Source organism: Streptomyces sp. NPDC051738, from assembly GCF_044453205.1.
Taxonomy (GTDB): domain Bacteria; phylum Actinomycetota; class Actinomycetes; order Streptomycetales; family Streptomycetaceae; genus Streptomyces.
Genome location: NZ_JBITCM010000016.1, coordinates 1 through 55740, shown reverse-complemented (window position 1 = coordinate 55740; position 55740 = coordinate 1). Strand labels below are relative to the sequence as shown.

The 55740-nt window shown below is 70.6% G+C and carries 55 protein-coding genes and 2 riboswitches (1 of these 57 only partly in view); of the genes, 30 read left to right on the top strand and 25 right to left on the bottom strand.

The window, feature by feature from the left end:
• Positions 1 to 189: the 5' portion of a Nif3-like dinuclear metal center hexameric protein gene (locus ACIA8X_RS32360; protein ID WP_393441992.1), read on the bottom strand. It extends 669 nt beyond the left edge of the window; 189 of the gene's 858 nt are visible here — the first part of the coding sequence; its start codon is at positions 187 to 189; the stop codon falls past the left edge of the window.
• Between the two features lie 233 nt (positions 190 to 422).
• Here ACIA8X_RS32360 and ACIA8X_RS32355 point away from each other — a divergent pair, with 233 nt between their 5' ends.
• Together ACIA8X_RS32355 and ACIA8X_RS32350 are read left to right on the top strand one after the other, a co-directional pair.
• Entirely contained in the window at positions 423 to 1613 is a 1191-nt protein-coding gene (locus ACIA8X_RS32355) for a hypothetical protein (RefSeq protein WP_399459760.1), read from the top strand.
• Between the two features lie 95 nt (positions 1614 to 1708).
• Positions 1709 to 1873 (top strand): hypothetical protein, encoded by a 165-nt coding sequence (locus ACIA8X_RS32350; protein ID WP_393441988.1) that lies wholly within the window; start codon positions 1709 to 1711, stop codon positions 1871 to 1873.
• Between the two features lie 101 nt (positions 1874 to 1974).
• Here the strand turns inward: ACIA8X_RS32350 and ACIA8X_RS32345 are convergent, their stop codons facing one another.
• The 4 genes from ACIA8X_RS32345 to ACIA8X_RS32330 all read right to left on the bottom strand — a co-directional run bounded on the left by ACIA8X_RS32345 (position 1975) and on the right by ACIA8X_RS32330 (position 5736).
• A complete protein-coding gene (locus ACIA8X_RS32345; protein WP_399459759.1) occupies positions 1975 to 2913 on the bottom strand; it encodes a 3-oxoacyl-ACP reductase in 939 nt (312 codons plus the stop codon).
• Between the two features lie 72 nt (positions 2914 to 2985).
• Complete coding sequence (locus ACIA8X_RS32340) at positions 2986 to 4062, bottom strand: Zn-dependent alcohol dehydrogenase (protein ID WP_393441985.1); 1077 nt, start codon at positions 4060 to 4062, stop codon at positions 2986 to 2988.
• A 103-nt stretch (positions 4063 to 4165) separates the two neighbouring features.
• The gene (locus ACIA8X_RS32335) at positions 4166 to 5041 is read right to left on the bottom strand and encodes a MaoC/PaaZ C-terminal domain-containing protein (protein ID WP_399459758.1); all 876 of its coding nucleotides are present in this window, start codon (positions 5039 to 5041) and stop codon (positions 4166 to 4168) included.
• 212 nt (positions 5042 to 5253) lie between these two features.
• The gene (locus tag ACIA8X_RS32330; RefSeq protein WP_399459757.1) at positions 5254 to 5736 is read right to left on the bottom strand and encodes a MarR family winged helix-turn-helix transcriptional regulator; all 483 of its coding nucleotides are present in this window, start codon (positions 5734 to 5736) and stop codon (positions 5254 to 5256) included.
• A gap of 109 nt (positions 5737 to 5845) precedes the next feature.
• Between ACIA8X_RS32330 and ACIA8X_RS32325 the strand changes: the two genes are divergently transcribed.
• Positions 5846 to 6592 carry a dienelactone hydrolase family protein gene (locus ACIA8X_RS32325; protein ID WP_393441979.1) on the top strand — a complete coding sequence of 249 codons (747 nt, stop codon included), beginning with the start codon at positions 5846 to 5848 and terminating at the stop codon, positions 6590 to 6592.
• A gap of 159 nt (positions 6593 to 6751) precedes the next feature.
• Positions 6752 to 7519: a response regulator gene (locus tag ACIA8X_RS32320; protein ID WP_399459847.1), complete on the top strand. Its 768-nt coding sequence runs from the start codon at positions 6752 to 6754 to the stop codon at positions 7517 to 7519.
• Between the two features lie 39 nt (positions 7520 to 7558).
• On the opposite strand, the gene ACIA8X_RS32315 is transcribed toward ACIA8X_RS32320, so the two are convergent.
• From ACIA8X_RS32315 to ACIA8X_RS32305, 3 genes are read right to left on the bottom strand one after another with little or no spacing between them, the layout of a single operon-like run.
• Entirely contained in the window at positions 7559 to 8416 is an 858-nt protein-coding gene (locus tag ACIA8X_RS32315; RefSeq protein ID WP_399459756.1) for a hypothetical protein, read from the bottom strand.
• Positions 8416 to 8955 (bottom strand): SigE family RNA polymerase sigma factor, encoded by a 540-nt coding sequence (locus ACIA8X_RS32310; RefSeq protein WP_093907940.1) that lies wholly within the window; start codon positions 8953 to 8955, stop codon positions 8416 to 8418. Before ACIA8X_RS32310 ends, ACIA8X_RS32315 begins: the two co-directional genes overlap by 1 nt.
• A 51-nt stretch (positions 8956 to 9006) precedes the next feature.
• On the bottom strand, positions 9007 to 10479 hold the full coding sequence (locus tag ACIA8X_RS32305) for an MFS transporter (protein WP_399459755.1): 1473 nt from the start codon (positions 10477 to 10479) through the stop codon (positions 9007 to 9009).
• 195 nt (positions 10480 to 10674) lie between these two features.
• On the opposite strand from ACIA8X_RS32305, the gene ACIA8X_RS32300 reads away from it, so the two are divergent.
• From ACIA8X_RS32300 to ACIA8X_RS32280, 5 genes are all read left to right on the top strand, one after another.
• Positions 10675 to 12429: an MFS transporter gene (locus ACIA8X_RS32300; RefSeq protein ID WP_399459754.1), complete on the top strand. Its 1755-nt coding sequence runs from the start codon at positions 10675 to 10677 to the stop codon at positions 12427 to 12429.
• Positions 12430 to 12550: 121 nt separating this feature from the next.
• A complete protein-coding gene (locus ACIA8X_RS32295; RefSeq protein WP_399459753.1) occupies positions 12551 to 13204 on the top strand; it encodes a class I SAM-dependent methyltransferase in 654 nt (217 codons plus the stop codon).
• 72 nt (positions 13205 to 13276) lie between these two features.
• Positions 13277 to 14218 (top strand): N-acetylmuramoyl-L-alanine amidase, encoded by a 942-nt coding sequence (locus tag ACIA8X_RS32290; RefSeq protein WP_399459752.1) that lies wholly within the window; start codon positions 13277 to 13279, stop codon positions 14216 to 14218.
• Between the two features lie 167 nt (positions 14219 to 14385).
• Entirely contained in the window at positions 14386 to 15213 is an 828-nt protein-coding gene (locus tag ACIA8X_RS32285; protein ID WP_393441964.1) for a hypothetical protein, read from the top strand.
• Between the two features lie 119 nt (positions 15214 to 15332).
• A complete protein-coding gene (locus ACIA8X_RS32280; RefSeq protein ID WP_399459750.1) occupies positions 15333 to 16343 on the top strand; it encodes an LLM class F420-dependent oxidoreductase in 1011 nt (336 codons plus the stop codon).
• Between the two features lie 15 nt (positions 16344 to 16358).
• Here ACIA8X_RS32280 and ACIA8X_RS32275 read toward each other — a convergent pair whose 3' ends face one another.
• Genes ACIA8X_RS32275 through ACIA8X_RS32265 form a run of 3 tightly spaced genes read right to left on the bottom strand, consistent with a single transcriptional unit; the run spans position 16359 to position 20072 of the window.
• Complete coding sequence (locus tag ACIA8X_RS32275) at positions 16359 to 17132, bottom strand: hypothetical protein (RefSeq protein ID WP_393441960.1); 774 nt, start codon at positions 17130 to 17132, stop codon at positions 16359 to 16361.
• On the bottom strand, positions 17119 to 18738 hold the full coding sequence (locus ACIA8X_RS32270; protein WP_399459749.1) for a substrate-binding domain-containing protein: 1620 nt from the start codon (positions 18736 to 18738) through the stop codon (positions 17119 to 17121). Before ACIA8X_RS32270 ends, ACIA8X_RS32275 begins: the two co-directional genes overlap by 14 nt.
• Positions 18735 to 20072 carry a hypothetical protein gene (locus ACIA8X_RS32265; RefSeq protein ID WP_393441956.1) on the bottom strand — a complete coding sequence of 446 codons (1338 nt, stop codon included), beginning with the start codon at positions 20070 to 20072 and terminating at the stop codon, positions 18735 to 18737. Before ACIA8X_RS32265 ends, ACIA8X_RS32270 begins: the two co-directional genes overlap by 4 nt.
• Before the next feature lie 147 nt (positions 20073 to 20219).
• Here ACIA8X_RS32265 and ACIA8X_RS32260 point away from each other — a divergent pair, with 147 nt between their 5' ends.
• Positions 20220 to 20513, top strand: a complete 294-nt coding sequence (locus ACIA8X_RS32260; protein WP_393441954.1) for a hypothetical protein — start codon at positions 20220 to 20222, stop codon at positions 20511 to 20513.
• Between the two features lie 106 nt (positions 20514 to 20619).
• Here ACIA8X_RS32260 and ACIA8X_RS32255 read toward each other — a convergent pair whose 3' ends face one another.
• The 3 genes from ACIA8X_RS32255 to ACIA8X_RS32245 are packed head-to-tail and all read right to left on the bottom strand — an operon-like array spanning position 20620 to position 23848.
• On the bottom strand, positions 20620 to 21690 hold the full coding sequence (locus ACIA8X_RS32255) for a prenyltransferase/squalene oxidase repeat-containing protein (protein WP_399459748.1): 1071 nt from the start codon (positions 21688 to 21690) through the stop codon (positions 20620 to 20622).
• A complete protein-coding gene (locus ACIA8X_RS32250) occupies positions 21687 to 22421 on the bottom strand; it encodes a class I SAM-dependent methyltransferase (protein ID WP_093907931.1) in 735 nt (244 codons plus the stop codon). Before ACIA8X_RS32250 ends, ACIA8X_RS32255 begins: the two co-directional genes overlap by 4 nt.
• Entirely contained in the window at positions 22415 to 23848 is a 1434-nt protein-coding gene (locus tag ACIA8X_RS32245) for a glycosyltransferase family 4 protein (RefSeq protein WP_399459747.1), read from the bottom strand. The genes ACIA8X_RS32250 and ACIA8X_RS32245 overlap by 7 nt, the downstream gene beginning before the upstream one ends.
• A gap of 210 nt (positions 23849 to 24058) precedes the next feature.
• Here ACIA8X_RS32245 and ACIA8X_RS32240 point away from each other — a divergent pair, with 210 nt between their 5' ends.
• Positions 24059 to 24676: a TetR family transcriptional regulator gene (locus tag ACIA8X_RS32240; RefSeq protein WP_393441948.1), complete on the top strand. Its 618-nt coding sequence runs from the start codon at positions 24059 to 24061 to the stop codon at positions 24674 to 24676.
• 9 nt (positions 24677 to 24685) lie between these two features.
• Positions 24686 to 24864: riboswitch (TPP riboswitch) on the bottom strand.
• Between the two features lie 72 nt (positions 24865 to 24936).
• Here the strand turns inward: ACIA8X_RS32240 and ACIA8X_RS32235 are convergent.
• Entirely contained in the window at positions 24937 to 25170 is a 234-nt protein-coding gene (locus ACIA8X_RS32235; protein ID WP_393441946.1) for a ferredoxin, read from the bottom strand.
• A gap of 2 nt (positions 25171 to 25172) precedes the next feature.
• Positions 25173 to 26630, bottom strand: a complete 1458-nt coding sequence (locus ACIA8X_RS32230; RefSeq protein ID WP_393441944.1) for an aldehyde dehydrogenase — start codon at positions 26628 to 26630, stop codon at positions 25173 to 25175.
• A 146-nt stretch (positions 26631 to 26776) separates the two neighbouring features.
• Here ACIA8X_RS32230 and ACIA8X_RS32225 point away from each other — a divergent pair, with 146 nt between their 5' ends.
• From ACIA8X_RS32225 to ACIA8X_RS32215, 3 genes are all read left to right on the top strand, one after another.
• Complete coding sequence (locus ACIA8X_RS32225) at positions 26777 to 26974, top strand: hypothetical protein (RefSeq protein WP_393441942.1); 198 nt, start codon at positions 26777 to 26779, stop codon at positions 26972 to 26974.
• A gap of 108 nt (positions 26975 to 27082) precedes the next feature.
• Positions 27083 to 28111, top strand: a complete 1029-nt coding sequence (locus tag ACIA8X_RS32220) for an MBL fold metallo-hydrolase (RefSeq protein ID WP_399459746.1) — start codon at positions 27083 to 27085, stop codon at positions 28109 to 28111.
• Between the two features lie 17 nt (positions 28112 to 28128).
• On the top strand, positions 28129 to 28581 hold the full coding sequence (locus ACIA8X_RS32215) for a nuclear transport factor 2 family protein (RefSeq protein ID WP_399459846.1): 453 nt from the start codon (positions 28129 to 28131) through the stop codon (positions 28579 to 28581).
• Here the strand turns inward: ACIA8X_RS32215 and ACIA8X_RS32210 are convergent.
• Positions 28556 to 29224, bottom strand: a complete 669-nt coding sequence (locus tag ACIA8X_RS32210) for a phosphotransferase (RefSeq protein WP_399459745.1) — start codon at positions 29222 to 29224, stop codon at positions 28556 to 28558. The genes ACIA8X_RS32215 and ACIA8X_RS32210 overlap by 26 nt on opposite strands.
• A gap of 63 nt (positions 29225 to 29287) precedes the next feature.
• Positions 29288 to 29430: riboswitch (cobalamin riboswitch) on the top strand.
• Positions 29431 to 29543: 113 nt separating this feature from the next.
• Between ACIA8X_RS32210 and ACIA8X_RS32205 the strand changes: the two genes are divergently transcribed.
• From ACIA8X_RS32205 to ACIA8X_RS32180, 6 genes are all read left to right on the top strand, one after another.
• Positions 29544 to 30782, top strand: a complete 1239-nt coding sequence (locus tag ACIA8X_RS32205; RefSeq protein WP_399459744.1) for a prenyltransferase/squalene oxidase repeat-containing protein — start codon at positions 29544 to 29546, stop codon at positions 30780 to 30782.
• Entirely contained in the window at positions 30779 to 31462 is a 684-nt protein-coding gene (locus ACIA8X_RS32200) for an SCO2322 family protein (RefSeq protein WP_399459743.1), read from the top strand. Before ACIA8X_RS32205 ends, ACIA8X_RS32200 begins: the two co-directional genes overlap by 4 nt.
• Positions 31462 to 32577, top strand: coding sequence for an energy-coupling factor transporter transmembrane component T (locus ACIA8X_RS32195; protein ID WP_399459742.1), 1116 nt, complete (start codon positions 31462 to 31464; stop codon positions 32575 to 32577). Before ACIA8X_RS32200 ends, ACIA8X_RS32195 begins: the two co-directional genes overlap by 1 nt.
• On the top strand, positions 32574 to 34253 hold the full coding sequence (locus ACIA8X_RS32190) for an ABC transporter ATP-binding protein (RefSeq protein ID WP_399459741.1): 1680 nt from the start codon (positions 32574 to 32576) through the stop codon (positions 34251 to 34253). Before ACIA8X_RS32195 ends, ACIA8X_RS32190 begins: the two co-directional genes overlap by 4 nt.
• On the top strand, positions 34250 to 35134 hold the full coding sequence (locus ACIA8X_RS32185) for an ECF transporter S component (RefSeq protein WP_399459740.1): 885 nt from the start codon (positions 34250 to 34252) through the stop codon (positions 35132 to 35134). Before ACIA8X_RS32190 ends, ACIA8X_RS32185 begins: the two co-directional genes overlap by 4 nt.
• A gap of 336 nt (positions 35135 to 35470) precedes the next feature.
• Positions 35471 to 35881, top strand: coding sequence for a transglycosylase SLT domain-containing protein (locus tag ACIA8X_RS32180; protein WP_393441926.1), 411 nt, complete (start codon positions 35471 to 35473; stop codon positions 35879 to 35881).
• Positions 35882 to 35982: 101 nt separating this feature from the next.
• Here ACIA8X_RS32180 and ACIA8X_RS32175 read toward each other — a convergent pair whose 3' ends face one another.
• Positions 35983 to 37236, bottom strand: coding sequence for a cytochrome P450 (locus ACIA8X_RS32175; protein ID WP_399459738.1), 1254 nt, complete (start codon positions 37234 to 37236; stop codon positions 35983 to 35985).
• A 190-nt stretch (positions 37237 to 37426) separates the two neighbouring features.
• Here ACIA8X_RS32175 and ACIA8X_RS32170 point away from each other — a divergent pair, with 190 nt between their 5' ends.
• Positions 37427 to 38596 (top strand): steroid 3-ketoacyl-CoA thiolase, encoded by a 1170-nt coding sequence (locus ACIA8X_RS32170; protein WP_393441921.1) that lies wholly within the window; start codon positions 37427 to 37429, stop codon positions 38594 to 38596.
• Here ACIA8X_RS32170 and ACIA8X_RS32165 read toward each other — a convergent pair.
• Together ACIA8X_RS32165 and ACIA8X_RS32160 are read right to left on the bottom strand one after the other, a co-directional pair.
• Positions 38593 to 38868, bottom strand: a complete 276-nt coding sequence (locus ACIA8X_RS32165; RefSeq protein ID WP_393441919.1) for a DUF397 domain-containing protein — start codon at positions 38866 to 38868, stop codon at positions 38593 to 38595. The genes ACIA8X_RS32170 and ACIA8X_RS32165 overlap by 4 nt on opposite strands.
• The gene (locus tag ACIA8X_RS32160; RefSeq protein ID WP_393441916.1) at positions 38828 to 39676 is read right to left on the bottom strand and encodes a helix-turn-helix domain-containing protein; all 849 of its coding nucleotides are present in this window, start codon (positions 39674 to 39676) and stop codon (positions 38828 to 38830) included. The genes ACIA8X_RS32165 and ACIA8X_RS32160 overlap by 41 nt, the downstream gene beginning before the upstream one ends.
• 93 nt (positions 39677 to 39769) lie before the next feature.
• Between ACIA8X_RS32160 and ACIA8X_RS32155 the strand changes: the two genes are divergently transcribed.
• Entirely contained in the window at positions 39770 to 40186 is a 417-nt protein-coding gene (locus tag ACIA8X_RS32155; protein WP_393441914.1) for an ATP-binding protein, read from the top strand.
• A 12-nt stretch (positions 40187 to 40198) separates the two neighbouring features.
• On the opposite strand, the gene ACIA8X_RS32150 is transcribed toward ACIA8X_RS32155, so the two are convergent.
• The gene (locus ACIA8X_RS32150) at positions 40199 to 41062 is read right to left on the bottom strand and encodes a hypothetical protein (protein ID WP_393441912.1); all 864 of its coding nucleotides are present in this window, start codon (positions 41060 to 41062) and stop codon (positions 40199 to 40201) included.
• Between the two features lie 138 nt (positions 41063 to 41200).
• On the opposite strand from ACIA8X_RS32150, the gene ACIA8X_RS32145 reads away from it, so the two are divergent.
• The 3 genes from ACIA8X_RS32145 (at position 41201) to ACIA8X_RS32135 (ending at position 47942) form a co-directional block, all read left to right on the top strand.
• Positions 41201 to 42076, top strand: a complete 876-nt coding sequence (locus ACIA8X_RS32145; RefSeq protein ID WP_393441910.1) for a hypothetical protein — start codon at positions 41201 to 41203, stop codon at positions 42074 to 42076.
• Positions 42073 to 46263: a caspase family protein gene (locus tag ACIA8X_RS32140; RefSeq protein WP_393441907.1), complete on the top strand. Its 4191-nt coding sequence runs from the start codon at positions 42073 to 42075 to the stop codon at positions 46261 to 46263. Before ACIA8X_RS32145 ends, ACIA8X_RS32140 begins: the two co-directional genes overlap by 4 nt.
• Positions 46264 to 46421: 158 nt before the next feature.
• Entirely contained in the window at positions 46422 to 47942 is a 1521-nt protein-coding gene (locus ACIA8X_RS32135) for a hypothetical protein (RefSeq protein ID WP_393443205.1), read from the top strand.
• On the opposite strand, the gene ACIA8X_RS32130 is transcribed toward ACIA8X_RS32135, so the two are convergent.
• Positions 47896 to 49998, bottom strand: coding sequence for a bifunctional glycosyltransferase 87/phosphatase PAP2 family protein (locus tag ACIA8X_RS32130; protein WP_399459736.1), 2103 nt, complete (start codon positions 49996 to 49998; stop codon positions 47896 to 47898). The two genes, ACIA8X_RS32135 and ACIA8X_RS32130, sit on opposite strands and share 47 nt — an antisense overlap.
• A 325-nt stretch (positions 49999 to 50323) precedes the next feature.
• Here ACIA8X_RS32130 and ACIA8X_RS32125 point away from each other — a divergent pair, with 325 nt between their 5' ends.
• Together ACIA8X_RS32125 and ACIA8X_RS32120 are read left to right on the top strand one after the other, a co-directional pair.
• Entirely contained in the window at positions 50324 to 51577 is a 1254-nt protein-coding gene (locus ACIA8X_RS32125; RefSeq protein ID WP_399459735.1) for a DUF2330 domain-containing protein, read from the top strand.
• A 36-nt stretch (positions 51578 to 51613) separates the two neighbouring features.
• Positions 51614 to 52282, top strand: coding sequence for an O-methyltransferase (locus ACIA8X_RS32120; RefSeq protein ID WP_393441902.1), 669 nt, complete (start codon positions 51614 to 51616; stop codon positions 52280 to 52282).
• Positions 52283 to 52311: 29 nt separating this feature from the next.
• Here ACIA8X_RS32120 and ACIA8X_RS32115 read toward each other — a convergent pair whose 3' ends face one another.
• Positions 52312 to 52704, bottom strand: a complete 393-nt coding sequence (locus ACIA8X_RS32115; protein ID WP_399459734.1) for a hypothetical protein — start codon at positions 52702 to 52704, stop codon at positions 52312 to 52314.
• 94 nt (positions 52705 to 52798) lie between these two features.
• Here ACIA8X_RS32115 and ACIA8X_RS32110 point away from each other — a divergent pair, with 94 nt between their 5' ends.
• The gene (locus ACIA8X_RS32110; protein WP_399459733.1) at positions 52799 to 53266 is read left to right on the top strand and encodes a DUF1992 domain-containing protein; all 468 of its coding nucleotides are present in this window, start codon (positions 52799 to 52801) and stop codon (positions 53264 to 53266) included.
• On the opposite strand, the gene ACIA8X_RS32105 is transcribed toward ACIA8X_RS32110, so the two are convergent.
• Both ACIA8X_RS32105 and ACIA8X_RS32100 read right to left on the bottom strand, forming a co-directional pair.
• Positions 53255 to 53587: a hypothetical protein gene (locus tag ACIA8X_RS32105; RefSeq protein WP_399459732.1), complete on the bottom strand. Its 333-nt coding sequence runs from the start codon at positions 53585 to 53587 to the stop codon at positions 53255 to 53257. The genes ACIA8X_RS32110 and ACIA8X_RS32105 overlap by 12 nt on opposite strands.
• A 5-nt stretch (positions 53588 to 53592) precedes the next feature.
• Positions 53593 to 54186: a hypothetical protein gene (locus tag ACIA8X_RS32100; RefSeq protein ID WP_399459731.1), complete on the bottom strand. Its 594-nt coding sequence runs from the start codon at positions 54184 to 54186 to the stop codon at positions 53593 to 53595.
• Between the two features lie 305 nt (positions 54187 to 54491).
• On the opposite strand from ACIA8X_RS32100, the gene ACIA8X_RS32095 reads away from it, so the two are divergent.
• Both ACIA8X_RS32095 and ACIA8X_RS32090 read left to right on the top strand, forming a co-directional pair.
• Positions 54492 to 54866 carry a VOC family protein gene (locus ACIA8X_RS32095; RefSeq protein WP_393441892.1) on the top strand — a complete coding sequence of 125 codons (375 nt, stop codon included), beginning with the start codon at positions 54492 to 54494 and terminating at the stop codon, positions 54864 to 54866.
• Positions 54867 to 54963: 97 nt separating this feature from the next.
• The gene (locus tag ACIA8X_RS32090) at positions 54964 to 55455 is read left to right on the top strand and encodes a GNAT family N-acetyltransferase (RefSeq protein WP_399459730.1); all 492 of its coding nucleotides are present in this window, start codon (positions 54964 to 54966) and stop codon (positions 55453 to 55455) included.
• Positions 55456 to 55740 lie beyond the last annotated feature (285 nt).

Sequence of the window (55740 nt, the reverse complement as noted above, 5' to 3'; positions counted from 1 at the left end):
GACCAGCAGGTCGGCGCCCAGCTTCACCGCCTCGTCCACGATCTCCTGGACCGGGTCGACGGCGAACAGGACCCGCGAGACCTCCTGGTCGGGGTCGCCCACGACGGTGCCGACCGCGTCCCAGGACTCGGCGCGCTCGGCGGGCCAGAGGTTCTCCAGCGCGGTGATGACTTCTGACAGACGGGGCACGAAGGACAGGCTACCTGGCTGTTCCGTACGGCTGTACCGGTGACGGAAGCGGTGGATGCGCCCCTCCCCCGGTCATCTCCGGCCACCCCGGGCCGCCGCCGCTCCGCCCAGCACAACCGCCCCCGTTTCCTCAGGCGAATCGTTCCTCGGCCATCCCTTTGTGTGAAGGGAAAGCTCCCGATCCCACGCCTGTGCGTGCGAAAACTAGCTTCGTGACCGGAGGTGACCGGACCATGACTGCCTGTGCGATCGAGCCCGCGGCGGAGCACGAGGACGGCGACGCGCCTCGGGCGGAATGCGCCATCACGACGGACGGTTCCTACGCCGCCCGCCTCGCCCTGGACGGCGGCTGCTGGTTCCCGGAGCGCTGGACCCTGGACGGCCCCGAGCCCTACGCCGTGCCGCTGCCCGCCCACCAGCCGGAGGAGCCCGGCACCGAGGTGCAGCCCATGGGCGACGGGCGGGTCCTCATCCGCCGCCCCACCGACGGACGGCATGTGTTCTCGCTGCTGTACCCGACCGGACCCGGCACGGGTGAGCTGCTGCTGGGCGCCGTCCAGTGCCCGGAGGAGGGGGCCCGGCTGCGGATGCTGCCGCCCGCGCCGGGCGGCGACCATGCGTACGCCCTCGCGGTGGGCCGGCGGTCCAGCGCGGTGTGGCTGGTGGCAGGGGGTGCCTTCGGGCCCGAGCAGGTCGCGGAGGTCCCGGGGCGCTGCTCGGGCGGGGCGTGGCTGGACCGGGTCGGGCGGATGCTGGCGCTCGACCGGGAGTCCGGGGGCCGTACGAAGGCCGTCGTGGTCGACCTCGGGCGGGGCGGCGAGGTGTCGCCGCTGCTGCAGATCGCGGACGGCAGCGACGACCGGCTGCTGCTCGCCGACCCGGACAGCGGGCTGCTGCTGATCCGCTCCGACGCGCCCTCCCCCGGGCAGGAACGGTTGGGCTGGGGAGTGCTGGGCAGCACGCTGCCGGTGCGCTTCCCGGAGTGCCTGCGGCTGGCCGAGTGCGCGGTGACGCCGTTCGCGATCCAGCCGGGGCAGGTGCTGACGCCGGAGAGCTGCGGGGTGGCGCTGCGCGTCGACGGGCCGGTCGGGAGTTGGGTGGGGGTGTGGCGGCCCGTCGAGCGGCGGGTACGTCAACTTGCGGCGCCCGAAGGCTGGTTGGCGGGAGCCGGGTGGTGGACGCGGGAGGGGATGCTGCAACTGCCGTATGCCACAAGGGAGGTGAGGTGCGGGGTAGCTCGGGTGGAAGCGGGGATGCTGCCCCCGGAGGAGGCCCCCGAGGAGGCGACATCGGCGGTGGCGGATGCCGGACCGGAGCCGTCGCCCACGGATGTTCCGGATCCCGTGACGGAGGTTCCGGATCCCGTCGCGGCGCGTCCTGTGCCTTTGCAGCAAGCTCCGTTGGGCGGTCTTGTAACGAAGTAGTGGCGGTTGGCGTGGCCGTCTGGATTCGGCCCATGGTCGGCCGGTTAAACTCGCCCGGCTGTAAGAAAGATCATGTTGACGGGGTGAGTTTTCCGATGAGCAACGCCAGCACGACCCAGCCGGGGCCGGCCGACGTTCACGACGTTCAGAAGGTCTCCGGTCACGGCAGGCATCGAGGCCAGGTCTCGGTCCAGGACAGCGAGGCGGCCCCCCGTGGCCGTCACCGCAAGCCGGTCGAGGAGAACGAGACGGCGGCCTGACGCCGCGCGCGAGCAACGGCATACGGCCCTGTTCCTCCTTGAGGAGCGGGGCCGTTCCCGTGCCGGGGCGCCGAGGAGGTGCCGAGCGGGTGCCGGGGGCGCTACCCCCGCTTCAGCCCCAGGACCTCCACCGCCCCGAACGTCTCCCCCGTCGGCAGGTCCGCGTAGTGCGGGGTCAGCAGCGCGTCCAGCTCGTCGTAGGTGAACGTCTCCTGCTTGCTGTCGAACTTGGCCGCCACCCGCGGCCGTTCGACGATCGCCACCATGCCGCCGTGCACGACGAGCAGCTGGCCGTTGATCCCGGCGGCGGCCGGTGCGGCCAAGTAGCCGACGAGTGGGGCGACATGCTCGGGGGCGAGGGGGTCGAGGCCGTCCTCCGGGCGTTCGAGGCCCGCGAAGACGTCCTCGGTCATACGGGTCCGGGCGCGTGGGCAGATGGCGTTCGCGGTCACGCCGTATTTGGCGAGTGCGAGGGCCGTGGAGGTGGTGAGCCCGACGATTCCGCCTTTCGCCGCCGCGTAGTTGGGCTGCCCTGCGGATCCGGCGAGGAACGCCTCCGAGGACGTGTTCACCACGCGCCCGTACACCGGCCCGCCCGCCGCCTTCGACCGCTCGCGCCAGTGCACGGCGGCGAAGCGGGTGGTGTTGAAGTGGCCCTTGAGGTGGACCCGGATGACCGAGTCCCACTCCTCCTCCGCCATGGAGAAGACCATGCGGTCGCGCAGGATGCCCGCGTTGTTGACGAGGATGTCCAGCTTGCCGAATTCGGTGACCGCCAGCTCGACCAGCGCGCGGGCCTGTGGGAAGTCGGCGACGTCCCCGGTGTGCGCCAGCGCCCGGCCGCCCGCCGCGCGGATCTCGGCGGCCACCTCCTCGGCGGGCCCGGCGGAGGCCTCGCCGGAACCGTCTCGTCCGGGCCGGCCGTAGTCGTTGACGACGACGGCCGCGCCGAGCCGGGCCAGCTCCAGCGCCTCGGCCCGGCCGAGACCGCGCCCGGCGCCGGTGACGATGGCGGACAGACCCTCAAGTGGCAGTGACATCCGTGTCCTTTCGCAACCGGTGACGTCAGATCTCAAGCACGTAGGACGTCAGATCTCGATGCACGTACGACGTCAGATCTCGATGCAGGTGCGCAGTGCCGTGCCCGAGCGCATCTGGTCCAGGGCCTCGTTGATGTCGGCGAGCGGCACGCGGTGGGTGATCAGGCCCGCGAGGTCGATGCGACCGGCGCGCCAGAGCGCGATCGTCCGCTCGTAGGAGCTCAGGACGTCGCCGCCGCCGTACATGGACGGCAGGATCCGCTTCTCGTCGAAGAACAGCTCGAACATGCTGAGCTGCAGGAAGTCGTCCAGGGCACCCGCGCCCACGATGACGAGGGTGCCGCCGCGCCGGGTGTTCTCGTACGCCGTCCGGGCGGTGGCGGACTTGCCGACGACCTCGAAGACGTAGTCGAAGCCCTCGCCGGCGGTGACCTGCTGCTTGGCGTCGGCCAGCTCGTCCGGGGAAATGGCCCTGGTGGCACCGAACTTGAGCGCGGACTCGCGGCGCGAGGCGACCGGGTCGACGGCGACTATCTCCGCCGCCCCCTTGAGCCGGGCGCCCTGGATCGCGGAGATGCCGACGCCCCCGCAGCCGATGACGGCGACCGACGAACCGGCCTCCACGTCGGCGGTGTTGAGGGCCGCGCCGAGTCCGGTGGTGACCCCGCAGCCGATGAGGGCGGCTATGTCGAAGGGGACGTCGTCGGGGATCGGCACCGCGCAGCCGGCGTCGACGACGACCTCCTCGGTGAAGGTGCCGGTGCCGGCGAAACCGAAGACGTCACCGCCGGGGCGCTTGAAGTTGGGGGTGCCGGCGTTCATGAATCCGGCCAGGCACAGCTGGGTCTGGCCGCGCTTGCAGGCGGGACAAGCGCCGCAGGCGGGGAGCCAGCAGACGACGACGCGGTCGCCGGGCTTCAAGTGCCGTACGCCTTCTCCGACTTCGAGGATCTCGCCGGCACCCTCGTGGCCCGGCACGAAGGGCGCCGGCTGCGGGAGCACCCCGCCCATCGCGGACAGGTCGGAGTGGCACAGCCCGGTGGCCCGCACTCGGATCCGCACCCTGCCGGGCCCGAAGCCCACCGCCTCGACGTCATCGAGGACCTCGAGCTTGTCCTGGCCGATCTCGTGCAGTAGGGCTGCTCGCATGGTGCGGCTCCTCTCAGGAGTACGGGCGTAGGGCGTGCGGGGTGGTGCGACGGGTTGCGGGGCCGTGCGGGGTGGTGCAACGGGATGCGGGGTCGTGCGGGGCTCAGCCGTGTTCGACGATCGTGTCGGCGAGGACGGGCGCGTCGTCCCGCTCCACTGCCCCCACCTCCACCCGGACCCGGCCCTCCTGCCGCCACATGCGGATCCGCAGGGTCTCCCCCGGGAACACGACCCCGGCGAACCGGGTGACGTACGACCGCACCCGGGTCACGTCCCCGCCGAGCAGCGTGTCGACGACCGCCTTGAGCGTGATCCCGTAGGTGCACAGCCCGTGCAGGATGGGCCGCTCGAATCCGGCGATCTTGGCGAACTCCGGGTCGGCGTGCAGGGGGTTGAGGTCGCCGGAGAGGCGGTAGAGGAGGGCCTGGTCCGCACGGATGGGCCGCTCGACGACCTTGTCGGGGTCGCCGGCCGGCGGTTCGAGGCGCGCGGAGGGGCCACGGTCGCCGCCCCATCCCCCCTCGCCCCGTACGAAGATCTGCGCGTCGTTGGTCCACAACGGGCCGTCGGCGTCGGCGACCTCGGTGCGCATGACGAGGACGGCCGCCTTGCCCTTGTCGTAGACGGCGGCGATACGGCCGGTGGCGGTGGCGGTGCCCGCGACGGGCAGCGGGCGGTGGACGGTGAGCGACTGCCCGCCGTGCAGGACGCGGGCGAGGTCGACCTCGATGCCGGGCATGGACAGACTGCTGATCACGCCGGGTGAGCCGGCGCCGGCGACGGTGACGAAGCTGGGCAGGACGTGCAGCCGGGACTCCAGCGTGTAGCGCAGTTCGTCGGGGTCGGTGGCCGGGGCGGCGATGTCCGGGCGGGCGCCCGCGCCGATGCCGAGGTGGTAGAGCTGCACGTCCTTCGGGGTCCAGGAGATCTCACCGGTCCGGGGTTCGGCGGCTACGGCCTTCGCGGCGTCGATGGGCATGGGGCTCCTGAGAGGACGGGGCGGCAGGCAGATGGGGCAAGACCTCGGTACGGCCGTCCGCACCGTCGGCCGCACCGAGGTCGTCACGGGCCGTTCTAGAACGCGTTCCAGTCCGGCGACCTCTGTATAGCCGAGGGCACCGCAGTTGTGAAGACTCCTGACGTCGCATCAGATGGGGTTCGCCGGGTTGGGGGTGCCCTGCCCCTCGACGCTCAGGAGGTGCGGGCGTGATGGTCCAGCAGGCGGGTGAGCAACCCGACGAGCTGGTCGCGTTCGGCCGGGCTCAGCGGTGCGAGCAGTTCGTCGTGGAGGTCGTCCAGGACCTGGTCGAGGCGGCGTAGCCGGCGACGCCCCCGGGTGGAGATCGTGATGATGTTGCGGCGCCGGTCGTCGGGGTCCGGCGCGCGCTCGACGAGGTCACGCTCGGCCAGTTCGTTGAGCACACCGACCATGTCGCTGCGGTAGATCCCGGAGCGCCTGCTCAGCTCCGCCTGACTGCCCGGCCCGTACTCCTCCAGAGAGGCGAGTACGGCGTAGTGCCACTGGCGGGCGTCGGCCCGGGCCAGCCCCTCGGTGATCAGCCGGTCCGACCGCGTGGCCAGCTGCGACAGCAGTCGGCTCGCCCGTCGACGCAGTCTGTCCGGCGTCTTGGGCACGCCGCCGTCGCGCACGCCCGCGGCTTCGTCTCTGATCATGGCACCCACCCTGCTCATTGCGTTAGTCCGACTAACGATATACGTTCACTCGCGTCAAAAACGTTAGTGCGACGAACGTTCATCGAGTGCACCCCACGGAGGGAAGCTTTTGCCCACCAAGAACCTGCGGATCCCCACCCCGGACGGCCAGGCCGACGCCTTCGCCGCCTTCCCCGACCACGGCGAGCGGCATCCAGGGGTGCTCATGTATGCGGACGGCTTCGGTATCCGGCCCGTACTGCGCGAGATGGCCTGCGAGCTGGCCGGGCACGGGTACTACGTGCTCGTCCCCAACTTCCTCTACCGGCACGGCCCGGCACCGGTGATCGAACTTCCCGAGCACATCGGAGAAGAGGCCCGGCACGCGGTCTTCGCCCAGCTGATGCCCTTGATCGAGGCGCACACCACCGAACGTGCCCTGAGCGACGCCGACGCCTATCTCAGGTTCCTCACCGCCCAGCCCGAGGTCGGCGCCGGACCGGTCGCGGTGACCGGGTACTGCATTGGCGGCCTCCTGGCGATGCGCACCGCCGCGGCCCACCCCGGCCAGGTGGCAGCCCTCGCCGCATTCCACGGCCCTGTGGCCGCCGACGGGCCCGAAGGCCTGCACCGCCTCCTCACCAAGCTCACCGCCCAGGTCCACCTCGGCCACGCCGAGGGCGACATGACACCCGAGGCCCTCGGCGAACTCAACCGGGCCCTGGACGCCGCAGGTGTCGACCACACCTCCGAGATCTACCCCGGCACCGTCCACGGCTTCACCATGTCCGACACCGACGCCTTCAACGCCTCCGGGCTGCGGCGCCACTGGGACCGCCTGCTCCCCCTCCTCGACCGCACCCTGGCCGGCGGCTGACGCTCCGGGCCCAGGAGGCCGAGGTGTTCATGGGTTTGGCGTTCGCCGGGTCATGCCGCTGATCGCGACGGGTGGCGCGACTCGAAAACCGGTTCCCCCAGGTCGCGTCACCCCGGCTCCCACCAGGCCCTTTCCCCATACGCTGGCCCCGTGAACGAAATGCCCCGGGACCACCGGCCCGCGAAGTCCATCAGGGTCCTGCTCGCCGAGGACCCGGGCATGACGCGCGGGGCGCTCGCCTTACTGCTCGGGATGGAGCCGGACCTCACGGTCGTGGCGCAGGTGTCGGCCGGGGAGGCGATCGTGGACGCCGCCCTCACCCACCGCCCCGACGTCGCCCTCCTCGACGTCGAACTCCCGGGCCGCAGCGGCCTCGACATCGCGGCCGACCTGCGCGACCAGGCGCCGGACTGCCGGGTCCTGCTCCTGACCACCCACGGCCGCCCCGGCCACCTCCATCGGGCCATGGCCGCGGGTGCCGCCGGTTTCCTGGTGAAGGACGCCCCCATGGAGGAGTTGGCGACCGCGATCCGCCGAGTCCTGACCGGCGAGACGGTCATCGACCCTGCCCTTGCCGCCAGCGCACACGACGCCACCGGCCTCGACGCGACCTCGCACGACCCCACCGCCCCTGACACCACCGCACACGACGCCACCGCCCTCGACACGTCCGCACACGACGCCACCGCCCTCGACGCGACCGCACCCGCCGTCACCGCCCTCGACGCCGAGCCCAATCCGCTCACCGCTCAGGAGCGCGATGTCCTCTGGGCTTCGGCGGACGGCGCGACGATCACCGACATCGCCGGCCGACTCCACCTCTCCGAACCGACGGTCCGCGATCTCCTCTCCTCCACCGTCTCCAAGACCGGCACCCGCGAGCAGACGGCGGCGCTGCGGGAGGCCCAGCGGCAGGGGTGGCTGTAGCCGCGGCCTCAGTGACGGTTCGCCTGCCCCCTACTTCGTCTACTTCGTCACCCCCACCGACTTGTACTCCGTCCCTTCCGGCGCCACGCACACGAACCAGTTGACCGGAGACTTGGCCGCCGGGCGGATCGCCGGGACATCGGCGTCGACGGTCTCGTTGTCAGGGGCCGTGTGGAGCGTGGTCTTCATGCCGTTCTTCCAGGTGCAGGTGACCTCTTGGGCCGTCGGGGCGACCTGGCCGATGACGAGGCGGTTGGGGCCGCTGTCGGCCGGGGACAGAGGCATCGCCCCGGATTGGAGGTCCTTGCCCGAATCGGGGTTGTTCTCGTTGAAGACGTCGATAAAAGTGACCGTCGGTTCGCCGTCGCCGTACGTCCGGCTCACGACGTACGCGCTCTTGCCGATCAGTTCCGAGGCTTTCCCGACCGGCTGGCTCCCGTACACGCTCATGGCCTCCCACTGGGCCTGTGCCTCACTCGCGTCGCGCGGCGCCGGCCACACGTCGATGGTGACCCACCATTGCTGGTTGCCGTCGGTGCCGGTCGCGAGCATCGTCCGCTCCGGTGGGTACACGTTCCGCACCGACGGGGCCGGCGCCTGCGTCGCCACCTGTGCGCCCCGGCCCTCGTTCCCGCCCGGCAGTCCCGCCACCGCCAGCGTCCCCGCCGAGCCGACCAGCACCAGGGCCGTCGCGGTTGCCACCGCCCAGCGGCGGGCCTTGCGGCGGCGGCCGCCCCGGAGCACCGCGTCGTAGGGGGCTATGCCGACCTCGACCTCGTCCGCGGCGTCGGCCAGCAGGAACGCGACGTCCGTGTGGGTCATGCCGTGGCCGGTCACGCCGTCTCCCGTCATGTCATGGCTGGTCATGCCGTGGTTCGTCTCCCGGTCCGCGTTCATCAGCCCCGCCCTCCCTGCGTCACCATCTCGGCCAGTCCCGGTATGGCGCGGAGTTTCGCAATCCCCTTGGCCGCATTGCTCTTCACCGCGCCGACGGAACAGCCCATCGCCTCCGCCGTCTGTGTCTCGGTCAGGTCCTCCCAGTACCGCAGCACCACCGCCTCCCGCTGCCGCGGCGGCAGTTGGGCGAGCGCCGACAGCAGGGAGCTGCGGTCCTCGGCCCGGCCGATGCGGTCCTCGGTGTCCGCCACCTCGCGCGCCAGGCCGGAGTCGTCCTTCGGCGCGAGGAACTCCCTGAGCCGTCGGCGGTGTTTGCGTGCGTGCGCGTTGATCATCACGCGTCGTACATAGGCCTCCGGGTCGTCGGCCGAGCCGACTCTGCGCCAGGCCACGTAGACCTGTTCCAGCGTCGACTGGACCAGGTCCTCCGCGGCGTGCTGCTCCCCCGTGAGGAGAAATGCCGTCCGCATCAGCCGCGGCCAGCGGCCGATGACAAAGCTCTGGAACTCCGTGTCCCGAGCCGCCTTGCGATCCCCCATGGGCACCTCCTTGATATTCAAAGGAGTCCATGGACCGCCCAGACCGTTGCCTCAGGAGGCGGCGGATTTTTTCGGCAGCCACAGCAGCATCAGCACCGCCCCCACCACCAGCACCACCGCCGACGTACGGAACACCAACGCGTACCCCTCCGTCAGCGCCTCCGGCGTCAGCTCCCCCGCCGCCACCGCCGACCCTGCCGCCCCCGCCGCCCCACTTTCCGCCGTAGAACGCGCCGCCGCGATCGTCGACATGACCGCGAGCCCCAGCGAACCCCCCATCGTGCGCGAGGTGTTGACCAGCCCCGACACCAGCCCGGCGTCACCCGGCCGCGCCCCGGACGTCGCCAGCGCCGCGAGAGGCGTCGCCCCCAGACCCGCGCCCAGCATCATCAGGATGCCCGGCACCATGATCGAGGTCAGATATCCGCTCGCCACGCTCAGCGTCGACTGCCAGCCGAAGCCGACGGCGGCCACGACCGTGCCCAGCACCGCCACGTTGCGCGCGCCGACCGCCCGCATCAGCCGCGGCGCCAGCTTGGAGCCGACGACCACCGCCAGCGAACTCGGCACCAGCGCCAGGCCGGCCTCCAGCGGGGTGTAGCCGAGGACGTTCTGCACGTACAGCGTCATGAAGAACCACATGCAGAACATCGCCGACCCGGACAGGAACATCGCCACGTTCGCCGACGCCACCGACCGCAGCCGGAGCAACCCCAGCGGCATCAGCGGTGCCGCCGTACGCGACTCCACGACGAGGAAGGCGCCGATCAGAGCGGGACCGGCGAGCAGCGGGACGACCGTGGCGGGCGCCGTCCAGCCCGAGGCCTCCGTCTGCGAGATGCCGTAGGCCAAGGTCGCGAGACCGGCCGTCACCAGCACCGCGCCCAGCAGGTCCAGCCGCTGTCTGCCCCCGTTGCGGCTCTCCACCAGCCAGCGCACCGCACCGGCCAGCACCACCGCCCCCACCGGCACGTTGATCAGCAGCACCCAGCGCCAGGACAGCACATCCACCAGCACCCCGCCGACGAGTCCGCCCGCCGCGCCACCGCCCGCGCCGACGGCGGTCCACGTCCCTATCGCCCGCGCCCGGGCCGCCCCCTCCGGCACCGCCGCCGTCAGAATCGTCAGCGTCGAGGGCGCCAGCACGGCCGCGCCGAGCCCCTGCACGGCCCGCGCCACCAGCAGCTGCCAGTCCTGCTGGGCCAGCCCGCCGGCCAGCGAGGCCAGGGTGAACAGGCCGAGCCCGACGAGAAACATCCGCTTGCGGCCGTAGAGGTCTCCGGCCCGCCCGCCGAGCAGCATGAAGCCGGCGAAGGCGATCGCGTAGGCGTTCACCGCCCACTGCAGCCCCTGCGCGCTCAGCCCGAGATCGGCCCGCATCGACGGCAGCGCGACGTTCACGACGGACACGTCGAGCACGACCAGGAACTGCCCGGCGCACGCGAGGGCCACCACCAGCCAGGTGGGCGGCGCGGTACGGCGGGGGGCGCGGGTGACGTCGGCGGCTTCGAGCATGGATGTCATGCTCTCAACGACCGACGCTCCTGGCATCAGGAATTCGGCCTAGGACCGTTTCCCGTAGCCCCGCGCTCGTTAGTCCTAGGCCCGTTAGCCCTGGGCCCATTAGCCCTGGGCCCGTTCCCCAAGAGCAGGTCAAAAAATCGTTAGCTGGCCAAAGCATCGGAATAGTTGCCCAGGCACACCGGGTTGATCCCCCACATGACACAAACGACGAACGAACAGCCCACCGGCAGAGCGACCACCGGCGTCTCCGGCGCCCTCGTCCCGGTCCTCGCCTTCGCGGGCATCGTTGTCGCGGTGATGCAGACCCTGCTCGTCCCGGTCATCAAGGACCTGCCGCAGCTGCTGGACACCGCGCCCAGCAACGCCACCTGGGTCCTGACCTCGACCCTGCTCTCGGGCGCCGTCGCCACCCCGATCATGGGCCGCCTCGGCGACCTCTACGGCAAGCGGCGGCTGCTGATAGCCAGCCTGTCGGTGATGGTGGTCGGCGCGCTGATCAGCGCGTTCACCAGCACCCTGCTCCCCATGATCGTCGGCCGTACCCTCCAGGGCTTCGCGATGGGCGCGATCCCCCTCGGCATCGGCCTGATGCGCGACATGCTGCCCCGTGAGCGGCTCGGCTCGGCGATGGCCCTGATGAGCTCCTCCATCGGCGTCGGCGGCGGACTCGCGCTGCCCGCCGCGGCCCTGGTCGCCCAGCACGCGAACTGGCACGCCCTCTTCTACGGCGCCGCCGGCCTCGGCGTCCTCGCCATCGCCCTCACGCTCCTCGTCGTACCGGAGTCCAAGCTCCGCGCGGAAGGCACCTTCGACTACGTCGGCGCGCTCGGCCTCTCCGCCGGCCTCGTCCTCTTCCTCCTCCCGATCACCAAGGGCAGCGACTGGGGCTGGACCTCCGCCACCACCCTCGGCATGTTCGCCGCGTCGGCCGCCGTCCTCCTCCTCTGGGGCGTCTACGAGCTGCGCACCAAGGCCCCCCTCGTCGACCTGCGCACCACGGCCCGCCCGGCGGTCCTCTTCACGAACCTCGCCTCGATCATGGTCGGGGTCTCGTTCTACGTCGTCTCGCTCGTCCTGCCCCAGCTCCTCCAGCTCCCGAAGGCGACCGGCTACGGCCTAGGCCAGTCGATGGTCGTGGCGGGTCTGCTGGTGGCCCCGCTGGGCCTGACGATGATGTTCACGGCGCCCGTCTACGCCCGCCTCTCGGCGAAGTACGGCCCCAAGGTCACCCTCATCCTCGGCATGCTGATCATCGCGATCGGCTACGGCGCCGGCCTCGGCCTGATGAGCGCGCCCTGGCAGAGCCTCGTCATCTCGGTCGTCCTGGGCGCCGGCATCGGCCTGGCCTACTCCTCCCTGCCCGCCCTGATCATCGGCGCGGTCCCGGCCTCCGAGACGGGCGCGGCGAACGGCCTCAACACGCTGATGCGTTCCATCGGTACGTCCGTGTCGAGCGCCGTCATCGGCATGGTGCTGGCCAACACCGCGAACAACGTCGGCGGCGTCGAGATCCCCACGATGCACGGCTTCCGGGTCTCCTTCCTGATCGCGACCGCCGCGGTCGCCGTAGGCCTCCTGCTGGCCCTCTTCCTCCCGAAGCAGCGCCCTGCCGCCGCCCAGCCGCAGCTGCGCGCCAGCAGCGAGGAGGACGCCAACCTGGAGCGCGCCGAGGAGGCTCTGCGCGGCTTCCGCGGCCGGGTCCTGGACGCCGAGGGCACGCCGGTGGCCCGCGCCAAGGTGACCCTGATCGACCGCCGGGGCCGCCAGGCCGGCGCGACCCTCTCCGCGGAGGACGGCACCTACGCCCTCTCGGTCCCCACCCAGGGCGCCTACGTCCTGGCCGCCCGCGCCGACGGCCACGCCCCGCTCGCCTCGTCGGCGACGCACGCGGGCGACGACAGCGCGGTGGACGTGGACCTGGCGTTGCCGACGGAGACGGTTACCGCCTGACGCCGACTCCCGGCTGCCCGCACGCGCCCGTCGCCCCCCGTCACACCCCCCGTCGCCCATGTGACGGGGGTGGTGGTGCACGATGGGCGCCCACACGCTCGTACGACCGAAAGGGACCCGCATGGCCGCCCCGGCCCCCAAACCCGAGATCCTGGCCGCGTTCGAGGCGGCCAAGGGCTTCATGCCCGTGGGCGAGGGGCTCGCGCTCTACGCGGCGGCCGTCGAGGCCGGGCGGCTCGGCCTGCCCCTCCTGGAGGTCGGCACGTACTGCGGCCGTTCGACGATCCTCCTGGCCGACGCGGCCCGCGCGGCCGGGGTGACGGCCCTCACGGTCGACCACCACCGCGGCAGCGAGGAGCAGCAGCCGGGGTGGGACTACCACGACCCGGAGACGGTCGACCCCGAGATCGGCCTGATGGACACGCTGCCGACGTTCCGCCGCACGCTGCACAAGGCCGGCCTGGAGGAGCACGTGGTCGCCCTCGTCGGCCGCTCCCCGCAGGTGGCGAAGGTCTGGGGCACTCCCCTCGGCCTCGTCTTCATCGACGGCGGCCACACCGACGAGCACGCGAACGCCGACTACGAGGGCTGGGCCCCGCATGTCGCCGAGGGCGGACTGCTCCTCATCCACGACGTGTTCCCGGACCCGAAGGACGAGTTCACCGGGCAGGCCCCGTACCGGGTGTATCTACGGGCGCTGGAATCCGGCGGGTTCACGGAGGTGTCGGTGACGGAGTCGCTGCGGGTGCTGAAGCGGACGGGGACGGGGATCTGAACCTGCGGCCGACCGACCGTGCTCGACCGCGCCTTCACGCGGAGGGCCGGGGCGGCCCGTAAGGTGGCAGGCGTGTCGTACGTAGGCCCGGATTTCGAACCTCCCCACCCCCGCCGCCCGCGCCGCCGCGCCCTGACCGTCGTGGCCGCCGCCCTCGTGCCGGGCGCGCTGCTCGGCTGGGTGCTGTACGAGGCGATGGGTGACTCCGGCAACGCGGGCGCGTCGGGCAACGCGGCCGTACGGCCGTCGGAGACACCGCCGACCATCTCCGCGACGAACGACGACAAGCCACCGGGCCCGACCCCCACCGCCGACTCCACCTCGGCGCCCGCGTCGTCCGGCCCCCTCAAGGGCAAGGTCGTCGTCATCGACCCGGGCCACAACCCCGGCAACTTCCAGCACACGGCCGAGATCAACCGCAAGGTCGACATCGGCACGAACTGGAAGGAGTGCGACACAACGGGGACATCCACCAACGACGGCTACACCGAGGCGAAGTTCACACTCGACGTCGCCCACCGCCTGCGCACGCTGCTGCAGAAGCAGGGCGCCACGGTGAGGTTCACACAGGACGGCGACCGGCCGTGGGGCCCGTGCGTCGACGAACGAGCACAGATCGGCAACAAGGCACACGCCGACGCCGTCGTCTCCATCCACGCGGACGGCGCGGACACCGGCCAACGCGGCTTCCACGTCATCCTCCCGGCCAAGGTGTCCGAGGGCGCCGCGAACACCGCCCCGATCGTCACCTCCTCCCGCGACCTCGGCGAGCGCATCGCCGGCTCCTTCGTCCGCATCACGGGCAGCGCACCCTCCAACTACGTCGGCGACGGCACCGGCCTGGACACCCGCGAGGACCTCGGCGGTCTCAATCTGTCAACGGTTCCCAAGGTGTTCATCGAGTGCGGCAACATGCGCGACAGCATGGACGCGGCACTGCTCACCAGCGGCGCGTGGCGACAGAAGGCGGCGCGAGGGATCTCTGAGGGAATCGTGAGTTTCCTGCGCGGGTAGTGATCGGCGGGCTGATCCCGGCGGACACCCTCGCCGGTCGGAAGATAGGGTCGTCCCTACGATGAGGGGCCACCCCCGCGCTTCACACCGGGGCCCGAGGGCGACATGGTGACAGCGACGCCTCCAGCGATGCCGATGACGAGACGACAGATGAAGGACCGACTGAAGTGAATATCCGCTCCCTCACTCGAGGCGACGGCGTGGTGATCGGAGCAGCGGTGTTGCTGTTGATCGCGTCGTTCCTCGACATCTACTCCTCTGAAGGCGCCGAGGGCGTCGAGTTGCCGAACTCCTGGGGCAGCGGACCTCTCCTGCTCGGTGTCATTCTGGCGGGCATCATCGGCGCCGCGCTCATCGTGGTCGCCCGGGGTCTGCCGCAGGTGCCCAAGGTCGCCGGTCTGGACCTCGGCCAGTTCGGCATCGCCTTCACGGTGTTCGCCGCTTGGAGCGCGCTCGGCAACGTCTTCGACCCGGCGGGCGGCCTAGACAACCTGGGCGGCGGCACCGCCGACGGCCCCAAGGCGGGTATCGGCGTGATCCTCGCCCTCGTCGCAACCCTGGTCATGGCCGGCGCCGCCATCGCCACCCCCCTCGTCCCCGCCCTCCAGGCCGCCCTCATCCCGGCCCCCCGCCCCGCCGCCCCCCAGCCCTACGGCGGTCAGCCGCAGGGTGGTTACGGCTACCCGGGTGCGCAGCAGCCGCAGCAGCCATACGGTGGGCAGCCGCAGCCGGGGCAGCCCTTCGGTGGGCAGCCGCAGCCGGGGCAGCCTCAGCCGCAGGCACCCGCGCCCGGCGGGGACTTCTCGCCGTTCTGGTTCGCCGTGCCCGTGCCGCGTCCGCTGTTCGCGGAGGACGGCTCGCCGACGCCGATCGCCGAACTCGCGCCGGGCACCTGGTACCTGGCCGTCGAGCAGCGCGGCCCGGCCCTGGTCGCGCAGACGCAGGACGGTCGGCGTGGTGTCCTCCAGGACACCTCGGGTATCCAGCGCGGCTGAGCAACCGAAGCCGTACGCAAGCCGTACTACGGCCCCTCACCCTTCCCGGTGAGGGGCCGTTGTCGTACAGTCGCCCTCCGACCGGTCTACCTGACACACCGTCAGAAGGAGGCAGGCGTATGCGGCTCGGGCTCGCTCTCGGCTACTGGGGTCGCGGCCCCTCCGCGGACCACCTCCCCCTCGCCCAGGAGGCCGAGCGGCTCGGCTACGACTCCGTGTGGACGGCCGAGTCCTGGGGGTCCGACGCCTTCACGCCGCTCACCTGGATCGCCGCGCGGACCTCAAGGATCAAGCTGGGTACGGCCGTTGCCCAGATGGCCGCCCGCTCCCCCACCACCACCGCCATGCACGCCCTCACCCTCGACCACCTCTCCGGCGGTCGCATGATGCTGGGGCTCGGGCTGTCGGGGCCGCAGGTGGTGGAGGGGTGGTACGGGCGGCCGTTCCCGAAGTCGCCGCTGACCGCGACGCGGGAGTACGTCGATGTCGTACGGCAAGTGCTCAGGCGCGAGGCGCCTGTGGAGCTAGACGGGCGGTTTCACTCCCACCCGTATCGCGGCCCGGACGCCACCGGCATCGGCAAGGCCCTGAAGTCGATCACCCATCCCCTGCGCCCCGACCTTCCCGTCCTTCTCGGCGCCGAGGGACCTAAGAACGTCGCCCAGACGACGCGGATCGCCGACGGGTGGCTGCCGTTGTACTGGTCGCCGAGCCGACCGGAGGTGTACGGAGAGGTGGTCCGCGAACTTCCCGAGGACTTCCTCGTCGCCCCCATGGCGCGTGTCCAGGTCTGCGATGACGTGACGGAAGGGCTCCTCCCCGTCAAGGTCATGCTCGGCTTCTACATCGGCGGCATGGGCCACGCCGCCCGCAACTTCCACGCCGATCTCATGGCGCGCATGGGCTACGAGGAGGAGGCCCGGCGGATTCAGGAGCTGTTCCTCAGCGGCCGTAAGCAGGATGCCGTCCTCGCCGTCCCCGACGCCTTCGCCGACGAGATCTCCCTCGTCGGGCCGCGTGAACGCATCGCCGAGCGGCTGGAGTTGTGGCGGAAGGGGCCGGTGACGGATCTGTTGGTCCTCTCGCCCGATCCGCATACCCTGCGGGTGCTTGCCGAGCTCAACTCGTAACCGTACAGCGCGTGTTCACTGGAAGACCGAGATCGGGTCCAGCGTCAGCTCGCCCGTCGTGCCGTTCCAGGTGCGCACCCTGCCCAGGCAGGTCGCCGGGAACTCCTCCTCCGCCGAGAAGCTGTCGACCCGGAACTCCTCCTCGCGGACCCAGGCCCCCTCGCAGGTGATCTTCATCTGTGGGCGCGGATCGCCGCTGCCGTAGCGGGCTCGCAGGACGACGTCCTCGCCGTCCCTGCGGACCGTGAAGAGGCCGGAGACCGAGACGTAGGTCCCTCGGACCGCGGTCAGGGGTCTGCCGCCGGGCTCCGTGCCGCGCAGTTGGTCGGCGAGGGCCGCGGTGAGGAAGAGCTGCTCGGTCGCGAGGTCGGCGTCCACCACCATGTCCCGCTGCCGCAGCCGGTCCATGATCAGGCGGATCGTCTTCATGGGGGTGTTGGGCTCCCAGTACTCCCTGCGCGTCTGAGTGTTGGTGTCGCGTTCGGCCCGGCCGCCGACGGTGAACCTGCCGAACAGGCCGAAGCCGGTGGAGACGCTGGTCTCGTGGGAGACGTTCACGTCGGCCTTCGGTATGCCGAGGATGTCCGCGACGCCCTCGACCCGTGTCTCGTGGAGGTAGATGCACATGCCGGAGAACATGCGTCCGTCCCGCAGGCGCCGTCTGCGCCGGGCGGCCACCCAGCGCGCCACCCCGTACTGTGCGACCACGGCGACGCAGACGCCCGTCAGGAGCCAGACGGCCATCCACGGCCACCGCATGCTCCACCACTGACTGTCAATGACACCCACGGATCTCCTTGAAAGCGTCGGAGAGGGAGGAACTGTTGGCGTCGACCACGCGGCCGCCCGTCGCGGCAGCGGCCTTCTTCAACGCGGCCGCGTCGGCCTCGCCGAAGTGGACGGGGAAGGTGGGTACTTCGCGTACCTCGGTGCCGAGTCGGTCGTAGCGGCGCAGGAACTCCTCGTACGTCATGCCCGCGTTGCTCTCGCCGTCCGTCATCAGCACGATGGCGACGGGCCGTTCGGGTGCCTCGCGCACCGCGTCGGCGGCGATGCGGTAGCCGCGGTCGAGGGCCGACCAGACGGCGGTGGAGTCGTCGAAGGAGCCATCGGCGACCATCTTGTCGAGGGCCTTCAGATCACCGTCGCCGCGCACGGTCACCGTGCGTTCCTGGAGGACCCGCCCGCCGAACCGTACGACGGTGAGGTGCTCGCCCCGGTAGAAGCGGGCGAACTTGCCGGTGGACGTGGGGTCGGCGCCGCTGAGTCCGGCGAAGGCGGCGCGCAGGTCGGCGATGCGCTCGCCGCGCATGGAGCCGGAGAAGTCGAGCAGGAACACCACCTGGTCGGTGGTGGCGCTCGCGGGATCCCCGTAGTCGGCGACCAGTCGCTCCACGATGGAGAGCCGGTCGGGGAAGGACAGGGCGTTGCCGACGGCCGCGCGCAGGGGTTCGGCCGGTGTGACCTCCTGGTTGACCGGGCGGCGCCAGGTGCGCTTCATCAGCTTCTGCTGTACGGCGGCCCGCAGCAGCCAGTCGACGACCTTCCGGTACGCGGTCCGCTCCCCGGGGTCGAGCAGCAGCAGCGGGAAGTCGGACAGCACCATGCCGTCCTCGGGATGGACGATCCGCAGCGGCTCGCGCAGCTTCTTCGTGGCGTTGAGGGACAGCAGCTCGGACTCATGGGCGATCAGCGCGTTGGTCTCGCCCTGGTGGCCGGTGTACGACGCGATGAGTTCGCGTGAGCTGGCGGCGGTGAGGGTCTGGCCGGAGCGGAAGCCGCGCAACCGGTCGCAGGAGACGTCCTGTTCTCGCAGTGCGCTGCCGGTGCCGGCGGCGGCGGTGGCGACGCCTACGAGGGCCGCGCGCCCGGTGTCGCTGCGGCGCGGATCGGCCATCCCGAACCGTACGGTGCCGTCGGCGGCGGCGTCCGCGATGTCCGCCCACGACAGCCGTCCGCCGGGCGCCTCGGCCCGCAGCTTGTCGGCGACCTCGGGCGTGAGGCCGACCACCACGGGCGAGCGCATGATCGCGGTCGACTCGGGCCGGGCCGCCTGTTCGCCCGAGTCCTGCAGCCGCAGCAGGAACGAGCGGTCGGACGCGGGCCAGGCCAGGTCGTACGACGAACCGCGGGCAGACGAACTGCCGACAGACGAACCACGGGCAGACGAACCACGGACGCCGGACAGGTCGGCGGTCGCCCGGTAGTCCATCTCCAGCCGGACGCCGGTGTCGTCCTCCAACTCACCCAACAGCGGTTCCAGGTCGGCGAGTTCGGGGCTGGCGAGGACCCGCAGCGTCACCTCCTCCTCTCCCCCGCCGCAGGAGGTGAGGGAGGCGAGCAGGGTCAGGCTCAGGGTCAGACAGGCGGTGAGGGTGCGCGCGTATCGCTTCATGGGGCGTCCCGCACGGGCGGCGGGCAGGAGCCCACGGAGTTGATGATCTCCTCCAGGACGTCCAGGTCGGGTTCGTACACCTTGGTCTCGTCGCGGTTCGGGGTCGGCACCTGGATGCCGTGCTCGCTCAGGTAGTCGTTGAGCTGGTCGCTGGTGCCGTCCTCGCCGGAGAAGCGGACGCGGAAGCCCAGCTCGATGGCGCGCTGGCGCAGTTCGGGGTCGTCCTGGATGACGCGGACCAGCCGGTCGCCGTTGTCGCTCAGGGAGATGAGCTGCGGCTCGGTGAGGGCGTAGGGGGTGGGGTAGAGCAGGACGCGGTCGGTGTCCTGCTTGCCGTACTTCTGCTCGTACTCGATCTGGTGGGCCAGGTACTGGTGCTCGTAGATCAGCGAGATGGGCGCGATGCTCTCGCCGAGGTCGGAGAGGTAGCTGTCGGCCTGTTCGTCGGCCCACATGCCCTGGAGGTCGATGAGGGGTTTGATCAGCCGGGCGACCTTCTGGGCCTTCGCCATCGCCTTGGCTTTGTCGGCCTCGCCCGCGCCGGGTGTGCTGTCGTCGTTCTTCACGAAGGCGAGGATGCTGAGGTAGGTGCCCGCGGAGTTGGACTCGCAGACGCTGGAGGTGCGGACCAGGACCCGGCCGCTGTTGCTGCGTCCACCGGCCTTGTCGAAGCCGATGCCGTTCCAGGTGTCGGCGCGTTCGCGGGCGTCGTCCCCGTCCTGGTCGCCGACCAGATCCTTGTTGCCCTCGCCTGTCCTTCCGTCGAGCAGGCCCATGAACGCGCGCATGTCGAGGTCGTAGTACAGCGTCTTGCCGCCGTTCGCGGCGCGCTGCGCGGTGGCCACGCCCATCTTCTCCAGCGTCTCGGCGTAGGCCCGGAAGGTGCCGAGCACCAGCGGTGTCACGAAGGGGCGCACCGAACGCGCCGAGTGGTCCCGCCGGTCGAGGATCTGCTTGGCCGCGGGCTGGCCGGACGGGAAGACCGCGTCCATGCCCTTCAAGGACTGGGTGGCGATGCCCCGGGAGCCGAGCCGGTGGATGTCGACGCGCAGGCCGTGCTTCAGCAGCAGCCGCTGTACCTCGGGGTCTTTGAAGTAGTCGGACTTGGAGGCCATCCTGGCCTCGATCGTGGTGATGCGGTCGAACGGCCGCAGTGCGTTGCCCGTGACGAGCAGGGCGATCAGCCCGGTCAGGGCGAGCGGCAGGGCGATCTTGACGCGGATCGGTAAGCGCGCCCGGGGGCGGTCCCTGTCACGGGTGCGCAGTCGGGGTTCCTGTGCGGTGCGTGGTCTGTCGGCTTCGGATGTGGCGTGCGGTCTGTCTGCTTCGGACACCGGCTCTCCTGCCCTCTCCGGGAGGAGGATCGTCGGTGATCACGATGACGGGCGAACGACCTTACGGGGAACGCCAGTTGAACGTAGAAACCCGTTGGGACTCCGGTCACCCGGTTTGAGCCACGCCGACCGGGCTACCCGGAGGGCATGTCCCCTCAATATCGCAACGGCGCCAATCAGGCCGGCAGGGTCATAGCGATCATCGCCGATGTCATGGCCGTCATCCTGGGCCTGTGGATCCTGATGTACCTACTGGACGCCAACCGAGCGAACGATTTCGTCCAGTTCGTCCACGACGCGGCCCGCTGGCTGGCGGGTTGGTCCCACGACCTGTTCACGTTCGACGAGGAGTGGGCGCGAGTGGTAGCCGGCTACGGCCTGGCAGCGGTGGTGTACTTGTTCATAGGCCACGCGATAGCCAATCGAGTCCACCGCCACTGAAACGCCTTTAGGGGCGCGGGGCTGTATCGATATGCGGCTCCGCCGCGTGGGCGCGGGCAACCACAGACAACCCGCACCCGCCCCACAACAAGAACCACCCGAGCTCTCAGGCGCAACAATCCGGGTCCAGCCCAGCCGGCAGGCGATCCCCGCCGAACACCGCACACGTCGCCTCATCCCCACCCAGCGCGGCAACGGCCAGCACCAACGACCCCGCCGTCCAAGTGGTCAGCTCCCGCGGCCAGATCGCGTCGTCCTCGAAGACGTACCCCGTCCAGTAGAGCCCGCTCTCCGCATCCCGCAGATGCTGGATCGACTGCAGGATCTCCAGCGCCCGATCGGACTCGCCCATCGCCCAGAGCGCCAGGGCGAGTTCCGCGGACTCGCCCCCCGTCACCCACGGATTCGGCACGACGCACCGCACCCCGAGCCCGGGAACGACGAACCGCTCCCAGCCCTCCTCCATACGGGACTTGGCCTCCGCACCGGTCAACGCCCCGCCCAGCACCGGGTAGTACCAGTCCATGGAGTAGCGGTCCTTGTCCAGGAACCGCTCGGGGTGCCGACGGATCGCATGCCGCAACGCCCCCGCCGCCAACTCCCAGTCCGGCTGCGCCTCTTCCCGCTGCTCGGCGATGGCCAGCGCGCACCGCAGCGCGTGGTGGATCGACGAGGAACCCGTCAGCAGGGCGTCCGCCGTCGCCGTCCCGTCGTCGTCGCGCCGCCAGCCGATCTGCCCGCCCGGCTGCTGGAGCTTCAGGACGAACTCGATCGCGGCGTAGACGGACGGCCACATGCGGTCCAGGAACGTGTCGTCGCCGGTGGAGAGGTAGTGGTGCCAGACGCCTACGGCGATGTAGGCGACGAAGTTGGTCTCGCGTCCGGTGTCGGTGACGTCGTCGAAGGCCCCGTCCGCGTAGGCGGCGTACCAGGAGCCGTCCTCGTTCTGGTGCGTCGCCAGCCAGGTGTACGCCCGCTCGGCGGCGGCATGCTCACCGGCCGCGTCCAGCGCCATCGCCGCCTCGACGTGGTCCCACGGGTCGAGGTGGTGCCCGCGGAACCACGGGATCGCCCCGTCCTCCCGCTGCACGGCGAGGATCCCCGCCACGGTCGCGGCAGCCTGCTCGGCGGTGAGGACCCCGGGCAGGACGAGGTGTTCTGTCCGGGGAGTCGTCACCGGGCGTCCACCGCCGGAAGGTGCGGCTTGGTTGCGTACGCCACGAAGCTCTTGCCGATCAGCGGGTTCAGCGCCTGTTCGGCGACCCGGGTGGCCAGCGGTTTCTTCATGATGTCCCAGACCAGCAGCTTGTGGTACGCCCGCACCGGCAGCGCCTTGTCGTTGTCGACGCCGAACGCGCACTTCAGCCACCAGTAGGGCGAGTGCAGGGCGTGCGCGTGGTGGGTGCCGTACGGCTTCAGGCCCGCCTCGCGGATCTTCGCCAGCAGCTCGTCCGCCTTGTAGATGCGGATGTGGCCGCCCTCGACCTCGTGGTAGGCGTCGGAGAGCGTCCAGCAGACCTTCTCGGGGCCGTAGCGCGGGACGGTGATGGCGATACGGCCGCCGGGCCTGAGCACCCGGACCATCTCGGCGAGTACGCCCTTGTCGTCCGGGATGTGCTCCATGACCTCGGAGATGATCACGACGTCGAAGGACTCGTCCGGGAAGGGGAGGGCGAGCGCGTCGCCCTCCATCGCCGTGGCGGTCGCGCCCTCGGGGGCCTCGCCCGCCTCCTTCATCGCCGCGAACCACTTGGCGACCTCGCGGATCTCCTCACCGTTCTGGTCCAGCGCCACGACCTGGGCACCGCGCCGGTAACACTCGAACGCGTGCCGGCCGGCACCGCAGCCGAGGTCCAGGACACGGTCGCCCGGGGCGAGCGGGAACCGGGAGAAGTCGACGGTCAGCACGTGGCCCTGCTTTCGGAGTTGGCGCCTTCAACGACGGTGGGTGCGGCCCCGGTGGGGGCCGCGGAGCGGCTGGGGGTCCGGGGCGCTGAGCGATCGGCGGCCGGCGCGGCGGAGCTGCGCGCCGCGGCCATCGCCTCGCGGTAGCGGGCCACGGTGCCCTCGGCGGCGCGGGCCCAGGTGAAGTGCCGTAGGACGCGCTCGCGTCCCGCGGAACCGAGCCGTACCCGCAACTCCTCGTCCCCCAGCAGCCGGTTCAGGCCAGCGGCCAGCGCCCCCGCGTCGCCCGGCGGCACCGCCAGGCACGTCTCGCCGTCGCGGCCGGCGACCTCGGGAATCGCCCCGCCGGTCGTGGCGACGAGCGGCGTCCCGGTGGCCATGGCCTCGGCGGCCGGCAGTGAGAAGCCTTCGTAGAGCGACGGCACGCACGCCACCTGCGCCGAGCGCACGAGGTCGACGAGCTCGGCGTCGGAGATGCCCTTGACGAACTGGACGGCGCCTTCGAGGCCGTACCGCTCGATCGTCTGCGCGACCGGGCCCTCCTCGGGCCGCTTGCCGACGACGACGAGATGGGCGTCGGGGTGCTCGGTGCGGACCTTGGCGAGCGCCTCGACGAGGAAGACCAGGCCCTTCAGGGGGACATCGGCGCTGGAGGTGGTGACGATGCGGCCGGGTATCCGCGGTACCGAAGGATCCGGCGAGAAAAGGTCCGTGTCCGCTCCGATGTGGACCACGTGGATACGGTCCTGCCGTACGCCGAGGTGGTCGACGATCTCCGCGCGGGACGTGCCCGACACGGTCAGCACCGACGGCAGCCGGCGCGCCACGCGCTTCTGCATCCGCGTGAACGCGTACCAGCGGCGGACCGACATCCGGCGCTGCCAGCCCTGCGCCGCGTCCAGCTCCAACTGGCGGTCGACGGTGATGGGGTGGTGGATGGTGGTGACGAGGGGTGCGCCGACGTCGCCCAACAGGCCGTAGCCCAGGGTCTGGTTGTCGTGCACGACGTCGAACTCACCGCCCCGGGCGCGCAGATGGCGGCGGGCGCGCAGCGAGAACGTCAGCGGCTCGGGGAAGCCGCCCGTCCACATCGTCCCCACTTCGAGCGCGTCGATCCAGTCGCGGTACTCGCCGCGCCCCGGGGTGCGGAAGGGGTCGGGCTGGCGGTAGAGGTCGAGGCTGGGGAGTTCGGTGAGGGTGAGGCGGTCGGCGTAGTCGGCGCCCTCGTCGAGGACGGGGTAGGGCTGGGAGCCGATGACCTCGACGCGGTGGCCGAGGCGGGCCAGCTCGCGCGAGAGGTGCCGTACGTAGACGCCCTGACCGCCGCAGAACGGGTTCCCTTTATAGGTGAGAAGGGCGATGTCGAGCGGTCGCTGCCCGTCGGCGGCAAGGCCCTCCGGGGACCCGGCCTCCCTGGCCTCAGCGGTCACTCCGGACCCCCTTCTCCCTGCTCTGTCCCGCGAGATTACGCCGGGACGCTAATCTAGAACAAGTTTCAGACTTGATCGTTCAAGAGGCTCTGAATCTACCGGCAGGTAGCGCCGCTGTGAGCGATGGATCAGGTGATTCACGCCACGACCGACACCCTGGCATGCTCTGTCCGGTCACTCACCCTCACCGACTGTCACGGAACGGGATCCATGCCTGCGGAAGCCAGTAGCGCGAGCCCCGCCTCACCGCCTCTCACCGAGCGGCAGGAGGCCCGTCGCCGGCGCATCCTGCACGCCAGCGCGCAGCTCGCCAGCCGGGGTGGTTTCGACGCCGTGCAGATGCGCGAGGTCGCGGAGTCCTCGCAGGTGGCGCTCGGCACGCTGTACCGCTACTTCCCGTCCAAGGTGCATCTGCTGGTCGCCACGATGCAGGACCAGCTGGAGCACATGCACGGCACGCTGCGGAAGAAGCCGCCGCAGGGGGAGACGGCGGCGGAACGGGTCGCGGAGACCCTGATGCGCGCCTTCCGCGCCCTGCAGCGCGAGCCCCACCTGGCCGACGCCATGGTCCGCGCCCTGACCTTCGCCGACCGCAGCGTCTCCCCCGAGGTCGACCAGGTCTCCCGGCAGACCACGGTGATCATCCTGGACGCGATGGGCCTGGAGAACCCGACGCCCGAGCAGCTCTCCGCCGTCCGGGTGATCGAGCACACCTGGCACTCGGCGCTGATCACCTGGCTGTCGGGCCGCGCCTCCATCGCCCAGGTGAAGATCGACATCGAGACGGTGTGCCGGTTGATCGATCTGACGGCACCCAAGGGCGCATAGGCGCATAAAGGACCTACGAGACGGGTTCCCTGCGCCGGCATTACCCGGATCAGGTACTAGGGGTCGCCTTCCGGCCTGACTGCTGCCTTCCGGCCTCTCAGCCCGGACCGTCGATGTCGGCCCCAGCGGAAACCGTCTGCTTCTCGCCAGAGTCGGCTACTCCGGTTCGGACTCCCTCACTCGTCCCGTAGGCCGACTTCCAGGATAGAACATCCACCCGAAAATGAACCCCCCAAAAGGGATTTTTCTGGGTCAAATACTCACTCCTCCGGCGGGAACACCGGCTCCCCGCTCCCCAGCAGCGTGATCACGATCGCCTCCACCGGGCAGCTCTCCGCCGCGGCCAGGATGTTCTCGTTCGCGTCGGTCTCCGGGTCGGCCGGATGGGACTGACGGCCGGTGTCGAGGCGGAAGCCGTCGGGGGCGTGGTGGACGCACTGCGCCGAGCCGATGCACACCGACCGGTCGACCTCGACGTGCCAGCGGTCGCCCATCCCTACGCCTCCCAGCCGGCGGGCAGGTGGATCATCTTGTGCTCCAGGTATTCGCCGAAGCCCTCGGGCCCGAACTCCCGCCCCAGACCGGAGTTCTTGTAGCCGCCGAACGGGCCCAGCATGTCCAGGCTGAAGGTGTTCACCGAGTACGTGCCGGTGCGGACCTGGCGGGCGATCTCGATGCCGTGCGCGGTGTCGGCCGTCCAGACGCTGCCGCTGAGGCCGTAGTCGGAGTCGTTCGCGATCTTGACGGCCTCGGACTCGTCGCCGTACGGGAGCAGGCAGATCACCGGCCCGAAGATCTCCTCGCGCGCGATCCGCATGGAGTTGTCGACGTCGCCGAAGAGGGTCGGTTCGACGTACCAGCCGCGGTCCAGGCCCGCCGGACGCCCGCCCCCGGTCAGGATCTTCGCGCCCTCCTCCTGCCCGATGCGGATGTAGTCGAGATTCCTGCGCTGCTGGCGCTCCGCCACCAGCGGGCCCACCTGGGTCGCCGGGTCCAGCGGGTCGCCGACCACCAGTGCGCCGGCCGCCGCGGCGAAGGCCTCGGCGAACTCGTCGTAGCGGGAACGCGGGAGCAGGATCCGGGTCTGGGCCACGCAGGCCTGGCCGTTGTTCATCCAGGCCGCCGGGACGACACCGGCGACGGTCGCCTCGACGTCCGCGTCCGGCAGGACCACGGCCGCCGACTTGCCGCCCAACTCCAGCGTCACGCGGGTGAGGTTGCGGGCCGCGACCTCCATGACGCGCTTTCCGGCCGCCACCGACCCCGTGAAGGAGACCTTGTCGATCCTCGGGTGCCCGACCAGGTACTCGCTCACCTCGCGGTCCGCCGGGAGGATGGACAGCACGCCCTCCGGCAGCCCGGCGTCCCGCGCGATCTCGGCGAGGAGGTAGGCGTCGAGCGGGGACTCCGGCGATGGCTTGAGGACCACCGTGCACCCGGTGAGCAGCGCGGGCGCGAGCTTGGCGGCGGCGACGAACTGCGGGACGTTCCAGGGCACTACGGCGGCAACGACCCCGACCGGCTCGCGCCGCACGAGGATCTTCCCCAGCACGCCGTCGCGCCGCTCCTCGTACGTGAAGTTCCGCGCGACCGTGATCGCCGCGTCCCACACCATCATCGCGCCGAGTGCCTGCGCGAGGACGCTCCAGGAGTACGGGGAGCCGTTCTCGGAGGAGATGACGCGGGCGATCTCCTCGTGGCGTACGGCGATTCCGTCCTTGATGCGGGTGACGACCTCGATCCGCTCGTCGAGGGTCATCCGCGGCCAGGGCCCCTCGTCGAACGCCTTGCGCGCCACCGCGACCGCCCGGTCGACGTCGGCCGGCGAGGCGTGCGGCACGCGTCCGATGGCCTCTTCGGTGTGCGGCGAGATCACCTCGATGACGTCCTTGCCCAGGGGGTCCGTCAACTCCCCGCCGATGAACAGCTGTCCGTGTTCCACGAGCTCGGTCATGGCCGACTGCCTCCCCTGAGCGGGACTCTGACGATCCATCAGATACACGGAACTGATACCAGTTCCACCCGGAGGAGTCCACGGGCCGCACACAGCTCGCCTCTACGCTGGCCAATACGCCGATCAATGGGGCTAGGGGGCACGGGATGGCAGCGCGCGGGCGCGACTGGGCGGTGTTCGGCACGGCCATGGCGGTGGCCGTCGTGGGTGCCGCATGGATGGCATCGACGTGGGGCGACGTGAAGAGCAGCAACGGAGTGTCCGTGCACCGGGAGACGAAGAGCCCGGAGGAGATCAGGGAGTACTGGACCCCGGAGCGCATGCGGAACGCCGAACCCGGGTGACCCGGCAACCAGGCGACCCCGCAACCAGGTGACTCGGGCTCCCATCGGAACCTGTTCTAGTTATAGTGACCCGGTCGGCCGGAACGTGTCGCGGCGATTGGGGAGCCCATGGCGCAGGTGTACGACCACGGCGGCGGCGTCCGGTCCATCCAGGTCCCCATCCCTGACAACCCTCTCGGCCACACCCTCGTGTACGTCGTCGACACCGACCGAGGCCCGGTGCTCGTCGACACCGGCTGGGACGACCCGGCCTCCTGGGACACCCTCGCCGAGGGCCTCGCGGACTGCGGCACCGCGCCCGCCGAGATCCACGGCGTCGTGATCACCCATCACCACCCCGACCACCACGGCCTGTCCGCCAAGGTGCGCGAGGCCTCCGGCGCCTGGATCGCGATGCACGCGGCGGACGCGGCGATCGTACGGCGCACCCGGGCGACCCACCCCGAGCGCTGGTTCTCCTACATGGCGGCCAAGCTCACCGCGGCCGGCGCCCCCGACGCCCATGTGGCGCCCCTGCGCACCGCGCGCCGCCCGAGCACGCTGCCCGGCTTCGCCCCCGCCCTGCCCGACCGCGAGATCGTCCCCGGCGAACTCCTCGACCTCCCCGGCCGCCGCCTGCGCGCGATCTGGACCCCGGGCCACACCCCCGGCCATGTCTGCCTGCACCTGGAGGAGGAGCACCCGGCCCGACTCCCGGGCCACGGACGCCTGTTCTCCGGTGACCATCTGCTCCCCGGGATCACCCCGCACATCGGCCTGTACGAGGACCCCGACGACACGACCGTCACCGACCCCCTCGGCGACTATCTCGCCTCTCTGGAACGCGTCGGCCGCCTCGCCCCCGCCGAGATCCTCCCGGCCCACCAGCACGCGTTCACCGACGCACCCGCCCGCGTACGGCAGTTGCTGCTCCATCACGAGTCCCGCCTCACCGACCTCCTCACCCTCCTCGCCGAGCCCCTCACCCCCTGGCAACTCGCCGAGCGCATGGAGTGGAACCGGCCCTGGGACCAAATCCCGTACGCGTCACGGAACATCGCGATCGCGGAGGCGGAAGCCCATCTGCGGCGGCTGGTGAAGCTGGGGCGGGCGGAGGCGGTGGCGGGGAGCGAGCCGGTGGCGTACGTGGCCGTATAAAGATCGCCATGAACGCCATGGATTCTTTGGACCGGCTGCTCGCCGAACGCGCCTGCGAGCGCGTCATCATCGACTTCGTCCACCGCCTCGACCTGGGTGAACCGGCCTCCGTCGCCGAGCTGTTCACCGAGGACGGCAGCTGGGCCTGGCCGGAGGGCGAACGGTTGGTCAAGGGCCGGGACGCCCTCCGTCAGTACTTCGGCTCCCGCCCCGCCGACCGGCTCTCCCGCCGCATGATGTCCAACGTCCTGGTCACGGTGGCCTCCCCGGACACGGCAACGGCGACCTCGTACTTCACGACGTACCGGGTCGACGGCCACGAGGGCGGCCCTGTGCCGCCGGGATCTCCGGTCCAGGTGGGCTCCTACGAGGACACGTTCCGCAGGTCGCCGGACGGCACCTGGCTCCTGTCCGCCCGGGTCCTCCATCTGGCCTTCGCCGGACCTACCCCGCGCCCGCCCAAGCCATGAACGACCGGACCAACTCCTCCGCCTCACCCAGCACTTCGACCTCCCGCCGGGTCATCGTCGGATTCACCGCGCGGCGGCGCAGCGCCTCCGTGAGGCCGCTCTCGGTGAGGTGGGACGGGTCGGCGAGGAGGGCGGCGAGGAGCGCGCGGGCGGGTTCGGCGAGGGCCTCGTCGCCTACGGCGACCTGCGCGAGGATCACCGCTGAGGAGCCCCAGTCGAGGCCGGGGTCGCCTTCGGCCGCGTTGTCCCAGTCGATCACGTAGGGGCCGTCGGGCGTGAGGACGACGTTGTCCGGATGCAGGTCGAGGTGCAGGACACGGCCGCCCTGCGCTCCGCGCGCGGGGACGCCGTGCAGTCGCCGCAGCAGCCGGGCGAGGATGCCGCCCGCCTCGTCCGCGCCCATCGTCCCCTCGGTCAGCGCCCCCAGCATCGTCGGCCCCGACAGCCGCTGCATCACCAGCTCGGTCCGCGAGGAGTCGGCGAGCCGCACCCGGGGCACCGGAAAGCCGTGCTCGCGGACATGCCCCATCACCACCCCCTCGGCGAGCGCGTCCCCGTACCCCTCCCGGTACCGGCGCAGCACCCACGCCTCGTCGATCTCGTACACGTCGGCGGTACGCCCCGCCCCGAGCAGTCTCCCCACGGTCCCCCCTGTCGCTTCCCTCACGCCCGAAGCTACCGCCCGCACAGGCGCCCCTCAGCCTCAGAGTTACGGGCGGGTAGAGTGACGGCGTCGTCATCACACCCGTACAGGGGGAAGCCGGTGCAAATCCGGCGCTGACCCGCAACCGTGAACCGGTCGTCGAACGCCGGTGAGCCGGATCGCCCCGTACGGATACGTGACCGGCTCACGTGCCCCGGCAACCGGCCGGAGCACGGCACCGTCGAGGTATACGGAGTCGAGCCGCCCGGGGTCCCCCCTGTGCTGCCCGGTTCCCCTTAGGGAAGGGCATCCGCCGATCATGTACGTCCGCCGCAGCGCCGCGGCCCTGGCCGCCGTCACCGTGATCGGCACCGCCTCTGCCGCGCCCGCAGTCGCCGCCGACCCCTCCCCGTCCGCGTCCCCGTCCGTCACGCTCCCCGCCGGGCTGTACGGCACCGGCGACCCGACGTACGACGGCGTCTGGCGCCAGTCCCTCGCGCTGGTCGCGCAGAGCCGGGTGGGCATACAGCCCGCCGTCAAGGCGATCGACTGGCTGGCCGGGCAGCAGTGCGCCGACGGGGCGTTCGCGGCGTTCCGCGCGGAGCCCGCCAAGGCGTGCGACGCGAAGACCATGGTCGACACCAACAGCACGGCCGCAGCCGTCCAGGGCCTGGCCTCGGTCGGCGGGCACGAGAAGGAGATCGGCAAGGCGGTGACCTGGCTGAAGTCCGTGCAGAACAAGGACGGCGGCTGGGGCTACACGCCCGGCGGGGCCAGCGACGCCAACTCGACGTCCGTCGTGATCGGCGCGCTCGACGCCGCCGGCGGCGACCCGGCCGAGGTCCGCAAGGACGGCAAGTCGCCCTCCGACGCCCTGGTGAAGCTCGCCCTGCCGTGCGCGGACGGCGGTGCCTTCGCCTACCAGCCGGACAAGAAGGGCAAGCTCGCGGCCAACGCGGACGCGACGGCGGCGGCCGTCGTCGGCACGCTGGGCACCGGCATGCTGTCGGTGAAGGCCGGCGAGAAGAAGGATGTCGCCTGCGCGGGCGCCTCCGACCTCACTGCGGAGCAGGCCGGAGCCAACGGTGCCGCGTACCTGGCGAAGGCGGTCGAGAAGGACGGCTACCTGAAGTCCGCCCTTGCCGGCGCCGAGGACCAGCCCGACTACGGCAACACGGCGGACGCGGTCGTCGCGCTCGCCGCCGAGGCCGGTGCGGCCGCGGCCCAGAAGCCCCTGAACTGGCTGGAGAAGAACGCCGCGCAGTGGGCCGCCCAGAGTGGCCCCGCCGCCTACGCCCAGCTGATCCTCGCCGCCGAGGCGACGGGCACCGACCCGCGTGCCTTCGGCGGCACGGACCTGGTCAAGCAGCTCAACGCGCAGGGCCCGGCCCCGCGGACCGCGACATCCGAGTCGGAGTCGGAGTCGGCGAAGGCGTCTGAGGAGAAGCAGGACGACGACGGCGGCGTCAGCCTGACCTGGATCATCGGCGTCGGCCTGGTCGGGGGCATCGGCATCGGCTTCCTGCTGAGCACCCGCAAGAAGAACCCGCGACCGTGATCCGCCGCACCCTCGCTCTGCTCTGCGCCGCGCTGGTCGTCCTGACCGGCGCGGCCCAGGCCGCCCAGGCGACCGGCTACCGCTACTGGTCCTTCTGGGACCGCGACGGCGACACCTGGACCTATGCCACCCAGGGCCCCTCCACCGCCCGCCCGTCCGACGGCGACGTCCAGGGCTTCCGCTTCGCGGTGAGCGAGGACTCCAAGGATGCTGCCCTCCCGCGCGGCGCCGCCGTGTTCCAGGTGATCTGCGCGAGAACGCCCGCGCAGGACGGCAAGAAGCGGGTGGCGCTGGTCATCGACTTCGGTACGAAGGCCGACGCCCCGTCCGGCGAGACGCCCCCGCCCCGCCGCACGGCATGCGCCCGCGTCGCCGCCGACGCGACCACGGCAGAGGCCCTGGCCTCGGTGGCCAAGCCCCTGCGCTACGACACGAACGCCCTGTTGTGCGCGATCTCGGGGTATCCGGAGTCGGGCTGCGGGGAGCAGGTGTCGGGGGCGAAGGAACCGACGGCGGACGAACCGACGGCGGGCGAGCGGCAGACGGCCGCGCAGGAGACGGCCACCGCGAAGGACGACGAGTCGGGCGGCGGCCCGTCGCTCGGCCTCGTCGCGGGGATCGCGGTAGTGGCCGTACTGGGAACCGCGGCGATCTGGCAGGCACGACGGCGGCGGGCGTGATGGCAGGGCCCTCACTCCACCCCGGCGCCTGGTGGCTCTGGGCCCTGGCCCTGGGCACGGCGGCCACCCGCACCACCAACCCGCTCCTCCTCGCCCTCCTCATAGCGACCTCCGCCTACGTGGTGGCGACCTGCCGCCCCAACGCCCCCTGGGCCCGCTCCTACACCGCCTTCGTCAAACTCGCCCTGGCCGTCCTCCTCATCCGCCTCGTCTTCGCGGTGGTCTTCGGCTCCCCCCTCCCCGGCACCCACGTGATCGTCACCCTCCCCGAGGTCCCGCTCCCCGACTGGGCACAGGGCATCCGCCTGGGCGGCAAGGTCACCGCCGAGACCCTCGTCAAGGCCCTCTACGACGGTCTGCGGCTGGTCACCCTCCTCATCTGCGTGGGCGCCGCGAACTCCCTGGCCAACCCCACCCGGCTGCTCAAGTCCCTCCCGGGCGCCCTGTACGAGATGGGCGTCGCGGTGGTCGTGGCCCTCACCTACGCCCCCAACCTCATCGCCGACGTCCAGCGGATGCGTGCCGCCCGCCGTCTGCGCGGCCGACCCGACACCGGTATCCGCGGCCTGCTGCACGTCGGACTCCCGGTCCTGGAGGGCGCGTTGGAGCGCTCGGTCGCCTTGGCCGCCGCGATGGACGCCCGCGGCTACGGCCGCACCGCCGACGTCCCGCCCCGAGTCCGCCGTACGACGAACGCGCTCACCCTGGGCGGCCTGCTCGGCGTCTGCGCGGGAACGTACGGACTGCTGACGGCGGAGGGCGGCACCTACGGACTGCCGGTCCTGTTCGCCGGACTCGCCGCCGCCCTGGCCGGCCTGCGCCTGGGCGGTCGCCGCACCCCGCGCACCCGTTACCGCCCGGACCCCTGGGACGCCCGCGCCTGGCTGGTCACCGGTTCCGGCGCGGCGGTCGCCGCCCTGCTGACCCTCGCCGCGACCCGTGACCCGGCGGCCCTGAACCCCGGCGTGATCCCCCTCGTCGCACCCACCCTCCCCCTGTGGCCGGCGGCGGCCGTCCTCCTCGGCCTGCTCCCCGCCTTCATCAGCCCCGCACCCCGGCATCCCACACCCAGGAATCCCGCACCCCGCAGCCCTGCCCCCAAGGAGCCGTCGTGATCCGCTTCGAGAACGTCTCCGTGACGTACGACGGCGCCACCGAACCCACCGTCCAGGGCGTGGACTTCGAGGTCCCGGAGGGCGAACTGGTCCTGCTCGTCGGCCCGTCGGGCGTGGGCAAGTCCACGATCCTGGGCGCGGTGAGCGGCCTCGTCCCGCACTTCACCGGCGGCACCCTGCGCGGCTGCGTCACGGTGGCCGGCCGCGACACCCGCACCCACAAGCCACGCGAACTCGCCGACGTGGTGGGCACGGTCGGCCAGGACCCGCTCTCCCACTTCGTCACCGACACCGTCGAGGACGAACTCGCCTACGGCATGGAGTCGTTGGGCATCGCCCCCGACGTGATGCGCCGCCGCGTCGAGGAGACCCTGGACCTGCTCGGCCTCACCGACCTCCGCGACCGCCCCATCTCCACCCTCTCCGGCGGCCAGCAGCAGCGCGTCGCGATCGGCTCGGTCCTCACCCCCCACCCCAGCGTGCTGATCCTCGACGAACCGACGTCGGCCCTGGACCCGGCGGCAGCGGAAGAGGTCCTGGCGGTCCTCCAACGCCTCGTCCACGACCTGGGCACAACGGTCCTGATGGCCGAACACCGCCTGGAACGAGTCATCCAGTACGCCGACCAGATCGCCCTGCTCCCCTCCCCCGGAACACCCCCGATCCTGGGCACCCCGGCAGAGGTGATGGCCGTATCCCCGGTGTACCCACCGGTGGTGGCCCTGGGCCGCTTGGCGGGTTGGTCCCCACTGCCACTGACGGTCCGAGACGCGCGGCGACGGGCAGCGGACCTACGGCAACAACTTGAGGAACGGAACGACAACGCCCTAAAGGGGCGCGGGGCTGTATCCGATTTGCGGCTACCGCCGCGTGGGCGCGACCAGCCACACACAACCCGCACCCGCCCCCAATCCACACCCCCCGAGCTAGTAGGCGCACGCACCCTCACCGTCACCCGCGAAAACCACATCCGCGCCCTCCACCGCATCGACCTCACCGTCACCCCCGGCGAAACCATCGCCCTCATGGGCCGCAACGGCGCCGGAAAATCCACCCTCCTCAACACCCTCGTCGGCCTGCTCAAACCCTCCTCCGGCGAAGTCACCGTCGGCGGAGCCGTACCCCACCGCACCCCACCCCGCGACCTGATCCGCCGCGTAGGCCTGGTCCCACAGGAACCCCGAGACCTCCTCTACGCCGACACGGTCGCCGGCGAGTGCACGGCCGCAGACGCCGACGCGGGCGCAGCCCCCGGCACCTGCCGAGCCCTGGTCTCCGAGCTCCTCCCGGACATCCCCGACGACACCCACCCCCGCGACCTCTCCGAGGGCCAGCGCCTCACGCTCGCGCTGGCGGTGGTCCTGACCGCCCGCCCTCCCCTCCTGCTCCTGGACGAACCGACCCGCGGCCTCGACTACGCGGCGAAGTCCCGCCTGCTCACGCTCCTGCGCGGACTGGCCGCCGAGGGGCACGCCATCGTCCTGGCCACGCACGACGTGGAGCTGGCGGCGGAACTGGCCCACCGGGTCGTGCTGCTCGCCGACGGCGAGGTGATCGCGGACGGCCCGGCGGCGGACGTAGTGGTCGCCTCGCCGTCCTTCGCGCCGCAGGTGGCGAAGATCCTGGCCCCGCAGAAGTGGCTCACGGTCACCGCGGTGAGAGAGGCCCTGGCATGACCGACGACCCCACTCCCCAGACCCGGGCCACTCCCCAGACCCGAGCCACCCTCCAGGCCGGAGCCACCCGCCAGGCCCGGGCCATCCACCTGGGCCCCCGCTCCATCGCCGCCCTCGCCCTGGTCAGCGCGGTCGGCCTGGCCGCCCTGTGCTGGCCCTTCTTCGCCCCGCCCGAATCGGCGGTGGTCGCCCACAGCCAGGACGCCCCCTGGTTCTTCGCCTGCCTGCTGGTGCTGCTGGTCGCGGTCGTCGCTGCGACGATCTCCGAGTCGGGTCTCGGGCCGAAGGCGGTCGCGATGCTCGGCGTGCTGAGCGCGACGGGAGCCGCCCTGCGCCCGATCGGCGCCGGCACGGCCGGTCTGGAACCGATGTTCTTCCTCATGGTCCTGAGCGGCCGCGTCCTCGGCCCCGGCTTCGGCTTCGTGCTCGGCTCGGTCACGATGTTCGCGTCGGCGCTGCTCACGGGCGGGGTGGGCCCCTGGATGCCGTTCCAGATGCTGGCGATGGGCTGGTTCACCATGGGGGCCGGGCTGCTGCCGGGCCGGGACCGGCTGCGCGGGCGGGCGGAGATCCTGCTGCTGTGCGCGTACGGCATTCCTGCCGCTCTCGCCTACGGCACCGCCACGAATCTGGCGGGCTGGCCCTTCATGGACGAGGTGGCCTCGCACCTCGCCTTCGGCGCGGATGCCCCGGTGGCCGCCAACCTGGCCCGCTTTTTCGCGTTCTGTCTGGCCACCTCCCTGGGCTGGGACCTGGGCCGGGCGGTCACGACCGTCGTCCTGACCCTGATTCTCGGCCCGGTGATCCTCAGGGCCCTGCGCCGTGCCACCCGCCGTGCGGCCTTCGAGAGCCCGGTCACATTCGACGCTCCCGCAGGGTGAGGCCTCGCGAGCGGACGGTTACAGACCCGGTGAAGCACCCCACATGACCCACATCACCTACGATCCATCTTAGTCGGACAAATCGGAAGCCATGCGCATGCCAATCCAGCCCCTGACCTGCGCGTTGAGAGCCACGTCACACAAACGACCTTCCTCCCACATACGACCACAACTAGCAAAAGGGCTCATTGCGGACGCCTTCCCGGCCTGCTTGTCTGGATGACGTCGCACGGCGCCGACGTGCCCACCTGGGCCGCGGCGCCGCGGCATGCCCCCCGCCTCGCATCGCGTGGTTCCGGCATGTCTCGACGGACTGTCCCCGACGAAAGGCTCACCGTGTCCGCTGTTTCTCTCCTCCGCCGCATCGCCGCCCCGAAGAAGGCCATCGCCGGTGCCGCTCTGGCCGCCGCCACGGCCGGCACGCTGTTCGCCGCCGCCCCCGCGCAGGCCGCGACCTCCTCCTCGGCGCAGGCGATCGCGAAGAAGATGATCTCGGACTCGGCCCAGTACGAGTGCTTCTCGAACATCGTCGACCACGAGAGCGACTGGAACCCCAACGCCACCAACGCCTCGTCCGGTGCCTACGGCCTCGTCCAGGCCCTCCCGGGCAACAAGATGGCCTCCGCCGGTTCCGACTGGAAGACCAACCCGGCCACCCAGATCAAGTGGGGCCTGGACTACATGAACGAGCGCTACGGCAGCCCCTGTGGCGCCTGGGACTTCTGGCAGGCCAACAACTGGTACTGAGCCACCGGCACCGAGCCTGGCACTGAGCCGACCTCGCCAGACAGGACCGAAGGCGGCGGCCCCCGATCCCCGGGGCCGCCGCCTTCGCCGTATCCGGCGTTCTAATCGCCGTCGCCGTGACCGTGGGCGCGGACCTGTAGTTCCTTCACGCCGTTGATCCACGCGGAGCGCAGTCGGCGCGGGTCGCCAGCCAGCCGCAGGTCGGGCAGGGCGTCGGCCACGGCGTTGAAGATGAGGTCGATCTCCAGGACCGCCAGGGACTTGCCCAGGCAGTAGTGCGGGCCGCCCCCGCCGAAGCCGAGGTGGGGGTTGGGGTCGCGGGTGATGTCGAAGGCGTCGGGGTTCTCGAAGACCTCGGGGTCGTGGTTGGCGGAGGCGTAGAAGATGCCGACCCGGTCGCCCTTCTTGATCTGCTTGCCGCCCAGCTCCGTGTCCTGCGTCGCCGTGCGCTGGAAGGACACCACCGGGGTCGCCCAGCGGACGATCTCCTCGGCCGCCGTCTCGGGCCGCTCCCTCTTGTACAGCTCCCACTGCTCGGGGTGGGTGAGGAAGGCGTGCATGCCGTGGGTGATGGCGTTGCGGGTGGTCTCGTTGCCCGCGACGGCCAGCATCAGCACGAAGAACCCGAACTCGTCCGAGCGGAGATTCCCTTCGTCCTCCGCCGCGACCAGCGTCGTGACGAGGTCCTTCGCCGGGCACGCCTTCCGGTCGGCGGCCATGTTCATCGCGTAGGAGATCAGCTCGGTGGCCGACTCCTGGCCGACCTCCTCGGTGATGGCGTACTCGGGATCGTCGTACGAGATCATCTTGTTGGACCAGTCGAAGATCTTGGCCCGGTCGTCCTGCGGGATGCCGATCAGCTCGGCGATGGCCTGGAGGGGCAGTTCGCAGGCGACCTCGGTGACGAAGTCGAAGGGACCGGGGTGTTCGCGGGCGTTCGCAGCGATGTTCAGCGCGCGGTTCCGCAGGCGTTCCTCCAGGGCGCGGATGGCGCGCGGGGTGAACACGCGCTGGACGATCTGGCGGACCCGGGTGTGTTCGGGCGGGTCCATGTTGAGCAGGATCAGCCGCTGCGCGTCGATCGCGTCGCGCTCGATGTGCTCGTTGAAGCGGATGATCGCGGTGTTGAGGGTGGACGAGTACAACTCCGGGTGCGTCGACACGTACTTGACGTCCGCGTGCCGGGTCACCGCCCAGTAGCCCTCGTCCTGGAACCCGGCCACGTTGCCCGACTGGGGGATCCAGCGGACCGGTTCGGCCCGGCGCAGCTCGGCGAACTCCGGGAGGGGCACGCGGTGGTGCAGCACGTCGGGGTCGGTGAAGTCGAACCCGTCGGGAAGCGCGGGACAGGGCATGGGCAGCTCCTGACGGCTCATCAGCTACGAGATTCGGAGTGACGGTAGTAACGGGTTCTACAACAGGCAAGAGCCATGGACCCCCCAATTGCCCGCACGACCCTTGCGGTCACTGAACCTTCGTCAGCAAACTGCAAGCAGAACTAGAACGCGTACTAGTTCCGCAGAACCTCGGAGAGGACCCGCACCCATGGCTGCCGAACCCGTGATCGTCGAAGCCGTACGCACCCCGATCGGCAAGCGCGGTGGCGCGCTCGCCAACCTCCACCCCGCTTATCTCCTGGGCGAGACCTATCGCGAACTCCTCGGCCGCACCGGCATCCCCGCCGACTGCGTCGAACAGATCGTCGGCGGCACGGTGACCCATGCCGGCGAGCAGTCCATGAACCCCGCGCGCACGGCGTGGCTCACGATGGGCCTGCCGTACGAGACGGCCGCGACGACCGTCGACTGTCAGTGCGGGTCCTCGCAGCAGGCCTCGCACATGACCGCCAACATGATCGCGGCGGGCGTCATCGACGTCGGGATCAGCTGTGGCGTCGAGGCGATGTCCCGGGTGCCGCTGGGGTCGGGATCCAAGCACGGGCCCGGAAAGCCGTTCCCGGATGAATGGAATGTCGATCTGCCCAACCAGTTCGAGGCGGCCGAGCGCATCGCCCGCCATCGGGGGCTGACCCGGGAGAACGTCGACTCACTGGGACTGCTCTCGCAGGAACGGGCCGCCGCCGCCTGGGCCGAGGAGCGGTTCAAGCGGGAGACGTTCGCCGTCCAGGTCCCGACGACCGAGGAGGAGCAGCGCGCCGGGCAGGGCATGTGGCGCCTCGTCGACAAGGACGAGGGCCTGCGCGACACGTCCATGGAGGCGCTGGCGGGCCTGAAACCCGTCATGCCGACGGCCGTTCACACGGCGGGCAACTCGTCGCAGATCAGCGACGGCGCGGCGGCGATCATGTGGGCGTCGAAACGGATGGCGCGTGCGCTGAAGTTGAGGCCGAGGGCGCGGATCGTGGCGCAGGCGTTGGTGGGTTCCGACCCGCACTTCCACCTCGACGGCCCGATCGACGCGACGAAGGCGGTGCTGGGCAAGGCCGGGATGTCCCTGAAGGACATCGACCTCGTCGAGATCAACGAGGCGTTCGCGTCCGTGGTGTTGAGCTGGGCGCAGGTCTTCGAGCAGGACCTGGAGAAGGTCAACGTCAACGGCGGTGGGATCGCGCTCGGGCACCCGGTGGGGGCCACCGGGGCCCGACTGATCACGACCGCGCTTCATGAACTGGAGCGGGTGGACAAGGAGTTCGCCTTGGTGACCATGTGCGCCGGGGGCGGGTTGGCCACCGGCACGATCATTCAGCGGCACTAGCCGACGGCCGACGTCCAGTTGACGAAGGTGGTGAACGCGGCGGGGTCGAGGGTGAGGGTTGGCCCCGCCGGGTTCTTGGAGTCGCGGATGGCGAGGGTGGCGTGGGGGGTTTCGGCGATCTCGATGCAGTTGCCGCCCTGGTCGCTGCTGTACGAAGACTTGCGCCAGGCCAGGGCCCCGAGCGGCGCGCATTCGACGCAAGAGCCGCCCTGGTCACCGCTGTAACTGGACTTACGCCACTGGATCCCCGCCGGAATCGCGTTGCTCGCCATAGCGTTCCTCCATTACCCGCCGGATCAACTCCGCCGAGTCCTTGAGGGAAAGCGCGGCGGCTTGCAGATGATCGTAACGGAGCGAGCAGTCTTTGACGGTGTCTGGATTGGCCGTCGGATGCCCGCTGCCGTAGCCCTCGGTGTAGACAATGGGCGGGTCGCTCGGGAAGCGGAAGAGGTCGAACGAGCCTTGCAGGCCCGCGTGGGCTCCGACCGAGAACGGCAGCACCTGGACGTTGACTCGGGGATCGTTCTCGAACGACAACAACTTGGCGAGTTGTTCCCGCATGACCTCCGGACCACCGATCTCCTGATGCAGCACGGCTTCGCTGATGATCGCCCAGAACACCGGCGGCTCGCTCTTCTCGAAGATGCGCTGGCGGGCCAGCCGTACCGACGTACGGTCGTCGAGGTCGCTCTGGTCCATCGCACCGAGCACAGCACCCGCATACGCCTTGGTCTGCAACAGCCCATGCACCAGGTGCGTGTGGAACGTGCAGATCTCGATCGCCCGCGCTTCCAACTCCGCCACTTGCTGGAACCAGGCCGGAAGTTGACTACGCATCACCAACTCATGCAACCGAGCCAGTAACCCACCCGTCTCCAGCGCCAGATCCGCCCGCTCGCTGAACTGCAACGTCGGCAGCTTCCGGGCCGTCTCGATCTGGCCGACCAGCGACCCGGTGCAGTAGACGATGCCCCCGAGCTCCTTCTGGGTCAGCCCGGCGGCCTCGCGGTAGCGCCTCAGCTCGAAGCCGTAGTAGTCCAGTGGCGACGCACCCGGGTCGAGGGTGTTGATGTGGGTCACGCAGAGCCCCCTCTCCTGCAACACGGCTCAATTTCGGAACCGGTTGTATCTGTCCTGTAGCCCACGGTAGTTGTACGAGGTCACGCTCATACCGTGAACGGATACATTCCTCCCACCTACCTGGCCCCCTTCCGCTCCCAGTACCGAATGCGCCTCACCGTCGGCACGCACTCGGCCCAGCACATCCGCGCCATCGCCCGCTCGCTGCTCGACGAGTGGAGGATGCGCGATCTGACCGACGCCGTCGAGCTGGGCGTGACCGAGCTGGTCGCCAATGTCGTACGGCATGTTCCGGACCGGCGGTGCGAGGTGCTGCTGCTGCGGCAGACGCGCGGGGTGCGGGTCGAGGTGACGGACGGCTTCGGTCAACTGCCCGCGTTTCCCGCGCAGTCGACGCCGGATGACGAGCACGGCCGAGGGCTCCTGCTGTTGGACGCGGTATCCGACAAGTGGGGCGTGGATGCGGTGAGCGGAGGCGGCAAAACCGTCTGGTTCGAGTGCCGGGCATGAGCGGCCGTGTCCTTAGCTCTGTCCCGGGAAGGGAAAGTCGGTGGAAACGTCGTTCCAACCCGGAACCACGACATCGGCGTCGCCCTCCTCCGGCACGGGATATGAGCGATAGGTCGCCTTGCCGCCGGGGAGAGTGGTGGTCTCGGCTCCTTGCGGGCCGTCCCAGTCCAGGTGCAGCCGCCAGCGGCAGTCGGTGTGCGCCGTGTTGAGCTTCAGGCGGATGCGCACGGTGTCCCGCTTGTGGACGGTGTACGAGAACGTGGCGGGTGACAGACGTGGCCTGGCGTCGTCGAAGTCCACGGCGTAGTGGTGTTCGGGCAGTTCGCCACACCCTCCGAGGGTGGTGAAGGAGGGTACCGAGTCGGTCTCGGACCGTTCCTCGACCTCGATACGGATGCGCTTGAGCACCACGTCCTCGCTCAGGGAACTGCGGACGACCAGGTCGAGGTGCTCGATGAGGAAGTCCGCTCCGAGCCGTGACAGATCCTTTCTGAATCCCTCCCAGTCGTCCTCCATGACCCGTACGTCGCCGCCGGTCAGTTCGTCGACCTTGCGTTGCATCTCCGGCACGGACACACCGTCGGGCAGTGTGAAGAAAGCGGAGCAGGTCAGCGGGTCGGCTCGGACGACGAGCGGTTCGGGCGGCTTGGACGGCTTGGACGGCTCGTCGTCGCCGAACACCGAACTCATCCCTTGGTCGAGCCAGGTGACGGCCTGAGTGGCCAGCGCGGCACCCAGTGCCGTCAGGAAGGCTCCGACCAGGATCCGGCGCCGCGAGCGCCACACGCGTTGCCGCGCGGAAGTATCTCCGCCGTCGCCGGTGGATCCGTCGCCTCCGTCGTCTCCCTGGGAATGGGGGTCCTCAGCTGTGGTCACGAGTTCAGCTATGGCACAGAATCCCCGTTCCGGCCCGCCCATTCCACTGGATCGCCTGAAAGCAGCCAGTTCGACGGCCTCGTTTGCCTTTAAAGTGAGGACCCTTGCGAGGCTCGGGGGAACGGGGCGGACGCGGCGATGGCGCGAATTGTCGGTGTGCACGGGGTGGGCAAGCAGCGGCTGGGCAGCCACACGCTGCGGAAGGAGTGGGAGCCGGCACTCGCCGACGGCCTCGACCGGGCGGGCAGCTCAACCCTCGGTCCACTCGGTCCGGGTGATTTCCGGATGGCCTTCTACGGCGACCTGTTCCGGCCCCCGGGCCACACCCTGGCCGTCGGGGACCCGATGTTCACGTCGGCCGACGTCGACGAGGGCTTCGAGACCGAGCTGCTGCTGGAGTGGTGGGCGGAGTGCGCCCGGACCGATGCCGCCGTGCCGCCGCCCGGCGCGACGGACACGCTGGCACGTTCGCCGAGGGCGGTGCAGACGGCGCTGCGGGTGCTCCAGCACGCGCGCTTCTTCGCCGATGTGTCCCTGCGGGCCCTGGTCTTCGACCTGAAACAGGTGCGCCGCTACCTGACGAACGACATCCTGCGGGCGGCGGCCCGCGCCCGCGTGGAGGAGGCGATCGGACCGGACACCCGGGTGGTCGTCGCGCACTCGCTGGGCTCGGTCGTGGCGTACGAGGCGCTGTGCGCGCGGCCCGACCACCAGGTGCGGGCGCTGGTGACGCTGGGCTCGCCGCTGGGCATGCGGATGGTCCTCGACCGGCTCCGGCCCGAACCAGGCGGCTGGCCGGGCACGTCGGCGTGGACGAACGTCGTCGACGAGGGCGATGTGGTGGCGGCGGTGAAGGACCTGTCCCTGTTCTTCGGCACGGGGGTGTCAGGGATGACGGAGGTGACGGGGAAGGTCGTCCACAACGGCTCGCACGCCCACGACGCGACCCTCTACCTCACGGCGAAGGAGACCGGCGAGGCGGTGGCGGAAGGGCTGGCGGAGGGGCTGACGTGAGCGGGAACGCCCCACGGCGGTTCCTGATCGCCACCGCCGTCAGCCACTACCCGCACGCGCCGGAGTGGGACCGTCCGGGCCTGGTCGAGGCACGCCGCGGGATGGTGGAGCTGTTCACCGGCAAGCTCGGGTACGAGCACGTCTCCGACCTGGGCACGAACCCGACGCAGGGCCAACTGCTGCGCGAGCTGAGGGAGTTCTGCCGCGCACCGGAGCGACGGTCCGACGACATCCTGGCCGTGTACATCGCCGGGCACGGTGAGCTGCTCGACAACGACGAGTACGTACTCCTGACGTCGGACACCAATCCCGACGACCTGTACGACGCCCTTCAGCCGAGCACCCTGGCCCGGAAGATCCTCGCCGGGACGAAGGTACGGCGGCTGCTGCTGATGCTGGACACATGTTTCTCCGGTAATGGCGGCAACGAACTGCTCGCGGCCATGGCCAAGTTGAAGAGCGGTTGGCGGGACGAGAATGCGGGCCTGGCTGTGATCACATCAACCCAGCCGAACACGCTGGCCCAGAGCGGAGCGTTTCCCGAGCTGCTGACGGAGGCGGTGACAAGTCTGGCGACAGCCGGTCATGCTCCGCAGCTGCTGTCGCTGGGGGCCGTCGTCGAGGCCACGCGCAACGACCCCAAGCGGCCCGGCTTCCAGCACATCGGCTGGGACGCCATCGGCCTCACCGGCGAGATGCCGCCCTTCCTCCCCAATCCCAAGTACCGCAACCGGCTGTCCCACACGGACATGGCTCTGCAGCAGGCGGCGGAGTGGAAGGAGCAGGACAAGCGGCGGGACATGGAATTCCGGACGCGTCTGCTGCGGCGGGCCATGGGGCACCGGGACGAGCATCAGGTGGGGTGGTGGTTCTCCGGGCGGCATCAGGCACTGGAGGACATCACCGAGTGGCTCCTGCAACTCCCCGATGAGCGGCCCACGTTGGTGGTCACGGGTGATCCCGGGTCGGGCAAGACAGCGGTTCTGGGACTGCTGGCTGCGGTGAGCGACCCGGAGTACCGGCGCACCGTCCCGTTGACGAGCCTGGGTCTGGAGGACCGCCCCTTGCCGCCGCCGAAGACCATCGGCACAGCGGTCTACGCCCAGAAGCTCACCAACCAGCAGATCGTGCGCGCGCTCGCCGCCGCGCTGCGGCTGCCGCTGACGGAGGCGGTCGGCGAGCTATTGAACCATCTCAACGGCCGTCCTGAACCCGACCGCCCTCGTGTGGTGTTGATCGACGGCCTTGACGAGGCGGTGACTCCGTCCGATCTGTGCACCCAGGTTCTGCGTCCCTTGATGGATCTGGCGGGGCGTCACCTACGGCTGCTCCTGGGTACCCGCCCGCACCTCTTGGCGCCGCTCCGCCTGGACCGGCCGGATCAGATCGACCTCGACTCGCCCCGGTACGCCGACCCGGAGGCCGTACTGGCCTACACGATCCGCAATCTGATCGACGCGCACCTCGACTCGCCATACCTCGACTGCCCGCAGGTCCTGCGGCTCGGGGTGGCGCAGGCGGTCGCCGCAGCCGCCCAGGACTCCTTCCTCGTGGCCCGCATCGCCGCCGGCACCCTCGCGGCGACCTTCACCATCCCCGACCCCGGGGATCCCACCTGGCGCAGGTCGCTCCCGAGCGCGGCAGCCGACGCCATGCACAACGATCTGCATCAACGGTTCGCCGACGACGCCACGAAGGTTCTCGATCTGCTGCGGCCGCTGGCATACGCCGAGGGACAGGGCCTGCCCTGGGAGGACATCTGGGCGCCGCTCGCCTCGGAACTGTCCGGGCGCCGGTACAACAACGAGGATCTGCGTCAGCTGCGGTTGGACGCCGGGGCGTATGTCGTCGAAGCACTTGAGGACGGGCGGTCGGTGTACCGGCTGTACCACGAAGCGATGGCGGAGTACTTGCGTCAGGGCCAGGACGTCGACAAGGCACACCGGGCGTTCACCTCGGTGCTGCGACGCACGGTGCCTTACCAGCTCGACGGCAGCCCGAACTGGGCTCACGCCCACCCGTACGCCCTGCGCCACTTGGCGACCCACGCGGCCGCCGCCGGTCGGCTCGATGCGGTGCTGGCCGACACCGAGTACCTGGTCCACGCCGACTGCGACACTCTCGCGCCCCACCTGCTGAAGGCCGAGGGCGACACAGCACGACTGCACGCGGCGAACTACCTCGTCTCGCTGAACGTCCACCGCAGTCTCGACGTGCCGAGCCGCCGCCAACTCCTGGCGTTGAACGCCGCCCGCTTCAACGTGCCGTCGCTGCTGGAGGCGTTCAACAGCAAGGCCGCCGAGCATGCGTGGAAGCCTGTCGCCGCGTCCGGTTCGCAGGTTTCGGGCAGCATGCGCAATGTGTTCGCGGGCCACACCGGCAGCGTGCAAGCGGTCGACTGTACGGAGTTGGACGGCCGCCCGGTCGCCGTCTCGGGTTCCTGGGACCGCACCGTGCGCATCTGGGACCTGACCACCGGACAGCCCATCGGAGCACCTCTGATCGGCCACACCCACGCGGTGTCCTCGGTCGTCTGTACGGAGTTGGACGGCCGCCCGGTCGCCATCACCGGCTCCAACGACAACACGGTGCGGATCTGGGACCTGACCACCAGTCGACCTGTCGGAGAACCGCTGACCGGCCCCACGAAGGCTTTGCGCGTACTGGCGTGTACGGAGTTGGACGGCCGCCGGGTCGCCGTCGCTGGCTCCTGGGACGGCACAGTGCGGATCTGGGAACTGGCGACCGGACAGCGCGTCGGTAGCTTCGGGGAAGACCTGCACCTCCTGGCGTGCACCAGCCTGAGTGGACGCCCGGTCGCCGTGACGCGCTCCGTGGACTCGACGCTGCGCGTGTGGGACCTGTCGGCCCTCACCGAGCTGGGTTGGCTGGAGAGTAACGGTCAGGATGAGATCGCGACGCTGACCTGTACGGAGCTCGACGGTCGCCACATCGCTGTCGGCTGCACGCATGAAGGGCACATACACATCTGGGATCTGGAGACACTCCAGGACCTGGCCACGTGGCAAGGTCTTACCGACCGACCGCTCTCGGTGGTGTGTGCGGAACTGAACGGCAGTCGAGTAGCACTTATCGGCTCCCTTCACGGCGCGATGGAGATCTGGGAGCTCGCAACCCAACGGCAGATGGGATCCCTGTTGAAGGGTCACAGCTCCAGTGTGCGGTCAGTTGCATGCGCGTCGTTGTCCGAGCAGTTGGTCGCTGTCAGCGGGTCGGACGATGACACGGTCCGGGTCTGGGATCTGTCACCTCGCCAGATCATCGGTCGACCGGTAACCGGTCATGCCAGTGTGGTCACCGACATGGATCTCGCGGTTCTGAACGGACGACCGGTCTTCGTAACCGCCTCCGAGGACAACACAGCGCGGGTGTGGGATCTCGACACGGGTCTGCCCTTGGGGAAGCCCTTCCTGCACTCCGCCAGCGTTCTGGACGTGTCCTGTACGACCCTCCGCGGGCGTGCAGTCGCCCTCACCACCGAGGGGAGCCGCACTGTTCGGGCCTGGGACATCGAGACGGGCGAGGCCCTCTGTCCACCCATCCACACCGAGTACGACGTCTCTGATGTTGCGTGCGCTGTCCTGAACGGTCGTCCAGTCGCGGTCGTCACATTGGATCACCCCGACCTGTGGGTGTGGGACTTGTCAACCGGCGGGGAGTTGTACCCACCGCTGAGGGGCCATGCCGACTGGGTGGTGGAGGCAACGTGCACTGTCCTGGACGGTCGTCCTGTCGTGATCACAGGGTCACGCGACACGACCATGCGGATCTGGGATCTGGCTACGGGACGGTCCGTTGGTAGGCCCCTGGCCGGCTACCTGCCCGCGACCATCGGCTGCACGGTGCTGAGGGACCGACCGGTGGTTGTGAGTCGCGCAGAGGACGAGACTTACCGCATATGGGACCTGCGGACGGGCAGGCACGTCGGACAGCCGCTGGCAGTCCCTACGGAGCCTGTGAACGCTCTGGTGTGCACCGAGTTGGACGGGCACCCCGTCGCCATCACCGGCTCCGACGACAACACAGTGCGGATCTGGGACCTCTACACCAGCAAGACCATCAACGTCATCCACGTGGCGGGGGAGTGCAATGCCCTGGCCCTGGACGACACCGGCCGCCTGGCCTGCGCCTTCGGCAACGACGTAGCCATCTTCACGCGCCAGTGAACGCTTTCCCCCAGTTCCGCGTCTTCGATCACGTGGCCCAAGCCGAACAGCTCACCCGCGCGAGACCTTCTGAGCCGGCACCCCCGGCCCAGAACCCCAAGCGCATACTGCGCACGGTCTGGACCCGTCACCGGGTGCCGCTGCTCGCAACCCTGCCCATGCTGCCGCTGTACGGGATCTGGTGGGCCTTCCTCGCCACCGGCGGCGGCGACCTGGCCGCCCAGTACGCCTGGGCCGGTTTCGCGACCCGGCACGGCGACTCGGCGTACAACCTGTTCTGGTACGGCGGCACGCACACCGCCAACTACAGCCTGATCTCCCCGTACTTGATGGCCGGCCTCGGCGTCCGCGCGGTCACCGTCGTCTCCGGGCTCGTGGCCTCCTGGCTGGCGGCCGTTCTGATCACCCGGGTCGACGGGCTCCGCAGGCCCCTCGGCCCGGCGCTCCTCGCGTCCTTCGCGCTGTGGTGCAACGTGGCCTCCGGCCGCACCACCTTCGCGCTCGGCGTCGCCTTCGGGCTCGGCGCCTGTCTGATGCTCATCCGGCAGCGGCGTATCGTCCTGGCCGCCGTCTGCGCCGCCCTGGCAACCATGGCCAGCCCCGTGGCGGGGCTGTTCGTGGCGGTCGTGGGGGCCGCCTATCTCCTCACCCGGGACTACGTACGCGCCCTCGCCCTGCTCGTCCCGCCCGCGGTCACCGTCGGCGCGACCACCCTCCTGTTCCCCTTCAAGGGCGAGCAGTTGATGTTCGCGGACCGTATCTGGCAGCCCGCCCTCCTCGGTCTCGCCGTCACCTTCCTCGCCCCGCGCACCTGGCGCGTCGCCCGCTGGAGCGGTGCCGTCTACGCGGCCGGGACCGTGCTGGTGTATCTCGTCGCCTCCCCCATCGGCACGAACGTCGAGCGCTTCGCCGAACTGTTCGCGCCCGCCGCGCTGCTGGCCGTCCTGCTGGCCCGGCCCTCTCTCGCCGGGTTCCGCCGGAAGCTGCTCGTCTTCGCGCTGGTCTTCTCCGTCGGCTGGGTCGTCAAGAAGACCGGCGACGACCTGTACGTGTCCACGAAGGTGCCGGCCTGGGCCGCCGAGACCCACGGAGTGGTCCGCGCCCTCGACCGCCTAGGCGCCGATCGCACCCGCGTCGAGGTCGTCCCGGCCCGCAACCACCGCGAGGCCAGCGGGCTCGCCCCGCACGTCAACATGGCCCGTGGCTGGAACCGGCAGCTCGACATGGAGCGGGCCCGGCTGTTCTACGACGGGTCGTTCTCGGCGGCGACGTACCGGAAATGGCTGGACCGCTGGGCCGTCGGCTTCGTCGTGCTGCCCCTGGGCAGGCCCGACGGCTACGCCAAGGACGAGGCACGGCTCGTACGCGATCACCGGCCCGAGTGGCTGGAGCCGGTGTGGCAGGACGCGCACTGGCGGGTGTTCCGGGTGCGGGACGCGGTGCCGCTGGTGTCGGGGCCCGCGAGCGTCGTGTCGACGTCCAGCGCCGATGTCGTCATACGGATGTCACGGCCGGGGATCGCCACCGTGCGCATCGCCCATTCGCCGTGGCTGCACGTGGACGGCGGTGGGTGCCTGGCCCCGAAGGGCGAGTTCACGCAGCTCGCCGTAGCCGCGCCCGGCGAGTACCGGATCAGCTCGGAGTACGGTCCTTCACCGGGGCCGGGGACCGGCTGCTGACCTTCTCCGCCCGGTCCGTCTCCTCCCGGTCCGTCTCCTCCCGGGCCGTCACCGCCCGGGCCTTCACCACCCCGGCCCGCGGCCCCTGGAACAGGTACGTCACCCCGAAGCCCGCGCCCACGACCAGCGCGCCGCCGACGGCGTCCAGCACCCAGTGGTTGCCGGTGACGACGATCGCGGTGACCGTGAACAGCGGGTGCAGCAGGCCCAGGGCCTTCATCCACCACCTGGGGGCGAGGATGACGATGACCAGGCCACACCACAGGGACCAGCCGAAGTGCAGGGACGGCATCGCCGCGTACTGGTTGGTGAGCTCGGTGAGCGTGCCGTAGTCGGGCCGGGTGAAGTCCTGCGGGCCGTTGACCGTGTCGATGAAGCCGAGGCCGGGCACCAGGCGGGGCGGGGCGAGCGGATAGAGCCAGAAGCCGATCAGGGCGAAGACGGTGGCGAAGCCGATCGCGGTGCGGGCCCAGCGGTAGTCGACGGGGCGGCGCCAGTAGAGGACGGCGAGGATGGCGAGCGGGACGCCGAAGTGGAACGACTCGTAGTAGAAGTCGAAGAAGTTCCGCAGCCGGTCCACCCCCACCACCGCGTGGTTGGCCCAGTACTCGATGTCGATGCCCAGGGCGCGTTCGACGGAGTGGATCTCCTCGCCGTGCTGCTCCGCGGTGGCCCGTCCGGCCGAGTTGGAGCCGCCGGCCGCCGCCAGCCGGATCTGGGCATAGGCGTAGTAGGTGACCCGGATCAGCAGCAGCTCGAAGAACAGGTTCGGACGGCTGATCACCCGGCGCAGGAACCGCACCAGCGGGATGTGCCGGAAGCGGGACGGCACCGGGGCGGCGTACCGGGTCGGAACCGGCGTCTGCCAGTACGGCGACGTGCGCGACAGGAACGGCACGACGGCCGCCGTGGCGAGGGCGGCGAGGAGGACGAGATCGGCGCGCAGGGGGTGCAGGAGCACCTTGTCCGGCACCATCATCCTCGCCGGCAGCGTCATCACCAGGACGACGGCGACCGGCCACACATACCGGTCGCCAGCCCGCTTGCCGACCTGCCCGACCACCGCCAGCAGCACCCACAGCAGCTGGTGCTGCCAGGCGGTCGGCGACACGACGATCGCCGCGCAGCCTGTGATCGCCACGGCGAGCAGGAGCTGTCCGTCATGGGCGTAGCGCACGGCGCGGCGCAGCGCGAGGACGGCGACCGCGCCGCCCAGCAGCAGGAAGAGGGCGATCTCCAGCGGGCCGGTCAGCCCGAGCCGGAGCAGGGCGCCGTGCAGGGACTGGTTGGCGAGGTCGTCGGCGCGTCCGCCGAGGCCGACGCCAGCCAGGTGGTGGACCCAGTAGGTGTACGAGTCGTGCGGCATCGCGACCGCCGCGAGCACCGTGCACCCCGCGAACGTGGCCCCCGTCGAGAGCGCGGCCCTACGACGGCCGGTGAGCCACAGCAGCGGGGTGAACAGCAGCAACGTCGGCTGCAGCGCCGCCGCGAGGCCGATGAGCACACCGCTGGCCCGCTCGCCGCGCACGGCGAAACAGCCGAGCAGGACGAGCAGGACCGGGATGATGCTGGTCTGGCCGAGGTAGAGCGTGTTGCGCACCGGCAGCGACAGCATGAGCAGGCTGATCGCGACGGGCGCGGCGAGCAGCGAGGTACGCCGGCTGACCGGCTGGGGCAGGGCGCGGGCGGCGACCAGGCCGAGGGCGACGACGAGCAGCAGCGTGCCGAAGGTCCAGCCCCAGCCGAGGGCCTGCTCGGCGGCGCGGGTCAGCGGCTTGAGGACGAGCCCGCCGAACGGCGTCCCGGTGAACTGCGTCGAGTCGTACAGCGACCCCTTCACATGCAGGACGCCGTCCGGACCGACCCAGGTCTCCAGGTCCGTCAGCCGCTCGCCGCTCGGGGTACTGAGGACGACGGCCACTTGTCGTACGGCGAGTATCGCGGCGACCAGCCACAGGCCGAGCCGCGCCACGCGCACGCGTGCCTGGACCACGCCGACGGCCGTCGCTCCTCCCAGCGCCTCCGCCGGTCGCCCACCGTGCTCCGCCTTCGCCACGCCTCGTCGGCCTCCCGCCCCGCGTTCGGACCTATGGACCTATGGACCTATGGACCTATGAGGGCTCGCACCCACCCCGGTGGGAGAGACGCGGGCAACCCCCGCTTCACCTGACGTCCGCTCTCCTTTCGCCCGGTTGACGATAGTCCGGGGGTGGTTGGCCCGCCTCCGGTGAATGACCGCCCACCGGCGCGGAATCGATCACATCGCGGAACGCGACCCCCGGAACCGGATCATCCGCCGTACCGTCTGAAGCCCTGGCGCCGCCGCGCTGGAGGGACTTGCGGGATTGGTGGGGTTGGCGGGAATGGAGGGGCTGCGCGCAATGGCTGACTTACTGCTGGACCGGGACCGGGACCGGGACGGGGATGGGGACGGGGAACAGGACCTGGCCCTGAACCGCCGGCGCCCACGCGGCCGCGCCCTCACCATCGCCCTGACGCTGCTCGCCCTCCAGCTCGGCCAGCTCGTGGCACCCGCCTGGGCGTGCGGCTGCGGGGCCATGGTGCCCGGTGACGCGCGACAGATGAGGGTCGGCCGCGAGGAGTCCGTCGTGCGGTGGGACGGCGAGCGGGAGCAGGTGGTGATGCGGCTGACCGTCGGCGGGGACGCCGAGCGGGTCGCATGGATCATGCCGGTGCCGCGGCGGGCGACGGTCCGCCTCGGCGACCCCGAACTCTTCGACGAACTGCACGACGTCACGGCCCCCATGCACCGCGAGCGCCGCCACTTCTGGCCCCAGGACGGCGACTGGCCCCTGCTGACCGGCGACGGCCCGGCCGGCCGCCCACCCCCGCCCTGCGCCGACGCGGGCCCCCCGGTGGGCGTCGTCGGCAAGCAGCGCCTCGGCCCCTTCGACGTGGCCCGGCTGACGGCCACCGACCCCGACGCCCTGGACGACTGGCTCGACAGCAACGGCTTCGCACTCCCGCCCCGGCTGGACGACGCCTTGCGCCCGTACGTCCGAAAGCGCTGGGAGTACGTCGCGGTAAAGCTGACCCCGCAGACGGCGGGCACCCCCCTCACCGGCACGCTCGACCCCCTCCACCTCACCTTCAGGGCCGACGAGCCGGTCTACCCGATGCGCCTGTCCCGCCTCGCCGACACCCCCCAGTCCCTCGGCTTGTACGTGCTGGCAGCGCACCGCATGGAACTCGCCTCCCGGATCGGCGGCGAACGCCCTCGCGTCACCTACGCCGGACGGGTGAAGGCGAAGACCGGCCCCCTGGCCGACCTGTCGGCGGGCACGACGTTCCTCACCGCGATCGGCCAGGAGTTCCCGCGTCCCGAGCGGATCTCCGGCGACCACGTGCTGCGCCGAACACCGTCCGACGACACCTTCCAGCAGGTGATCTACGAGGACCGGCTGCGCACCGTGGCCGGAATCCCGGCATGGCTGCTCACGGTGACCGGCGGGCTGATCCTGACCGTGGCGACGGCGACCACGTCGGCCGTACGACGCTCCCGACGGCCTCAGTCGCCGCCACCCCCGACTCCACCCTCGCCCCCGACCGCCCAGCCTCCTGCGCCGACCGCCGGAATCGACCATCCTGGTATCGCGGACCGGGAAGAGGGGTAGTTAGCGCATCTAACTACCCATACGAAAGGCAAGGCGATGAGCGAGTCGCAGCTCTGGAACGACGTCGACGAGTACTTCTCCGCCCACCTCTCACCCGACGACGACATCCTCCAGGCGGCCCTGCGCGACAGCGAGGCGGCGGACATCCCGATGATCAGCGTCTCCGCACCCCAGGGCAAGCTCCTCCAGCTCCTCGCCGAGATCCAGGGCGCCCGCAACATCCTGGAGATCGGCACGCTCGCGGGCTACAGCACCATCTGGCTGGGCCGTGCCCTGCCCGCGGACGGCCGCCTGATCTCGCTGGAGTACGACCCCAAGCACGCCGAGGTCGCCACCCGCAACCTCGCGCGGGCGGGCCTGGACAAGATCGTCGAGGTGCGGATCGGCCCGGCCCTGGAGTCGCTGCCCAAGCTGGCCGACGAGAACCCGGCCCCCTTCGACCTGGTCTTCATCGACGCCGACAAGGTCAACAACCCGCACTACATCGAGTGGGCCCTGAGGCTCACCCGCACCGGCAGCCTGATCGTCGTGGACAACGTGGTGCGCGGCGGCCGGGTGACCGACGCCGACAGCACCGCGCCGGACGTCCAGGGCACCCGCGCCGCGATCGAACTGATCAGCAGCCACCCGAGGTTGACCGGCACGGCGGTCCAGACGGTGGGCAGCAAGGGCTACGACGGCTTCGCGCTGGCGCGGGTGCTGTAGGGAGACGTAAGGAATGTGGCGGGGGCGGCTCAAGCCTCGTGATAGAAGCCGACGTTGACGCTGCGCGGCGCGGTGCGGTCATGGACGATGATCTCGCCGCTGCCGCCCCTCGGCAGCGGCACCGTCCCGCCGTACACGATCGGCTGGGCGTACTCCCCCACGGTCAACTGCACCTCGGAGGACGGGTCGGGCTGCGAGCCGCGCAGCCAGGTCACCTGCCAACTGCCGTCGGGGCCGCACAGGAACTCCAGGTGGACACGGGAGATGAACAGCCAGTCGTCCGGCGTCGACAGTCGGCACACCGACTTGTCCCGGCCCACCCGCAGCACGGCGCCCGGCTCGCTGGGCGCGTCGGCCATGAGCATGCCGGCCGTGGCACCCTCGTCCGCCGCGGACACGGCGGCCATGGTGAGTTCGAGCACGAGCGCCCCTCCTGAAACATCCTTGTACAGCGGCCGTTTGGCCGCGCCCGCATGATAAATCGCCCGGCGCCACCGCGTCCGGCACAATGAACTCATGACCGAGCGAAAGCCCCCCGGTGTCCCGTTCGAGTCCTGGGTCGACAAGCAGATCCACGACGCGCAGGCGCGCGGCGACTTCGACAGACTGCCCGGCCAGGGCAAACCCCTGCCGAACGACCTGGAATCGCCGTACGACGAACTGTGGTGGGTCAAGCGCAAGATGGCCCGCGAGGGCCTGTCGGTGCTGCCCCCGGCCCTGGCCCTGCGCAAGGAGGCGGAGGACGCCTTGGCGGCGGCGCACGCGGCCCCGACCGAACGAGCGGTCCGCAAGATCATCACGGACGTCAACGTCAAGATCCGCGACATGCTCCTGAAGCCCCCGCCCGGCCCACCCCTGGGCCGGAAGCCGTACGACGTGGAGGAGGTCGTACGGGAGTGGCGGGAGCGTCGGGAGGAACGCCGGACGGCGGACGAGCCAGGTGCGTCCAGCGGGTCCGGTGCGTCGCGTGTGTCAGAGACGTAGGAGCCGTTCCGCCAGCTCACGGTAGTCGCGCAGCGCGAGACGGAGCTGCTCGGTGTCGACGTTGGTCTTGGTTTCGAGGTCGGCGTTGGCGTTCTCGTCATTCTCGTCGTCGGCGGACTGCCAGGACCGGCGCAGGGTGCGCCGGCGCTGGGTCATGGCCTCGGTGAACCGCCCGACGAGGTCCTCGACCACGTGATCGGCCTCCTCGACGGCGGCCCGCGGTTGATCGACGAAGCGGGCCACCGCCTGCTGCACCCGCAGCTCAAGCCGGTCGCGCTCGTCGTGCGCAAGGAGGGGCAGGTCTTTCACGACGTCCGTCATGTCAGTCAACTCCTCGTCGCGTGCTGCCTGTTGGAGGTCCGCACGAGGTCCTCGAACAACGCGCGCCCCTCGATCAACGCCTCGCGCATCTCCTCGGTGTCCGGCCGCCCCTCGCTGCCGTGGGCGACCCGATGGACGTGCCGGTAGCCCTGCACATGGTCCGCGTGGTGCACGGAGAGGGCGGAGAGCTGCTCCTCGTAGCGCTCCCCGTCCGGCTGCATCCAACAGCGGCTCCGCCGCGGGCCTCGGGCCCGCGCCAGCTCGGCGAGCAGCTGATCGGCCTCCCCGACCGCCTGCCGCGGCGCATCGACGAAGTGCTCCTGGGCCGCGGCCCAACGAGCCTCGAACCGCTCGGCCTCGTCCGGCTCCAGGGCCCGCTCCCGCAACCCGCCATGCCGCTCGACCAGTTGGGCGAGCTCACGCTCGGCGGCCGCGGCGTCCCCGTGGTGCCGGGCCACGGCCCGCTCGTATTCGGGCCCGAAGCGCCGCTTCAGGCCCCGACTGCCCTGCGCACCCCGAGCGCGCAGGACCAGGACGGCGGCGCCGCACAAGACGACGACCACCGCAACCACTACCAGAATGATCACACCTGTGGACATGTCTGCCGGGTTCCCCCAGGACGCGCCTCAAACGGCCAGCGCCCAACACACCCTGACGAAAGCGCGGTTGATCGTAATTCCGTTGTGGCGGCCGACCAGGTCAAGTAGGGTCACGGACGTGAACACCGGATCGGCACTAAGCCACGCACGGATCGGCTACCCGGTGGTGGTCTGATCGCACGGTGGGTGCGAAGAAGGCACCCCCTCAGTTCGGCACGTGGACCGCCCGGCACTCGCACACCCGCGAGTCCCGAGACCCAAGTCCATCTCCCTCTCCATGCCGAACAACCGTGAGGTATCACCGAATGACAGCCACGTTCAACCACACCATCATCGCCGCCAAGGACCGCAACGAGTCGGCCCGGTTCTTCCAAGAGCTGTTGGAGATCCCGGACGCGCCGTCCTGGGGTCCGTTCACCAACATCCAGCTCGCCGACGGGGTGCTGCTCCAGTTCGCCGAGCCGCCGGTGGAGATCCAGATGCAGCACTACGCGTTCCTGCTCGACGACGAGCTGTTCGATCGCGCGTACAGCCGGCTGTGCGAGCGCGGCATCGTGCACTGGGCCGACCCGCAGATGAGCCGCCCCGGCGAGATCAACCACGGGCACGGCGGTCGAGGCGTGTACTTCAAGGACCCCGCCGGCCATGCGATCGAGCTGATCACGCAGCCGTACCTCTAGCCGAGGGAACCTGGTCGGGCACGCACCGCGCATGCCCGACCAGGCAGCAGCTATTTCGCTTGCGGGCCCACCGCCTCCCCCACGGAGAATGACGGCCATGACCTGGACCGTCGCCCCTGAATCCCCCGACTCCCCCGTGGCCGCCGCGCTCTGGCGGGCGTACTACACGGAGGTCAGCGACCGCTACTACCTCCTCCACAAGGGGCACCGCACCGACCCGGCCGAGCTGGAACGCGAGATAGCCGCCCACACCGGTTCCGAACTCACGCCGCCCAAGGGCCAGTTGCTCATCGCGCGTTACGGGGGCGAGCCGGCCGGTTCCGCCGGCATCAGGCTGCTGGACGCGGACACCGCCGAGCTCACGCGGGTGTTCGTGCACGAGTCGATGCGCGGCAAGGGTGGCGGCGGGGTCCTGGTACGGGCAGCCGAGTCCACGGCCCGCACCTTCGGCGCCACCCGCGTCATCCTCGACACCCGCCACGACCTGATAGAGGCCCGCACCCTCTACACCCACCTCGGCTACGAGGAGACACCCCCGCACAACAACGCCGTCTACGCCGAACACTGGTTCACCAAGCCACTGCACTGACGAGCGCCCCGGCGTCGGAGCGGGCGCTGCTGGGGGCCTGCGGCCCCCAGACCCCCGCTTCGGCCCTGAAGGGGCCTCGTCCTCAAACGCCGGACGGGCTGAAATTGCCTGGACCGGCGCCGAGAAGCCGCCGTCGCTCAACCGCCGGCGTACAGCGAGGGCGCGTACCCCTACGGGCCGGCAGTCGCGTACGGCGGCAAGGGGACGCGTCGGGGGGTGTCCGCCCGCAGTGGCCGGCGTCAACACGCAGCACCTCTTGACCTAAGTCCAGCCGCCGGTCCGAGG

Coding starts and splice junctions, on each gene's coding strand:
- ACIA8X_RS32355 (WP_399459760.1), top strand. CDS start 423: ATGACTGCCTGTGCGATCGAGCCCGCGGCGGAGCACGAGGACGGCGAC.
- ACIA8X_RS32350 (WP_393441988.1), top strand. CDS start 1,709: ATGAGCAACGCCAGCACGACCCAGCCGGGGCCGGCCGACGTTCACGAC.
- ACIA8X_RS32345 (WP_399459759.1), bottom strand. CDS start 2,913: ATGTCACTGCCACTTGAGGGTCTGTCCGCCATCGTCACCGGCGCCGGG.
- ACIA8X_RS32340 (WP_393441985.1), bottom strand. CDS start 4,062: ATGCGAGCAGCCCTACTGCACGAGATCGGCCAGGACAAGCTCGAGGTC.
- ACIA8X_RS32335 (WP_399459758.1), bottom strand. CDS start 5,041: ATGCCCATCGACGCCGCGAAGGCCGTAGCCGCCGAACCCCGGACCGGT.
- ACIA8X_RS32330 (WP_399459757.1), bottom strand. CDS start 5,736: ATGATCAGAGACGAAGCCGCGGGCGTGCGCGACGGCGGCGTGCCCAAG.
- ACIA8X_RS32320 (WP_399459847.1), top strand. CDS start 6,752: ATGCCCCGGGACCACCGGCCCGCGAAGTCCATCAGGGTCCTGCTCGCC.
- ACIA8X_RS32315 (WP_399459756.1), bottom strand. CDS start 8,416: ATGAACGCGGACCGGGAGACGAACCACGGCATGACCAGCCATGACATG.
- ACIA8X_RS32310 (WP_093907940.1), bottom strand. CDS start 8,955: ATGGGGGATCGCAAGGCGGCTCGGGACACGGAGTTCCAGAGCTTTGTC.
- ACIA8X_RS32305 (WP_399459755.1), bottom strand. CDS start 10,479: ATGACATCCATGCTCGAAGCCGCCGACGTCACCCGCGCCCCCCGCCGT.
- ACIA8X_RS32300 (WP_399459754.1), top strand. CDS start 10,675: ATGACACAAACGACGAACGAACAGCCCACCGGCAGAGCGACCACCGGC.
- ACIA8X_RS32295 (WP_399459753.1), top strand. CDS start 12,551: ATGGCCGCCCCGGCCCCCAAACCCGAGATCCTGGCCGCGTTCGAGGCG.
- ACIA8X_RS32280 (WP_399459750.1), top strand. CDS start 15,333: ATGCGGCTCGGGCTCGCTCTCGGCTACTGGGGTCGCGGCCCCTCCGCG.
- ACIA8X_RS32270 (WP_399459749.1), bottom strand. CDS start 18,738: ATGAAGCGATACGCGCGCACCCTCACCGCCTGTCTGACCCTGAGCCTG.
- ACIA8X_RS32260 (WP_393441954.1), top strand. CDS start 20,220: ATGTCCCCTCAATATCGCAACGGCGCCAATCAGGCCGGCAGGGTCATA.
- ACIA8X_RS32240 (WP_393441948.1), top strand. CDS start 24,059: ATGCCTGCGGAAGCCAGTAGCGCGAGCCCCGCCTCACCGCCTCTCACC.
- ACIA8X_RS32235 (WP_393441946.1), bottom strand. CDS start 25,170: ATGGGCGACCGCTGGCACGTCGAGGTCGACCGGTCGGTGTGCATCGGC.
- ACIA8X_RS32230 (WP_393441944.1), bottom strand. CDS start 26,630: ATGACCGAGCTCGTGGAACACGGACAGCTGTTCATCGGCGGGGAGTTG.
- ACIA8X_RS32225 (WP_393441942.1), top strand. CDS start 26,777: ATGGCAGCGCGCGGGCGCGACTGGGCGGTGTTCGGCACGGCCATGGCG.
- ACIA8X_RS32220 (WP_399459746.1), top strand. CDS start 27,083: ATGGCGCAGGTGTACGACCACGGCGGCGGCGTCCGGTCCATCCAGGTC.
- ACIA8X_RS32215 (WP_399459846.1), top strand. CDS start 28,129: ATGGATTCTTTGGACCGGCTGCTCGCCGAACGCGCCTGCGAGCGCGTC.
- ACIA8X_RS32205 (WP_399459744.1), top strand. CDS start 29,544: ATGTACGTCCGCCGCAGCGCCGCGGCCCTGGCCGCCGTCACCGTGATC.
- ACIA8X_RS32195 (WP_399459742.1), top strand. CDS start 31,462: ATGGCAGGGCCCTCACTCCACCCCGGCGCCTGGTGGCTCTGGGCCCTG.
- ACIA8X_RS32185 (WP_399459740.1), top strand. CDS start 34,250: ATGACCGACGACCCCACTCCCCAGACCCGGGCCACTCCCCAGACCCGA.
- ACIA8X_RS32175 (WP_399459738.1), bottom strand. CDS start 37,236: ATGCCCTGTCCCGCGCTTCCCGACGGGTTCGACTTCACCGACCCCGAC.
- ACIA8X_RS32170 (WP_393441921.1), top strand. CDS start 37,427: ATGGCTGCCGAACCCGTGATCGTCGAAGCCGTACGCACCCCGATCGGC.
- ACIA8X_RS32165 (WP_393441919.1), bottom strand. CDS start 38,868: ATGGCGAGCAACGCGATTCCGGCGGGGATCCAGTGGCGTAAGTCCAGT.
- ACIA8X_RS32145 (WP_393441910.1), top strand. CDS start 41,201: ATGGCGCGAATTGTCGGTGTGCACGGGGTGGGCAAGCAGCGGCTGGGC.
- ACIA8X_RS32135 (WP_393443205.1), top strand. CDS start 46,422: ATGCTGCCGCTGTACGGGATCTGGTGGGCCTTCCTCGCCACCGGCGGC.
- ACIA8X_RS32125 (WP_399459735.1), top strand. CDS start 50,324: ATGGCTGACTTACTGCTGGACCGGGACCGGGACCGGGACGGGGATGGG.
- ACIA8X_RS32120 (WP_393441902.1), top strand. CDS start 51,614: ATGAGCGAGTCGCAGCTCTGGAACGACGTCGACGAGTACTTCTCCGCC.
- ACIA8X_RS32110 (WP_399459733.1), top strand. CDS start 52,799: ATGACCGAGCGAAAGCCCCCCGGTGTCCCGTTCGAGTCCTGGGTCGAC.
- ACIA8X_RS32105 (WP_399459732.1), bottom strand. CDS start 53,587: ATGACGGACGTCGTGAAAGACCTGCCCCTCCTTGCGCACGACGAGCGC.
- ACIA8X_RS32100 (WP_399459731.1), bottom strand. CDS start 54,186: ATGTCCACAGGTGTGATCATTCTGGTAGTGGTTGCGGTGGTCGTCGTC.
- ACIA8X_RS32095 (WP_393441892.1), top strand. CDS start 54,492: ATGACAGCCACGTTCAACCACACCATCATCGCCGCCAAGGACCGCAAC.
- ACIA8X_RS32090 (WP_399459730.1), top strand. CDS start 54,964: ATGACCTGGACCGTCGCCCCTGAATCCCCCGACTCCCCCGTGGCCGCC.